Annotated in this window: 40 protein-coding genes, 1 tRNA gene and 1 other RNA gene (2 of these 42 cut by a window edge); 20 read left to right on the forward strand and 22 right to left on the reverse strand. The window is 37.5% G+C overall.

Going from position 1 to position 57671, the window contains the following annotated elements; translation table 11 throughout:
• The 9 genes from ABD915_RS03535 to ettA all read right to left on the reverse strand — a co-directional run.
• Window positions 1-1033: the 5' portion of a UDP-N-acetylmuramoyl-L-alanyl-D-glutamate--2,6-diaminopimelate ligase gene (locus ABD915_RS03535; protein WP_345115265.1), read on the reverse strand. It extends 419 nt beyond the left edge of the window; only the first 1033 of its 1452 coding nucleotides appear in the window; it begins with the start codon at window positions 1031-1033; its stop codon lies off the left edge, out of view.
• Between the two features lie 22 nt (window positions 1034-1055).
• Window positions 1056-2798, reverse strand: a complete 1743-nt coding sequence (locus tag ABD915_RS03540) for a peptidoglycan D,D-transpeptidase FtsI family protein (protein ID WP_345115267.1) — start codon at window positions 2796-2798, stop codon at window positions 1056-1058.
• Window positions 2798-3202 carry a cell division protein FtsL gene (gene ftsL / locus ABD915_RS03545; protein WP_345115269.1) on the reverse strand — a complete coding sequence of 135 codons (405 nt, stop codon included), beginning with the start codon at window positions 3200-3202 and terminating at the stop codon, window positions 2798-2800. The genes ABD915_RS03540 and ftsL overlap by 1 nt, the downstream gene beginning before the upstream one ends.
• Window positions 3199-4197 carry a 16S rRNA (cytosine(1402)-N(4))-methyltransferase RsmH gene (gene rsmH, locus ABD915_RS03550; RefSeq protein WP_345115272.1) on the reverse strand — a complete coding sequence of 333 codons (999 nt, stop codon included), beginning with the start codon at window positions 4195-4197 and terminating at the stop codon, window positions 3199-3201. Before rsmH ends, ftsL begins: the two co-directional genes overlap by 4 nt.
• A gap of 263 nt (window positions 4198-4460) precedes the next feature.
• Window positions 4461-4851: RNase P RNA component class A (gene rnpB / locus ABD915_RS03555), an RNA gene on the reverse strand.
• 97 nt (window positions 4852-4948) lie between these two features.
• Window positions 4949-5458, reverse strand: a complete 510-nt coding sequence (locus ABD915_RS03560; protein ID WP_345115274.1) for a lytic transglycosylase domain-containing protein — start codon at window positions 5456-5458, stop codon at window positions 4949-4951.
• A 935-nt stretch (window positions 5459-6393) separates the two neighbouring features.
• Window positions 6394-6768: a hypothetical protein gene (locus tag ABD915_RS03565; protein ID WP_345115277.1), complete on the reverse strand. Its 375-nt coding sequence runs from the start codon at window positions 6766-6768 to the stop codon at window positions 6394-6396.
• 1783 nt (window positions 6769-8551) lie between these two features.
• Complete coding sequence (locus ABD915_RS03570; RefSeq protein WP_345115279.1) at window positions 8552-9493, reverse strand: ArsR/SmtB family transcription factor; 942 nt, start codon at window positions 9491-9493, stop codon at window positions 8552-8554.
• 444 nt (window positions 9494-9937) lie between these two features.
• Entirely contained in the window at window positions 9938-11587 is a 1650-nt protein-coding gene (gene ettA / locus ABD915_RS03575) for an energy-dependent translational throttle protein EttA (RefSeq protein WP_345115281.1), read from the reverse strand.
• Window positions 11588-11751: 164 nt separating this feature from the next.
• On the opposite strand from ettA, the gene ABD915_RS03580 reads away from it, so the two are divergent.
• Entirely contained in the window at window positions 11752-12288 is a 537-nt protein-coding gene (locus ABD915_RS03580) for a hypothetical protein (RefSeq protein ID WP_345115283.1), read from the forward strand.
• A gap of 47 nt (window positions 12289-12335) precedes the next feature.
• Window positions 12336-12944: a bifunctional nicotinamidase/pyrazinamidase gene (gene pncA, locus ABD915_RS03585; RefSeq protein ID WP_345115285.1), complete on the forward strand. Its 609-nt coding sequence runs from the start codon at window positions 12336-12338 to the stop codon at window positions 12942-12944.
• A 47-nt stretch (window positions 12945-12991) separates the two neighbouring features.
• Here pncA and ABD915_RS03590 read toward each other — a convergent pair whose 3' ends face one another.
• Window positions 12992-14044, reverse strand: coding sequence for a DUF475 domain-containing protein (locus ABD915_RS03590; protein ID WP_345115288.1), 1053 nt, complete (start codon window positions 14042-14044; stop codon window positions 12992-12994).
• A gap of 352 nt (window positions 14045-14396) precedes the next feature.
• Here ABD915_RS03590 and ABD915_RS03595 point away from each other — a divergent pair, with 352 nt between their 5' ends.
• Both ABD915_RS03595 and ABD915_RS03600 read left to right on the forward strand, forming a co-directional pair.
• The gene (locus ABD915_RS03595; RefSeq protein ID WP_345115291.1) at window positions 14397-14939 is read left to right on the forward strand and encodes a helix-turn-helix domain-containing protein; all 543 of its coding nucleotides are present in this window, start codon (window positions 14397-14399) and stop codon (window positions 14937-14939) included.
• Window positions 14940-15356: 417 nt separating this feature from the next.
• Window positions 15357-15536 (forward strand): YegP family protein, encoded by a 180-nt coding sequence (locus ABD915_RS03600; protein ID WP_345115392.1) that lies wholly within the window; start codon window positions 15357-15359, stop codon window positions 15534-15536.
• A 2718-nt stretch (window positions 15537-18254) separates the two neighbouring features.
• Here the strand turns inward: ABD915_RS03600 and ABD915_RS03605 are convergent.
• Window positions 18255-18569 carry a hypothetical protein gene (locus ABD915_RS03605; protein WP_345115294.1) on the reverse strand — a complete coding sequence of 105 codons (315 nt, stop codon included), beginning with the start codon at window positions 18567-18569 and terminating at the stop codon, window positions 18255-18257.
• 1080 nt (window positions 18570-19649) lie between these two features.
• On the opposite strand from ABD915_RS03605, the gene ABD915_RS03610 reads away from it, so the two are divergent.
• Window positions 19650-19964 carry a helix-turn-helix domain-containing protein gene (locus ABD915_RS03610; RefSeq protein ID WP_345115297.1) on the forward strand — a complete coding sequence of 105 codons (315 nt, stop codon included), beginning with the start codon at window positions 19650-19652 and terminating at the stop codon, window positions 19962-19964.
• Here the strand turns inward: ABD915_RS03610 and ABD915_RS03615 are convergent.
• Entirely contained in the window at window positions 19888-20070 is a 183-nt protein-coding gene (locus tag ABD915_RS03615) for a hypothetical protein (protein WP_345115300.1), read from the reverse strand. The genes ABD915_RS03610 and ABD915_RS03615 overlap by 77 nt on opposite strands.
• 1796 nt (window positions 20071-21866) lie before the next feature.
• Between ABD915_RS03615 and ABD915_RS03620 the strand changes: the two genes are divergently transcribed.
• Window positions 21867-22145 (forward strand): hypothetical protein, encoded by a 279-nt coding sequence (locus tag ABD915_RS03620; RefSeq protein WP_345115302.1) that lies wholly within the window; start codon window positions 21867-21869, stop codon window positions 22143-22145.
• A 570-nt stretch (window positions 22146-22715) separates the two neighbouring features.
• On the opposite strand, the gene ABD915_RS03625 is transcribed toward ABD915_RS03620, so the two are convergent.
• Window positions 22716-22792, reverse strand: a tRNA-Ile gene (locus ABD915_RS03625).
• Between the two features lie 168 nt (window positions 22793-22960).
• On the opposite strand from ABD915_RS03625, the gene ABD915_RS03630 reads away from it, so the two are divergent.
• Window positions 22961-23698 (forward strand): SIMPL domain-containing protein, encoded by a 738-nt coding sequence (locus tag ABD915_RS03630; protein WP_345115304.1) that lies wholly within the window; start codon window positions 22961-22963, stop codon window positions 23696-23698.
• Window positions 23699-23736: 38 nt separating this feature from the next.
• Here the strand turns inward: ABD915_RS03630 and ABD915_RS03635 are convergent, their stop codons facing one another.
• From ABD915_RS03635 to dnaG, 3 genes are all read right to left on the reverse strand, one after another.
• Complete coding sequence (locus tag ABD915_RS03635) at window positions 23737-24210, reverse strand: YcgN family cysteine cluster protein (RefSeq protein WP_345115307.1); 474 nt, start codon at window positions 24208-24210, stop codon at window positions 23737-23739.
• 632 nt (window positions 24211-24842) lie between these two features.
• Entirely contained in the window at window positions 24843-26852 is a 2010-nt protein-coding gene (gene rpoD / locus ABD915_RS03640; RefSeq protein WP_345115309.1) for an RNA polymerase sigma factor RpoD, read from the reverse strand.
• A 362-nt stretch (window positions 26853-27214) separates the two neighbouring features.
• Window positions 27215-29152 (reverse strand): DNA primase, encoded by a 1938-nt coding sequence (dnaG, locus tag ABD915_RS03645; RefSeq protein WP_345115310.1) that lies wholly within the window; start codon window positions 29150-29152, stop codon window positions 27215-27217.
• A 135-nt stretch (window positions 29153-29287) separates the two neighbouring features.
• Between dnaG and ABD915_RS03650 the strand changes: the two genes are divergently transcribed.
• The 4 genes from ABD915_RS03650 to ubiC all read left to right on the forward strand — a co-directional run bounded on the left by ABD915_RS03650 (window position 29288) and on the right by ubiC (window position 35627).
• On the forward strand, window positions 29288-30505 hold the full coding sequence (locus ABD915_RS03650) for a mechanosensitive ion channel family protein (protein ID WP_345115313.1): 1218 nt from the start codon (window positions 29288-29290) through the stop codon (window positions 30503-30505).
• A 69-nt stretch (window positions 30506-30574) separates the two neighbouring features.
• Window positions 30575-32251 (forward strand): Na/Pi cotransporter family protein, encoded by a 1677-nt coding sequence (locus tag ABD915_RS03655; RefSeq protein ID WP_345115316.1) that lies wholly within the window; start codon window positions 30575-30577, stop codon window positions 32249-32251.
• 594 nt (window positions 32252-32845) lie between these two features.
• Entirely contained in the window at window positions 32846-33097 is a 252-nt protein-coding gene (locus ABD915_RS03660; protein ID WP_345115318.1) for a GlsB/YeaQ/YmgE family stress response membrane protein, read from the forward strand.
• Between the two features lie 2011 nt (window positions 33098-35108).
• Window positions 35109-35627 (forward strand): chorismate lyase, encoded by a 519-nt coding sequence (gene ubiC / locus ABD915_RS03665; RefSeq protein ID WP_345115321.1) that lies wholly within the window; start codon window positions 35109-35111, stop codon window positions 35625-35627.
• 462 nt (window positions 35628-36089) lie between these two features.
• Here the strand turns inward: ubiC and ABD915_RS03670 are convergent, their stop codons facing one another.
• Window positions 36090-36230: a hypothetical protein gene (locus ABD915_RS03670; protein WP_345115324.1), complete on the reverse strand. Its 141-nt coding sequence runs from the start codon at window positions 36228-36230 to the stop codon at window positions 36090-36092.
• A 324-nt stretch (window positions 36231-36554) separates the two neighbouring features.
• Here ABD915_RS03670 and carA point away from each other — a divergent pair, with 324 nt between their 5' ends.
• The 5 genes from carA to ABD915_RS03695 all read left to right on the forward strand — a co-directional run bounded on the left by carA (window position 36555) and on the right by ABD915_RS03695 (window position 45714).
• Window positions 36555-37751 carry a glutamine-hydrolyzing carbamoyl-phosphate synthase small subunit gene (carA, locus tag ABD915_RS03675; RefSeq protein ID WP_345115327.1) on the forward strand — a complete coding sequence of 399 codons (1197 nt, stop codon included), beginning with the start codon at window positions 36555-36557 and terminating at the stop codon, window positions 37749-37751.
• A gap of 927 nt (window positions 37752-38678) precedes the next feature.
• Window positions 38679-39518, forward strand: coding sequence for a DUF1460 domain-containing protein (locus ABD915_RS03680; protein ID WP_345115329.1), 840 nt, complete (start codon window positions 38679-38681; stop codon window positions 39516-39518).
• 709 nt (window positions 39519-40227) lie between these two features.
• Entirely contained in the window at window positions 40228-43713 is a 3486-nt protein-coding gene (gene carB, locus ABD915_RS03685) for a carbamoyl-phosphate synthase large subunit (protein WP_345115331.1), read from the forward strand.
• 255 nt (window positions 43714-43968) lie between these two features.
• Window positions 43969-44178, forward strand: coding sequence for a cold-shock protein (locus ABD915_RS03690; protein WP_005864850.1), 210 nt, complete (start codon window positions 43969-43971; stop codon window positions 44176-44178).
• Between the two features lie 333 nt (window positions 44179-44511).
• Window positions 44512-45714 (forward strand): pyridoxal phosphate-dependent aminotransferase, encoded by a 1203-nt coding sequence (locus tag ABD915_RS03695; protein WP_345115336.1) that lies wholly within the window; start codon window positions 44512-44514, stop codon window positions 45712-45714.
• 780 nt (window positions 45715-46494) lie between these two features.
• Here the strand turns inward: ABD915_RS03695 and ABD915_RS03700 are convergent.
• Both ABD915_RS03700 and trxB read right to left on the reverse strand, forming a co-directional pair.
• On the reverse strand, window positions 46495-47400 hold the full coding sequence (locus ABD915_RS03700) for a LysR family transcriptional regulator (protein WP_345115338.1): 906 nt from the start codon (window positions 47398-47400) through the stop codon (window positions 46495-46497).
• A gap of 34 nt (window positions 47401-47434) precedes the next feature.
• Entirely contained in the window at window positions 47435-48388 is a 954-nt protein-coding gene (gene trxB, locus ABD915_RS03705; RefSeq protein WP_345115340.1) for a thioredoxin-disulfide reductase, read from the reverse strand.
• Between the two features lie 308 nt (window positions 48389-48696).
• Here trxB and ABD915_RS03710 point away from each other — a divergent pair, with 308 nt between their 5' ends.
• Complete coding sequence (locus tag ABD915_RS03710) at window positions 48697-50091, forward strand: TrkH family potassium uptake protein (RefSeq protein WP_345115343.1); 1395 nt, start codon at window positions 48697-48699, stop codon at window positions 50089-50091.
• 730 nt (window positions 50092-50821) lie between these two features.
• Here the strand turns inward: ABD915_RS03710 and ABD915_RS03715 are convergent.
• Window positions 50822-51880: a glycosyltransferase family 4 protein gene (locus tag ABD915_RS03715; RefSeq protein WP_345115345.1), complete on the reverse strand. Its 1059-nt coding sequence runs from the start codon at window positions 51878-51880 to the stop codon at window positions 50822-50824.
• 6 nt (window positions 51881-51886) lie between these two features.
• On the reverse strand, window positions 51887-52360 hold the full coding sequence (greA, locus tag ABD915_RS03720; protein WP_345115348.1) for a transcription elongation factor GreA: 474 nt from the start codon (window positions 52358-52360) through the stop codon (window positions 51887-51889).
• A gap of 285 nt (window positions 52361-52645) precedes the next feature.
• Here greA and ABD915_RS03725 point away from each other — a divergent pair, with 285 nt between their 5' ends.
• From ABD915_RS03725 to ABD915_RS03735, 3 genes are all read left to right on the forward strand, one after another.
• Window positions 52646-53080 (forward strand): SH3 domain-containing protein, encoded by a 435-nt coding sequence (locus tag ABD915_RS03725; protein ID WP_345115351.1) that lies wholly within the window; start codon window positions 52646-52648, stop codon window positions 53078-53080.
• Window positions 53081-53256: 176 nt separating this feature from the next.
• Window positions 53257-55563: an excinuclease ABC subunit UvrB gene (gene uvrB / locus ABD915_RS03730; protein WP_345115354.1), complete on the forward strand. Its 2307-nt coding sequence runs from the start codon at window positions 53257-53259 to the stop codon at window positions 55561-55563.
• A gap of 748 nt (window positions 55564-56311) precedes the next feature.
• Window positions 56312-57043, forward strand: a complete 732-nt coding sequence (locus ABD915_RS03735) for a BA14K family protein (protein ID WP_345115356.1) — start codon at window positions 56312-56314, stop codon at window positions 57041-57043.
• A 62-nt stretch (window positions 57044-57105) separates the two neighbouring features.
• Here ABD915_RS03735 and ABD915_RS03740 read toward each other — a convergent pair whose 3' ends face one another.
• Window positions 57106-57671, reverse strand: partial view of an MBL fold metallo-hydrolase gene (locus ABD915_RS03740; protein ID WP_345115358.1) — the 3' portion only. The gene runs 85 nt beyond the window's last position; 566 of the gene's 651 nt are visible here — the last part of the coding sequence; the start codon falls outside the window, past its right edge — the gene reads right to left on this strand; it ends in the stop codon at window positions 57106-57108.

Consider the following 57671-nt stretch of genomic DNA (forward strand, 5'->3'; position numbering starts at 1 on the left):
ACACAGGAGCATTATTTTCTGTCTTTCCAACCAATTCTAAACGGCCAGGTGCCCCCTGCAAAGTCTCAAGCGCACCAAAAACCTTACGAGGGGGAACACCTGTTGTAATTGCTAATCCCGCCGCCATAAGTGCATTAATTACCTGAAAACCTCCGGCTAGAGGCAAATCAAATGTATAAATATTGTTTTCCACACGACATTCAATACGCTGTTTTGAACGTTGATGTTCAATACGGTTAATAGTGATAAATTGCCCTTTACGCCCAATTGTTAAGACACGGCGACGTGCTTGTGTAATCGTATCAATAACCTCTTGCGAATAAATATCATCCGCAAAAATCAGAGCAGGAAAATCTTGGGGCAAAAGCGTGTCAAAGAGCCTCATTTTAGCACGCAAATAATCCTCTACGCTCGGATGATAATCCATATGATCACGCCCTAAATTGGTAAAGGCAGCAGCAGTTAAACGTACCCCGTCAAGTCGGCGTTGATCAAGCCCATGCGAAGATGCTTCAAGGGCTGCATGTGTAACACCTTCATTGGAAATTTCATAAAGGAGGCGCTGTAAGACCACTGGATCAGGCGTTGTGAGAGAACCATAATCATTCCGGTGAGGAGAAACAACACCTACCGTTCCTATACTAGCGGCACACAATCCAACATGAGTCCAAATTTGCCGAACAAAAGAGACAACGGATGTTTTTCCACTTGTCCCTGTCACAGCCACAACAGTTTCAGGTTGAGAACCGTAAAAACGTGCAGCTGCTATTGCTAAACTATGGCGAACATCAGCAACACGTAAAACTGGAACAGCTGTATTCTCAAGCATAATATCAGAATCTGTAACGATTGCTTTTGCACCACGCTTTAGTGCATCATTTATATAGTGTCTCCCATCACCTTGATTACCTTGAACAGCCACAAAAACATAGCCTGGCAAAACTTGCCGAGAATCCGCACTTATTCCTGTTATTTCTATTGAAGAAAGACTTTTATCTTTAATAGATTCTGTAAAAACTGTTCCCAACAACATGATAACGCACCTTTATTTCATTTTACCGTTGTTTAATTAAGCCTGAACTGTTCTTTGTGCTTAAAATAGGCTCGTATTCTTTTTTAAAATCCGGTTTTATTCCAAGAAAACTAGCAGAGCGGCGAACAATATTAGAAAGCATTGGCCCAGCATTCAATCCTGCTGTTGCTGCATGTTTTCCATCTTCAGGCTTAGGTTCATCGATAATTGTTAAAACAACATAGGAAGGATCCTCAATAGGAAAAGCAGCGAGAAAACTATTAAAATTTTTTGTTTTAGAATATTTTCCATTTTCAACTTTTTCGGCTGTTCCTGTTTTACCACCAACCCGATAACCTTCAACTTTTGCATTACGTCCAGAACCAATATCGCTATTTAACTTATAAAGGTAACGCATATTTTGACTCGTTTTAGCATGCAGGACTTGTTTTGCATGTTTCGAAGCTTGTTCTTTTGTACGTTTTAAAAATGTGGGAGCAATCAGCCATCCCCCATTCATTAAAGCAGCGGCAGCGACTGCTGTTTGTAAGGGCGTTGTTGCCATACCATGTCCAAAAGAGATCGTCATAGAATTGATATCTTTCCAATGACGTGGCACAATGGGGTGTGCAACTTCAGGCAATTCTGTTGACAGTTGATCAAGTAGACCAAGCTTTTTCAAAAAAGCACGATGTCCATCAATCCCCACCGCCAATGCCTCTTTTGCAGAACCAATGTTAGAGGAATAAATAAAAACCTCCCATAACTTTAGAGGACGATTTTTTCCGTGAAAATCATGAATAGTATACCCTCCACTTGCTTGCAAAGGTTTTGAAGCATCAATAATACTGTTTAAATGAAAGATATCTGAATCAAGTGCCATCGCGGTCGTAAAGCTTTTAATGATAGACCCCATTTCAAAGATTCCAGCAGTCATCCGATTGAGGCGATCACTCTTCAAAGCATCAACAGGATTTCCAGGATCAAAATCTGGTACAGATGCCATAGCAAGAACTTCATTAGTATGGATATTTAAAATAACAGCGCCTGCAGCAATTGCTTTATAACGCTTCATTGCCTTCATAAGTTCATCGTGTACGATTGTCTGAATACGCACATCAATCGAAAGTTGAACTGGCTTTAATGACGTTTCCGTTGCGAGACCAGCAGCACGTAGAGCGCTCAAGCCAGCATCATCAATATATTTTTCTATCCCCGCTATGCCCTGATTATCAACATTAACCATACCGAGAATATGCGAAACCACAGAACCACTCGGATAAAACCGACGAATTTCAGTACGAAAACCAATCCCAGGAATACCTAGAGCCATAATCTGCGTCTTTTGCGTTGGCGTTAATCCACGCTGAATCCAAGAAAAACTAGATTTTCTTTTTAGGCGTTTATAAGTTTCCTGCCAATTGAGATCGGGTAAAACTGTTGAAAGCAATTCTATTGTTTCATCCACATCAATAATACGTCGTGGTTCAGCAAAAAGCGAATAAGTTTTAATATCCGTCGCCAACAAACGGCCATTCCGATCAATAATATTAGGCCGTGCAGTCAATTGAAGAATTCCTGGCCCTTTTGCTTCTTCAATCTGCCCACCTTCAAACCCATAAGAAATGAGACAAGCCCCCATAACACCATATAGAATAAGAAAACAAAGTAACGAAAAAAGCAAACGTAGACGGCTAGAATATGGGCGACGAATAGGGAAATTATGAACATTCACTTGGTTATTCAAGCGCTTTTTCTTTTGCGAAAATAAAAAGTATGATGTCATCACCGCACGCCTTTTTGAACAACGCCATTCACCTGAGAAGCACGATTGTTGGCCAAAATATCCTTACCTTCCTCCAAGATATTTTGTTTAATCACTTCTTCAATTGGATCATGTACACGTACTGGAATATTCTCAAGCTCTACAACTTGACGAGGCTGGATAATTTCTAAACCAAGCTCTTTTTGATAACGTTTCGCAAGTTCTTGCATGCGTGAAGGCTCTATCATAACAGCCCACTCAGCATGAAGCAAACTCACCGTATTTTTTTCTGCAGCAATTTTATGTTCAAGACGATGAACTTCGCTCATTCGTTTTTGGACATCGTATTTTACCTTATAAGTAAGACCTGCCATACAAATCATAATCAACACTAAAATCATATCAAATGTACGAAAGACTATCATTTCTTGCCACCTTCAAAACTGGCAATCTCTGCTAAACCAAACAATTTTATATCTGCGGCAAGGCTCTCCGCCTCTGTGCGTACACCAATGCGCAACCGCGCAGAACGTGAACGAGGATTTTGCTGTAACTCCTCTTCACTTGCAGTTATCCCTCCTTTAAACAAAGGAAAAAATGTTGCTGGAACCATCTCTATTTCAGGAAGATGGCGTGATCTCATACACTCTCCTGAACGCACAGAAAAAAATCTTTTGACCATACGATCTTCAAGAGAATGAAAACTTACAACACCCAAACGACCACCCGGTTTTAAAATACGCTCAGCAGCGAATAAACCACGTGCAAGTTCCCCAATTTCATCATTAACATAAATACGAAGAGCTTGAAATACACGCGTTGCTGGATGAATACGATCTCTTGGTTTACGCTCCACCAGCGCCTCGATAGCATGAGCAAGATCACCTGTACGCAAAAAAGGCTGAACGCAGCGACGTTTTTCAATCATCCGTGCAATTCGGCCAGCATAGCGTTCTTCTCCTAATATTTTAAAGATTCGCGCTAACTCATCCACCTTTAAGCAATTTACAACATCGCCAGCAGTAAAACCAGTCTGAGCCATTCGCATATCTAAGGGACCATCTTTTTGAAAAGAGAATCCCCTTTCAGCTTCATCAAGCTGCATGGAAGAGACACCAATATCCAAAATAACAGCATCTACCTTCTCTTCAACAACGCGATCCAACTGTGAAAACTCCATTTGCACCAAACGAAGTCGTGGAAAAAATTCATCAACAAGCGGCTGTCCTTCACGAATAGCATGAGGATCACGATCAAGAGCAATAACCTGTGCCCCCGCATTTAAAAAAGCACGCGTATAACCACCGGCACCAAAGGTACCATCAATCACTCTTGCCCCAACCAATGGCGCAAGCCCAGCCAAAACTGGCTGCAACAACACTGGAATATGGCGTTCAGCTCTATGACCCTGTTTTGTCAAAATAATCCGTCTTGATTTATGCTTTTTAAAAATCAATAGCCCTCTCATGGCAACTGATATCAGAATAACCAAAACTTCAACTCTCACATCTCATAATGAAAGAGAATAAAGTCAAAGTTAACCCGATGCATATCCTAATGCATTATATTTAAAGAAATGTTATGATTTTTTAAAATACTCTTTTTTAAGTGTACATTTTTAAAACATACATTTCATAGGAAAAGCCTCTGTACGATATGCTGTAAAATCGCATTCCATCACGAGAAATCAGTCGGCCTGTAAGCCGGGTTCTGTATGGTAAAGTTTACACTCTACATGGCAACCATTCATCTGGGACGGATGTTACCATCCGCCTCGTGCAACCTACCCGAATGACTCGCCCGGAAATCGGCTGCAAGTTAAACCTTGCGCGTCATTTCTATTCGGTCTTGCTCCCGGTGGGGTTTACCTTGCCACACTCATTACTGAATGCGCGGTGGGCTCTTACTCCACCCTTTCACCCTTACCTATAAAAATAGGCGGTTTACTTTCTGTGGCACTTTCCCTAGGGTCGCCCCTGCCGGGTGTTACCCGGCACCGTTTTTCCATGGAGCCCGGACTTTCCTCACCTGCCACCTTTAAGTATTGAACAAGCGCGGCTGCCCAGCCGACTGACACACTATTATAAAACATTTTTCGTCAAGTGAAAATAGTCCTCTCAAGATATTTTATAAATTTGATCAAAAGAATGCATCGCCTTCAAAGTGCATTTTTATTTTAACGCAGCCAAATAAGTTTTCACTTTTGAACAATATTTTTCCGAAATGGAATTCATTTTTTTTGCAGCATGACCTGCATTATATTTAAGGACGGTGCCACACGTATTGCCACCACTTAGTTTATATGCCCGTGCCAAATAACGCATGCCATATTCAAGATTGGTTGCAGGATCGTAAAGATCTTGTATAGAACCTTTAAACCCCAACCCTCGTGCAGTAGATGGTTTAATTTGCATCAAACCTATTTCGCCAGCAGCCCCCTTTATATGTGCCTTATAATCACTTTCAACCCTTACAACAGCATGTGCTAAATTAACGGGAACATTGTACTTATTCGCAAATTTTTGAATAAGAAACTCATAAGGACGAACAGGAATCCTAGAAGAAATCGTCACAGAACCTTCATTTGATCCAGCAACATTTAGTACAGTATGAGCCAAACTTATCTCAAATACAAAAGATATAATAAATGCTGCACTTAAAAAAAATTTTAAAAATTGCATTTTCTTTCTCTTCATTAAGACATTTTTAAATCCTAGCCGCAACGGCTTGAAGGGCGCATTGTACACAGAAAGAAAACTAAAGAGCGGCTTAAAAATGAAAATATTAAGACAATTTCAAGATAATTTTTCCCAATCTAAGAAAATCGCTCAGCTCACTCATTATATATTTCATATTTCACAAGATATCGAAAAATAAAAAAACTATAATAAAGGATTTAATGTAGTAAAGAAGTGATATACTCTACCGCTTTCTTATGCATCTACCACACACCTAACTTTTAGCAGACAAAAATAGCATTAAAAATACCAATGGCTCTGCTATTTTTCACATACAATGATTAAAAATCCTTATTCAGGTCAATTCCACGATCGTAACAAGCCACATTGACTGGAACATCTTTATACAACACCCTCGATATCGCAAAATATCTACTGGGAATAGAAACCGCTATCAACCCTCCTCAACAGCTGTTAAAATACTCGCTGCAAAAAACTTAACTCAAACAAGCCCCCCTAAAGCAACCATAAGAAGCTCACGAACCTGTATCAAACACACTATTTTCAGAGCAGATAGTACACTTTAAAAAATTACTTCTAGCTATTTGGGGAAAATTCTTAAAGGATTAGTACAAATAACCTCAGGACCATCTGAATAAAAATTTATATTGCTTATATTCATTCAAATGTTTTTCCTATCTGCTATAGTCTAATATCCTCCTAACATAGCCTTCCCCACCTTCAGGAAACATACAACAAATAAAGATCCTAAAATCCATAGAAAAAAGGAGATCCCAACCCCTCTTCTCTCTTCCATTCCTCGCTGGTAATATCAAAAATGGGGGTACAATTCCTCTTCACATTTTCCGAAATTCCAAGAAAAGCGCAAAAACACTCTTCGGATAAACCGTAAACGCATAATTTTTTTAGGGAAGTGACTAAAAATAAGCATCACCAATAGAAGGATGAGAAATCGCTTTTAATATAACCATAGCAACAGTTTCACCCAATTTCTGAGCAAGCTCATCGCTCTGACCACTGGCAGCAGCAGCAGCAACCGTATCTCGACGCACTTGCTCAATGAATTGTTTTTGTTGTTGAGGATTCATTCTAGAGAGGTGCACAATAATATCGGGAAAAGACAATGCCAACTTTTCTAAGAGCATACCCTCTGTTACATTAACCTGATGAGAAGAAAAAGAGCGAGCAGGAAAAAACTGATAAACTACAGGATTCCGAGTAATAAAAAGACTGACTGCAAAAACCAAAAACACAAACAAAATAAGGATACTACGACGCCAGCAAAAACCCATTCTCTCTCCCTAAGAACCACCATATACAAAGCCCCCCACATTATTCATCGGACCTTCAATAAAAAAATTAAATCACTGAAAATCCATGAAAATCTCAACTTAGCTTACCTCAAATTGCAATTTCTATCTACTATGTAAGGCCAGCTGTTTCTCTTTCATCCCCCTCATTAATACCTCATTAAATTTAACACAGAACTCTAAAAGCCTGACTGAGGCGAACCTCAGCCAGGCCAGACAATCTAAGGGATCCACGCGGGGGGGGGGGAGGAGGCTCCCTGATCGTCCTCTCACACCAACATCGTTGATGCAATGTTCTTACTATGGAATAAAATATTCTAAACAACAAGAAATTCTTACCATATTTTATACAAAAAATACAAAAAAAATATAATTTGCCCAAAAGTGGAAAAATTTAGGCAAAAAAACACTAAAAATGATCCAATTTGAAGCAATTTTATTCCGAGGGGACTCGATCAATAGGAATCTATGATCATTGTTATTTTCCTAATAAGCTTTTCCCAAAAACAATGTCCGTGAAAATTTTAAAGCATAAGCGGTTTTTATAGACTTTCTCCTATCGAAGGAAAAAGCACAAAAGCAGTAATCACTTGTTCAACGCTATTACCACAAAATCAAAATGTGCATCTTTTACCCCCTTAAAATTGTAATAAAAAATCAGAAATATACGCGCTGATATAGACGTAAATTGCTTTGGTCCAAACGATGAACAAGCATAGTCCCGATACGACTAAAATAAAAATACCAAATCTTATCTGTCTTCATGACAATTTCTGAAAATAACCATAAAAAAATAGTGTAAAATTGGCTCTACACTCACAACATCAATTATAAACTTGAATAAATTAATTTTCACGAAACAATCAGAGCTCTGAGTGTAATTTATTCCGAATCACTCATTTGTGCCATTCAAGGTGAGAACAAACTCTTTTATAACCAGAAATAAATTCCATCGCCTTATCATAACTGACGATGACCAGTGTAGACATTTTCTCCCGTCTCTATTGTTTGCCCCCACCCTTTAGAATAATAAAATGAAAAGTCCCTGTATCCGAAAACTGCTCTATTCATTCTCTTTAAGAAAGATTATAGAGGACTTCCTTTTTGCTTCTCGCGTTCTTTCATGAAATTTCCTCTCATTGAGAACAACACACCATTGTACTGCTCATTCACATGCTTGCTTTAAAGAAAACCTTTCTTGCTCCCATCTCATTTCCTAATATCGCCCTCCCCGTGAAAGGTATAACGCAAATTCCCTTAAGCCTCACTGTATTTCGAAAGTACAAGCTGGAATCATCATTATATTTCCCAACTTCCAATGTTGCACATGTGTTTACATTAAAATGGTTCATAAGGGACATATTGCGTTCCTTCTCAAACATTTTTTATCCGCATGCCAATCCTTCTTGTTCCGTGCACAAAAATGATTTTTTGCTTTTAAAGCAGACGGTTTAAAATGAGAAAGTTCTCTACATTTAGTATTCTTATTCAAGTTGCACAACAATGAATTATCATTAAAATCAATATATTATATAACTCACACATGCTATATTAACACACGTTAAGAGCAACGCTATCGGCTTCGCATCGACTATAAGAAGATCGTTAATTATACAGCTTACATACCTAAATATGAAAGTACTAAGCAGTCTAAAGCACAAAAATACAATGTACCTAAAAAAAACGACAACTTTTTAACGAGGTACTCAAATCCCATCTTTGTGCTTTTAAAAATCAAAGGAATAAAGCACATAAGCAAATATGATTATGCAAACTCTATGTTTTTATCTTTTATATCATCTACCAGTAAACGCGGATCACGAGCAAGCCAGAGCTTAACCATGAGTCTCTCATGACTTTCATTTTGTACAGGAGCAAGGCAAACAGTTTGTTCTAAAACAAGTCCCGCATTTTTAAGCCATTGTTCTATTTGTGAATCTGAAAATTCAAGAGACATATGAACATGGGAGGAATGTGAAGACGCAACTTTATGGTGAACAAAATCCACAATCAGCAAACGTCCATTGGGACGTAAAACACGTGCTATCTCCTTAAAAGCTATGTGGGGACCATTAAGACAATGTAAAACCCAGTGAAGAACCACCAAATCAAAAGTTATATTTCCAACAGACAAGTGCAAAATATCGCTATCAAGAGTAACTTCAACGGCATGCGTATAAAGACCTGAAAACAACTTTGAGACAGAGCCTGTACCCATACCAATATCGAGCATTGTCTCAAAGGGTTTATCGCCAATGATTTCGTGTAAAGCGCTTTCCACAGCGGACTCTGCAACATATGATAACCGTAATACATCCCTCTGCGTTGCATTTTGTAAGAAATCCTTCTTTCTCTTGTTTAGGCGCTGTTTTTTAATATCTACCAAACATGTTAAATCGTGCACAAGCATCAAATCATGCTCTGGTAGAGCTGAAAGAGCAGCCATCACAATATCTTTTTTAGACAAACAACCACGACAAAGCTTAAAATAAACCCGCCCCCCCTTCTGATAACGTTCAATCAATTGTGCTTCGTACAATAAACGTAAATTTCGTGATACACGCTGTTGCGACTGACCAAGGATGAATGTAAAGTCCGATACTGTTAAATCTTCGTGATACAAAAGCGCAAGAATACGCAAACGACTTGCTTCTGCCATCGTTTTTAGCAGCACAATCATCGCATCCAAACTGTTGATTTTTTCCATAAACATTCCTTACTACTTCTATAAACATTTGTTTATAGGAATAGAAAGTCAAGCAGAAGGCGCATAGTTGCATCTATTTGATGATATTATTTTATGATAGTATAAAAAAGTAAGCGATTATTAAAGAACAAACAATACCCATCCTGCTATTACCCCGCTATGAAAGCAAGGACGTTTGTATTGCAGCACGACTCTATAGGAAAATTCACCACACCTCATTGCATTTTAACGAGTAACAATTGCTCATACAATATCACCAGCACGTTAAAATATAATAATCTTCCCTACAGGATAGGCAATTACGATTCTGTACTCTTTTTTGTCTCAAATGTCATGAACGAAAGCCCTATCATCGATAGGTAATTTCCTTTTTTGAAAAATGAAGACAATATCAGATATCATCACCCTTTTCTCCATCAAGCTCAAAAAAGGCAAGAAATTATTCTAGCGTGTCAACGGCTTATAATTCACACGTCGATGATTAAGAGCGTCTGAACCAAGACGGCGAACCTTATCAGCCTCATATTCAGCAAAATTACCTTCAAACCATTCCACATGGCCCTTCCCTTCAAAAGCCAAAATATGAGTCGCCAATCGATCAAGAAACATACGATCATGCGATATAATAACTGCGCAACCAGCAAAATTCTCCAATGCGTCCTCCAACGCGCCCAACGTTTCAGTATCAAGATCATTGGTCGGTTCATCAAGAAGAAGAACATTACCTCCCTCTTTTAAAAGCTTAGCCAAATGTACGCGATTGCGCTGCCCTCCTGATAAATTTGCCACTTTTTGCTGTTGATCTGCACCCTTAAAATTAAACGCACCACAATAAGCGCGACTATTCATCTCATATTTACCGAGTTTAATAATATCATTTCCGCCAGAAATTTCCTCCCAAACAGTTTTATCGCCCGCTAATGAATCGCGACTCTGGTCGACATAACTCATCTGAGCTGTTTCCCCGATACGTATTTGACCTGAATCTGGTTGTTCCTGCCCCGTCAACATTTTAAACAAGGTAGATTTTCCCATACCATTGGCACCAATGACTCCAACAATTCCCCCCGCAGGAAGCTTGAAAGAAAGACTATCAATCAACACACGCTCTCCATATGCCTTAGAGAGATTATCAACCTCAATGACAACCTGCCCCAATCTTTCGCCAATAGGAATAATAATTTGCGCTTCTCCAGGACGGCGCTCATGTGCAGCTTGAACCAACTCATCATAGGCTTTAATCCGCGCTTTTGACTTTGCTTGCCGTCCTTTTGGGCTAGAAGCTATCCACTCTTTTTCGCGTGACAACGCGCGCTGACGCGCAGCCTCTTCACGCCCTTCCTGAGCCACACGTTTAGCTTTTGCGCCTAAATAAGCAGAATAATTCCCCTCATAAGGGATACCTTTCCCGCGATCTAATTCTAAAATCCAACTCGTTACATTATCGAGAAAATAACGATCATGCGTCACTAAAAGCACCGCACCGGAATATTCACGCAGATGCCTTTCAAGCCAAGCTGTAGTTTCAGCATCCAAATGGTTTGTTGGTTCATCCAAAAGCAATAAATCAGGTTTTGACAAAAGCAATTTACAAAGCGCAACACGCCGCTTTTCACCTCCTGAAAGCTTTGTCACATCCTCATTGGCTGGTGGACAACCAAGAGCAGCCATAGCCATTTCTACTTGACTTTCTAAATCCCAAAGATTTTGACTGTCGATAACATCTTGAAGACGTGCACTTTCATCGGCTGTTTCTTCACTATAATTCATCATCAATTCATTATAACGCTCTAAAATAGCCTGCTTATCGGCAACACCTTCCATCACATTACCACGTACATCTTTGCTTGTATCAAGAAGAGGCTCTTGTGGCAGATAGCCACAACGTGCCCCCTCAGAAAGCCATGCTTCTCCGGTGTATTCCTTATCTAGCCCGGCCATAATACGTAAAATGGTCGATTTACCTGCACCATTAGGTCCTAAAATACCGATTTTTGCATCTGGATAAAAAGACAGATGAATATTTTCCAAAATTTTTTTATTACCGTAAGCCTTGGTAAGCCCAGCCATATGATAGATAAATTGACGTGCCATAAACTTCTCTTTAAATATTGTGTGATATTAGAGTTAGGACTTTGAAAAAACCGCTTTTGCTTTCCTGAAACTTCGGATAAGCAATGCGTATGTTCAATGCAAGAATTTTGCATTCTAATATTGATACATTTTTTCTAATCTCACAAGCCCCACAATGGTTCTGAATGCAAAAAAACACATCTCCGACGAATAAAAAACAAATCCTCTTAGCTGTACCTGAGACATGTTATCAAACGTCGTTTCTTTTTTCTATACCAGATATAAGACTATGTTTTTATCGTATTAAACCGACCTATCAATGCAATAGCGTACCACCAAGAAAATCAATTCTCTATGCCCCCTCTTTTCTTGCTTTGTGGGCATTACATTACGCTGTAGAAAACCCCCATCTCTTTTCATCACTTTTGTGTCACGGAAAGCAATGGACTTCACCTCTTGCCTTAACATGGCTCAAATTGTATTTACATAACAACCGCCGCCTTATGGGATCTGACGTCCCAAGCCCTATAATTATTAAAGCCCTGCACCCCTATGTAGCCATGAGCAACCACTTTTCACTCCCCATTGGCATGTGGTTACAATTTGTAAAAAACTATAAAACCAATTGTAAAAACTTATCCATTCCTCTCTTTTGGCTTGATAATTATACAAATAATAACGATATCTACCAAATTATCTCAAAACTGCAAGACGAAACATAGTCTTTAAAGATTACCACAAAAGATAAATATCCTACAGGCATACATTCATGAAAAAAAAAGCCTTAATCGTCATTGATGTCCAAAATGACTTTCTGCCAGGTGGAGCACTTGCAGTACCACAAAGTGATATCATTTTACCTGCTGTTAATAATCTCATAGATCATTTTGATCATGTTATTTTAACCCAAGATTGGCATCCCAAAAACCATTGCAGCTTTGCTTCTGCCTACCCTGAAAAAACGCCCTATGATACAGTCACTCTTGATTATGGTCCCCAAATACTTTGGCCTGATCATTGCGTACAAGGAACACAAGGAGCAGATTTTCATACATCTCTCAGAGTTGAGAAAGCACAACTTATCCTTCGAAAAGGTTATAACAAAAAAATTGATAGCTATTCTGCCTTTTTTGAGAATGATCAAAAAACACCTACAGGTTTACAAGTTTATCTCCAAGAACATGGTTTTACAAAACTAGCTATGTGCGGCTTAGCAACTGATTTTTGTGTTGGGTTTTCTGCACTTCACGCCATCCAATGCGGCTTTAAAGTTAGTGTTTCATTAAATGCCTGCGCTGGTATCGATCTAAACGGATCGCTTAACACGATGCTCAAAACTATGAACGAAGCCGGTATAGAACTCTTAATGGCCTCCTAACCCCACCCTTTTCTCCTACTATTACAACGCATAAAAAAACCTTTAACTCACTGAGATACAGCATCTTTATGCAAATGATGACGCTTAAAGCGAAGAGAAGAATAAAATGCCATTCCAATAATACAGACCCCCACAAGTCCTGTTAATACTTCAGGAACCGATATAATGGTTTGCAGATACATAATCACTGCGAGAACCAAAATTGCATAAAAAGCACCATGCTCTAAATAACGATAATGTAATAACGTTCCTGATTCAACCAACATAATCGTCATAGAACGAACGTAAAATGCACCTATGCCAAGACCAATTGCGATAATAAAAAGATTGTGTGAAAAGGCAAAAGCACCAACAACGCCATCGAAAGAAAAACTAGCATCTAAAACTTCTAAATAAAGAAATGCACCAGCGCCCCCTTTAGCAACAGTAGTTAAAGTTGTTTTTGGAGCATCCAAGAGCGAACCGACAGCTTCAACACTTATAAATGTCAAAAGCCCATAAAGGCTAGCAAGTAAAAAAGTCATTTTATCTTCTGTTACAATCAGCCCTGAAAAAAGTAACATCGTAATCAAAACAATTGCAATATCAATCCCGAAAAGTGCCCCAAACTTTTGAGCTGTCCTCTCTATAAAAACAATCCAATGTACCTCTTTCTCAGGGTCAAAAAAATATTTCAACCCGACCATCATAAGAAAAGTCCCCCCAAAAGCAGCTATACCTACATGAGCATCCGTTAAGATTGCAGCATACTGATGTGGCTCCCATATTGCTAATTTTACTGCCGCAATTGGATTAATCCAAACAGCAACAGCAACCACCAGCAACGGAAAAACAATCCGCATCCCAAATACTGCTATTAAAATGCCCCATACCAAAAAACGACGGCGCCATAACTGCTCCATCCTTTCGAGAACACGCGCATTGATAATAGAATTATCAAAAGATAAAGAAATCTCCAAAATTCCTAAAACGCAGCAAATGAAAAAATATTTAAGAAAACCTGTAGCACTTCCCGTTTCAAACCAACCAATAGCTCCCCCTAAAAAGATGCCAAAAATTGTGAAAAAAAAAGCCCATCTAAAATAGCCTAATAGGGCCATGATCATTCCTCAAAGCTCATCTCTTTAATTCATTTTGCGCAAATCAATCGTATCTGCTAATATCGAAATAAAATACACATGGCAAATTTATATGGAATTTTGTACAGAAAAAACAAGCAAAGAATTTAGCAAATGCATCTTTTATATAAATTATACACCACCTTTAAAATGACACACAAGACAGAAAAATAAAAATCACTTTCTTTCTATTGATTAAAATTTAAAAATAAGAGAGAAATAAAATTATAAATGTTGACTACAAATATTGACATTAGATAATGAGATATTAATACATAGTGTGCCTTTATCGGCCAAAGCTTATACCATGATGATTTACTGAGGGAGATAATTCATGGCACGTCCTGAAACTGAATCAAAAACTATATTTGGAAAACGTTTACGTTATGTACGCCTTGCTTTAGGGGATCCATCACGTGAAACATTAGCTAAGAAATTTAGCATGACAAAAAACTCTATTGCTTTTTATGAGCGTGGAGAAAGAGAACCCAACCTTAGTGTCTTACAAACATATCGCACGTTGTACGGTGTCAATATTAATTGGCTTTTAACTGGACAAGGCAAAATGTTTGATGCCGAATATACGAAAGGCGCTTTTGACTGGAACTATTTTATAAAGAAAATTGAAGGACTTGAAGAGACTCTTGCTAGCAAAAGCGCTCGTAGTGAAAACTTAAATCAAGAAAAAATCGAAAACTCTTGTGAAAAGTTGCAGCAGTATTTATCAAAACAAGGCTCATCCAACGGTCTCACTCCAAACGCCGCAACTTCTCTCATCGATATGAAGGCAAAAATGGCTAATTCTTATACCCTTAGCTTATTTATTGATTTGCTCATTCGAAGTATATCGCAAAAAGAGGTTATAGCTAATCAATAAAAGTTCCGATCAAAAGGAACAATGATGGGCATAAACTTTATCAGCAGGAAAAAACAAGAGCATTTTTTCTTTTCTGATAAAGTTTTGGATCCCATATTAAAATTTATGATTATAGTAAAATTATTGAATATATATGCCCAATAGCGCAAAAAGGAAAAATTTTCTACTATCAATAAAAATAATAGATTATAAAATTTAAAAAAAATAGTTTTATAGTAAAAAATTTCTATTTGTATATTGTTGACAATAAATATTTTCTTGTTAAAAATATAATTCTCATAGAAATTATTGTTTGAGAGAAAAAAAATTAAGGAAAATATATTGACTACTTACTGTGGAGGCATACTTTGATACTCATAGTCAGGTAAGTTGAATATTTATCCTGCAAATTATCGGCTATTTTATGAGGTAGGAAGCATGTATTTTGAGGTGTTTCAAGGAGTTCACAATCAATGGTACTGGCGTCTCATCTCAGGAGATGAACAAAAAATTGCTTTTTCTAGTAAAGGTTATCCAACAAAGCAGGATCTCCTGACCAATATTGAACAAATAAAAGAGATTACGCATAAAGCCTTTATTAGAGAGCTACAGTTCTAACGTTTTACCATTCAGCCAAAAGTTTTTACTTTATATATTTTGAAATTTGCATTGCGTTTTAGTACTGAATAGAAAAAGATTGATATTCCGACAGTGGAAAACATGAGAAGTTTTTTGCATGGTTCTTAGTGTACCTCAAGAAGCTGTTGAATAAAGCTCTTCACGGATGCTTTGCCACTCTCCAAAGTACGAAACAAAGTGCTCTTAAATTTATCAACCAGCGGCATGCAATGCTTTTTTATGCTTTCAACTGGTCAAATTCTTTGCAACTGCAAGACTTGGCAGTGTTTTAAAGCAAACGAAATAGCCGCAAATTCTCCATCAAGTCACGCAATACTAAAACAAATTCTCAGGCTCTAATAAAAACATTTACAGCATGTATTGTGAAATTTCAGCTGCAAACAAAAAAATTCTAATGCCCCTCTCATAAAGCAAAGCCAAACGTTGCAAAGCTGCCTGCATGGATAAACAATATCAGAGAAGATTTATTGCACAAACTTACAACATAAGTTTGTCCAACGCTCTAAATCAAATTATCTTGAAAATCTTAATGGAAAATGGATATTTGAAAAATAAGCATTTATCGCGTGCTTTCCCGAATCAAAGTTCTTTAATTTCAACGGTAATGAGAATAGAATGCAGCCTTCTATGGTCAAGAGTTTATGATTACCAATCACTGTATGGACAGCAGTAAAATCTTTCATCCCTATGGGTGTATTCTGAAACATTGCGCTTTAGAACATGTTCTTATTGCGGCACGCATTATGACTGCAACAATGCTCAGCGCATTTTAAAAGAACTAGCGAGTTAAAAGAACTAGCGAGAAATTCAGTCATCCCAAGCTGAAAAATAGACTCTGACTAAGCTCTTATCAAGTTTGCTCAAACAAGTCTTATAAAAAAGAAATGAATGGAGAGACTTAATGTAAAATAGTAAAATTTACATAATTTGAGTAAACGATAAACAAGCAAGATCCAAAAGTAACATTTCTGAAAAAAGCCTAGAATCCAAACGCGTTGACATGTCTGATTTCCTTCTCTTTAACTCAATGCAAAATCACCCCCCCTCCTTGATTGTTATCTTATCTTAAGTGTTCTTTAGAATATTACTGCCCTATCATTTCTTCTTTTGACACCTTTTCTTTCACAGCTTCTTAGTCTATCCTAAAAGGGGTAGCTTATAAGATACCTGATAATATACCCCCCCCTTAAGGAAGTAAGCTGGCATAAACATGACCAGCATCTATACCAATGTAGTATCTCACTTCAAAATAACGGTATCGCTTCAATCTACTGTCATCATGATTTCTGTAAATCATTATTTACAAAAAACACACAGTGCATCACACCACCTTCGAAGCAGCGTGTTTGAACATTAATCATTCTCTTTGTGAGAAAATTATCCGAATCACAAATCACCCAGCCTATTTTTATAGCTAGATTAAACAGGGGATTATATTAGCCATCCTCCATCCCATTTTTTCCAAAAACAAGCAGATTAATAATGAAGTTTCTTGAGGAAAAAAAAGCTAAATGGAGCTAAAAAAATTTTAAAAAATAATAAGGCACCCCTAAAAATTAAACTCAAACAGCAGAAAAGCATGTCTCTCTATAAACGGAAAAACAACAGCAGAATTTAGAACAAAGCTGAAAATGATTATTAAAAAACATAGCCATATTCATTGATCAACCTAATCTTCCAACAAGTAAGATATTATTATACATTAAAAGTCCTGCCCAAAAAGCAATTCAAATACACAAGTAGCAATATACTCGGAGAGAGCCAATTTGGCACTTTACCAAATAAAGTGTCTTAAAGAGAAATTCAGCAATCACCATCAAAAAAGCAACAAAACAACACATTGACTTGATCCTCTGTGCTAGTGTCCCCCAAAAGATCTTTCATTTGATTGTGATAATGCGTCAGGAGCGTATTTTTACATTCGAACCTTAAAACCTCATAGTAGTCCACAACTTACCATACAACACAACGCGCCAGATTCTCCCAATAGAACAATGACAGTGTACCTTTCTGTCTCTTCTCTTATCTCTGCAAAACCCGTATCCCTGAAAAACTTATTCTCTCATACCTCATTGCCTGATCACATTCCTTAACGAGTGCGTTATGAAGTGTTTTAAAATCCAACATTACGTTGCTCCCTCTTATCTCTCAAATCGTGTGTCTTTTTGTGACAGTAATAAACCTGATAGAGCCTCCATAAATTACAAATTATGCTATAATTTTTTTGCCAAACACCTTGTGTTTTCTGCATTCATCTTTCTCTCCCTCTTTCTTTTATCCAATCATCATAACCGGCTTCTTTCCTTCACCTCATAAGGAACAGGCAATCATTTTTTCTTTACTGCCATGACTATTTATATGCTTATATGTATATATGTATTGGTTGAGGCTATTTTATCAGCAAATACTTCCATTTCCTCAATGAACGTACCACCTCCAACACTGTTTTTAGCAAAACATGCATCACCATAAACAGTTGCAGTACCGTATAGTATGCATTATCATAGATTTTTAGATTATCACCAACGACTAGCTTTAAACTTGTACAGTGCCAAAAACGATAACCTCACCGCCAACCCAACAGTTGCTTCCATGACTAAGGTTTATCTTTCCTCGTTATCAAGCTTCCTAAATCACTTTATTTTAATATTTCCAAAGTCTTTTAATGCACAGATCCGATGCAAAATATAAATACACTCAATTTTTCGCATCATCTTCTGATTTAATCCTGTCCTGATATTGCTTTATGATTTCCTCATACTGCTTAATTTGTTGTTTCAGCTTTTCAATCGCTTGATCACGTCTTTTAATCACCATACTTTGTTCTCTAAGCGCTCTATCTCGTTCTTCGGTTATCTTCATAGAATCCCTTAAGAACTCATGCTTTATCTTTCTTGATTCTTCTTTAAGAGCTTTAGCTTGGTCATGATAATATAAAGCAAGCCGAAACATGATTCCGCTGAAAAGCAAAACAATAATCATCGCTCCCAATAAAATTTCGTTTAGACTCATTTTGATCTCCTTTAATTGCCATTAAATCAGGTCATCTCGACCAATTTGTTGTTCCCTCCATAAAAAAGAATACAATAAGCCGCATATGCCAAGTGTGATAAACCCTCGACATCCTTATTCTCTTCGCAAAAATACGCTAGTAAACGATGCAAAGTAGCCGCAATGCATACCCTTACATCAATTGTCTTACTGTATTTATTTATAGCAAATGCAAAAACACAATTGATCTCAAAAAATGCTCACAGTAGGATGATCTCAACACGCACCTTACCTGCATCGTTCTTGTTTATCTCTTTTGCATCATGTAGAATGCAATGATACATATAAATCTCTTCGTCATTGCTGAAATCTTTATAGTTACAAACCTCAGCACTACAATAAGATTTCGCATTCCCACGAATCTTTGCATAAGGCAGGTTAGTGCATTATCATAAACTTAAAGTTTTCTAAAACCTCAGCATCCCCATACACTTTCCCATTGCCAAAAACACATTCATCTTTGATAAAATATCTACCGCATGTATCACACCCTACCCCACACTCACCTTTGTGATTGAGATTATCTTTATGCTCCCTAAAATCATCCCAATCTCTTAACGCATGCATGAGATACACCATCTGACGATGACCCAATTTATTACAACAAAAGGAAAGCCAACGCCTTTTCACCTATGAATTTGTATTTTTTCACAGCCATGTTCCTTTTTCTTAACGCTGCAAAACTCCGTTATGCCCGCACACCACCTTAATGCAAGAACTTTTTACAAATATCGATGTTGGGGTATATCTTGATTTATAATTCCACTGCATATACTATTAAAGTAGCATCTCATAAACACACGAAACGTATTTCCATCCCTGGTCATACGCATTGGCCCTGTCGCGATCGTTGAACCAAGCAACCATTTTTATTGATTCGAATCTGAAAGTGTATGGGGACATTTTGTTATTAGTTAAAAACAACTCTATATCCTTCATAAGCGAAGAGCTACGCATGGATATCTTCACGCTCCTTTATCATGTATTCTGGATTCGCGACGCAATATTAACGCTATAGCGTCAATGTGTAAAGGTCTAAAAATGACAAAGACTGAAAAAGATTGGTTCCAACGCTTAACTGATTTAATAAAAAGTGATGGACGAACGATGATTGAAATAAGCAGAGCAGCAGGCTGTGGACAAAATTACGTACAACAAATGATAAACGGGGGGAAAAGACCCTCTGTGGATAAACTTATGGCTATTCTTAATACACTCGGAAATGCTAGCGCCATATACGTAATAACTGGTTTTAACATCTCCGATGAAGATTTAAAACTCATAGCTTTGATTTCGTCTGGAGATAAAAAGAAGATTGAAGCTTTAAATATTCTTTTGACTGAGCAACCTTTGTAGAGTTTTCTACTCTCTCCAAAATCTCTTGCTTTTGAGTTGCAGACAAAGCCTCCCATTTCACAATAATATTGGGTAAAACTTTCTCAAGATTTTCATCATTTCTCATAATTATTCTCCATTTAATTAAATTGATAACGCAAAAGCGTTTATACATACCCCATACCTTAGAAAAAATTATTTGCAATAAGCAGTATGGTATCAATTGTGTACAAACTGGTTTTTATAAAATCAGCTGGAATTCTATGGGCTATGTACCATGGTGAGACAAAAAACGTCATACGGTACAGACTTTTTCATGAACAACTTGACATCATCTCACTTCTATCAACAATGCTGTTCAAATTTCGCAAATTGAACCAATAACTAATCGATGTGAAAATATCTCTGAAAATGTTTCTGAATGCTGCGTGTGAGAATTGGCATAGATTTATTTTGAAGGAAAAATATATCACGATTTTATTCTACACAACACTACCTATGTTTTTTTAAACGATATCGCGAATCAAGAATATAACAATGCGTTATATACACGTTTCTGATGAAGAGCAGCGCTGCCTGCGAATCTGTAATGCGTTTTCTAAAAAAACAACCCCTCCTCTGAAAGAGCCATTTAAGTGCTAACATAGAAATCTGGTTATGAACAAAAATGGCAATACTTAAAAAGATACAACTAACCACATCCAAATAATATCCGTAGATAAATTGCACAAGCATTTATAAAAAAGAAGGTCGTTTGCACAAATTAAACATTGTATTACAAAATATAAACTTGCAGAAAAAATGAATTTTACCTTTGGTAAAAATAAGATAACAAATAATAGCTTTGCATGAGTAGGAAACGAATAATAAAAATGAAGTCCTCTATACAATCAACCTAAGAAAAGAATTGAATTTACCGACACACATCAAGTAAGGTATTCTTTTTTATCAAGCTAAAATTAAAAAAGGTCTTACGAATTGCCTTCCTTAGGCAATTCAAACCGCAAATGGAAAAGCGAAAGTCATTCCTCCAGCAAAAATCACAACAAGAAGCATCAGTATATTGATTGCTCAAACTTTCCAAAAATAAAGCATGTATGAACAAAGGCATGATAGTGAAATAATTAATATTCATGATTGTAATTTACACTGCATCCTTGCACTGAACAACCTCATAAAAGCCCAAAAAAGTGATTGAGAAAACTGGATAACGAAAGAGATAGATTCAATTCCTAAAGATCGCTAAATTTTTGATATCACGAAGATTGTAGACAATGCCACATTCGTGACAATGCTCAGGTTCAAAGCAATGCAGCTGGTTACACAAATACTAATAAGTTATGTTAATATACATGTCTTTAATAATGGATTAGTTCAAAACGAAATGAATATTTTGAAAATGCACAGTTTACGGCAATGACACCATTATAAACTGAAAAAGAGAGAAATTAAAAAATACGAATTTACGGATAAGATTATACAACCTCAAAAAAAAACGCTTTCTAACAGCAAAAACAACCATTTCAAAACAGCACACATGTTTCATGTCACGGATGAATCACACGCAAAAAAGGAGTATAGACATAGCTCCTTGCCTACCTATCATTAGGGCAATGCGTCACGCCACATGCTTTAAGAGAAAAAACACTGTTGCCAATTAATAGAAGTCAAACCTATTGGTAAACTAATCATCTCTCTTAAAATCAGGTCTCCAATAGCAATTTCAGTTACCTCCTCAAACAAATTTTTAGATGTGTTAAAGAATAAATATTGTGAAAACTTGCCCTCCTTGAGTTGTGAAGTTGCATCCCCCCGTGCTCACTTATATTGCAAGACATTATCCAATAAGACCCAATTGCATGATATGCGCACTTTGGCCATAGACTACAGCAGAAAATACGCGAAATCTGTGAAACGTAAGAGTTGATTGACAACTACAAAATTGCACTTCCTAAATTACAAGAGCTTATACTTCCTAAACCAGAAAACCAGTTAAGAGTGCATTTGCATAGCTACTCAAACGATATTTTAACAGCATCAATGGGTATAGTTAAAAAAACACGCAAAGACAGAGAGAAGCAAATTCCAAACAGAGCCCGATTCCCCATTTTACCCAAACTAACCATAACACTTAAAATTGATTCCATTAGAGATAAGCTGCTCGTCTGTGGTAAACGCAGCAAAACACACACTAAAAACTGAGACTTATATTTTATAAGGTGTGCAACTAAGAAGATATAAAAAATCGATACATGGATTAAGACAAAGAGCCATAACATGTACTACCAATTCAAGTAGTAGCACGATTCAAAACACTTTTTAGCTGGATAGATAATAGTATGCCACCCCTTTACACAATAAATACTAGAAACACTGAACGCAAACAATTTTTTCTTGTATTGATAAAAAAGCTAAAAAAGAGTTCATAATAGTGATTCTTAAACCTAATGGATGTAACTTGACACGAGATTTTGTACTCAGTAGAAAAAGATAGGATGAGAGAGCAATATGTAATAATGTATTGTTTATACGCATTTTCTACCATTAAACGCACTCTTCGTTAAACAGAGCTTTAACAGCAGGAAATCAAAAAAGAGTGAAAAACGACAAAAACCAAAATTTGGTAGCAAAAAGGGAAAAAGCCCTCAAAACATCTTAAAAAATAGATTTACACAAAACCTGACAGTAAGCGACAATGAAATGAGAAACCTTCAAGTTCTTTGACGGCTAAAGTGCGTTATTAACCTTACGAAGACTGATCACTGTGGGTTGTGGTGGGCCCGGAGGGACTCGAACCCCCAACCAAGCGGTTATGAGCCGCTGGCTCTAACCAATTGAGCTACAGGCCCCACAAGCTGCTTCTCTCTAAACTAAAATTCTCTATGATACAAGAGCCTGCTTAAGTTATAATCCACCTTTTTTCTTTATCTATCGGTTTTTTTTTCTAATGCCCTAATTTCTTTACAGGAACTCCAAAAAATGAGAGAGTAGTAAATCGATAAACAAAAGGAATAGATATGACAAAAAAATCTTCCCAACCGTCGAAAAATTATCCGGTTAAAATGGCTATGGTAGCACTTACCATGCTAGCCACTTCACTTACCGCACACGCTGAAAAAAGAAAAATGGAAAACGCTACTATTAGAGTTACCGCGACCGGAGAAAGTCAAGCAACACCAGATATGGCAATTATCAATCTAGCCGTTATGACTCAAGACAAAACTGCCCAAAAAGCATTGGCAGCCAATAATAAATCTATAAATGATATTGTAAACGCTTTTAAGAGTAATGGCATCCAAGAAAACGATCTGCAAACATCAGGCTTGTCCATTTATCAATCTAGCGCAGATAAACATCACGAAAAAAAGAACAAGGAAATTCTCTATCACGTTTCAAATTCTTTAACAGTGCGCATTCGTGATCTTTCCAATGCTGGAAAAATATTTGATCAAGCTATGGCAATGGGCGTTAATTCAGTGAATGGTATTACCTTTACCAATGCCGATATGAAGCCATTTTATCAAGAGGCGCGTAAAAAAGCCATCGCTGAAGCAATTGAAAAAGCAGAAACTATAGCACAAGCAGCCAATTTAAAATTAGGCAAGATTATTGAAATCAATGAAAATGATAATGGCTATCATCCAAGTCCACGCCTCATGAGTAGAGCAGCAAGTACAAGCTATGCAGATACAAATTTTTCAGGTGGTGAACTAAATTATAACGTGAGTGTCACTGTAGTATTTGGTATCGATTAAATCACATAGTATGATCAACACTGTGTAAAATGATCTTATCACCGGCCTTCACAGAGAATACCGGTGATATGTTGAAGATAATCTTCTTCAGACAATAACGCGTCTTCGTAAATTTCTATCTGTTCACGCGCAGAAAATTGCGTTTGATGTACCGTCTGACAATTTCCTGACACCAATGGATGCCACCATTGAAGATCTTGTCCCTCATAAATCAGTCTATAAGCACAGCTTTTTGGAAGCCAACGGGCTGTTTTAATCGTTGCGATATCCAACGATATACAGTCTGAAACGATTGATTTACGGTGAACATAGTTCCGACATCGACAAGTTTCTCCATCTAAAAGACGACAAGCAACGCTGGTTGCATAGATATCACCGGTATCATCATCTTCTACCTTGTGTAAACAACAAAGCCCACACCCATCACAAAGACTCTCCCACTCGGAAATGGAAAATTCTTCTAATTTCTTTACTTTCCAAAAGGGAACCTCTTTACGCGTATAATCAGTCATAGCTCTTTCAAAAACAAGAAAATCTACCAAAAAGCAAAATAAATAAAATGTAATCCCCTATAACTTCACATATCTTTTATCTCGTTAAACATCATTTCATTCAGTGCAATGCCTCAAGCTATTTTTTAAAGATTGAGTCTCATAAAATAAAAAAATATCTGTTGTAAAGCTAATATAAACATAAACGCGCATGCACAATGATAAATACTGAGCAGCCTAAAGCAATAATATAATCTAAATGAAACTTTCCATACCTCTAACAAACATTAGCGACTTTTACGAATGCCTCTGCACAAAGAAACCTTGCCGTGCGCATCGAAAAATTAATGCCCTTTGATGAGAGCATTCTTAATAAATATATCACTTCTGCTTATAAACTTACTGGTGCACATGAGATAATGCTTTAAATATTGTTCATTTCTCTTAGAAGTTCCTCTATAATTCCATGCCGCTTTATAAACGGTAGGAAAAATATCAAAGCCAAGAGGAATTTTTAACACCGAAAATTCTGCATAAATCATTCAATCTCAAGCTGTTAACTTTGGCAAAAAGACATATCAAAAACGACATGATAGTGCCTTTCATCCATAATCATCAATCAATAATGCACCTTTGAAAATGCGCGATTACACTTAAGAATCAAGAAAACTACGCAATTTACGTGAACGGCTTGGATGCTTTAACTTACGAAGCGCCTTTGCTTCAATCTGACGAATGCGCTCGCGTGTAACTGAAAATTGTTGGCCCACTTCTTCCAGCGTATGATCAGTGTTCATCCCTATACCAAAACGCATTCGCAAAACACGTTCTTCACGTGGTGTTAATGAAGCAAGCACGCGAGTCGTCGTATCACGTAGATTAGCTTGAATAGCAGCATCAATCGGTAATAATGCATTCCTATCCTCAATAAAATCACCTAAATGAGAATCATCTTCATCACCAACAGGTGTTTCAAGTGAAATCGGTTCTTTTGCAATTTTAAGAACTTTTCGCACTTTTTCTAACGGCATAGAAAGCTTGCTAGACAATTCTTCTGGTGTAGGTTCACGTCCAATTTCATGCAAAATCTGGCGCGATGTTCGAACAATCTTGTTAATTGTTTCAATCATATGAACAGGGATACGAATAGTGCGCGCCTGATCAGCAATTGAGCGCGTAATTGCCTGACGAATCCACCATGTGGCATAAGTTGAAAACTTATATCCACGCCGATACTCAAACTTATCCACGGCCTTCATCAAACCGATATTGCCTTCTTGGATAAGATCAAGAAACTGCAAACCACGATTGGTATATTTTTTTGCAATTGAAATCACCAGACGCAAATTAGCTTCCACCATTTCTTTTTTAGCAATTGTTGATTCGCGCTCCCCCTTCTGCACCTGCGTCACAATCCGACGGAATTCGCTAATCGAAATAGCAGTTTCTTGTGCAAGATTCTGTATTTCGCTGCGCAAACTTTGAATTTCTTTAGCTTCACGCCTTGAAAATTCTTTCCAACCGCGCCCTGGCAAAGTTGAAATATAATGAATCCAATTTGCATCCAATTCACGACCTTGGTATTCTTTTAAAAAATCTTCATGCCCAACACCATAATTATTTGCAATTCGCTTCAGCTTACCCTCATTATGAATCAACCTCTTATTGATGTCATAAAGCTGCTCAACCAAGGCTTCAATACGATTTTGGTTTAAAGAAAGAGATTTCACCGCTTGAACCAATTCGCCCTTCAACTGAATATATTTTTTCTTCTGGGAAGACGACAGAGCCCCCTCTTTACGCTCAGCCAAACTGCTTTCAACATGCTGATCTTGTAATTTTCGCAATTTTACATAAGTCTCAGCAATAAAATCCAACGTCTCCATGACTTGAGGACAAAGTTCATTTTCCATTGCAGCAAGCGACAAATTGACGTCATCGTCTTCTTCATCTTCCTCCTCAACACCTATACCTCGTCTGATATCTTCCATATCACGCATACCAGAAGACGTTTTTTCCTCTTTTATTTTTTCGACCTCACTTCGTTCAATAACAGGGGTCTGCTTAGCTTCTGGTCCTGCATAAGTCGTTTCCAGATCAATAATTTCACGCAGAAGAATACGCTGCTCTTTTAATTCTTCACGCCAAATAATGAGAGCCTGAAAAGTCAAAGGACTCTCACAAAGTCCAGCAATCATTGTTTCACGCCCTGCTTCAATACGCTTAGCAATAGCAATTTCGCCTTCCCGCGAAAGGAGCTCCACAGCTCCCATCTCACGCAAATACATGCGCACTGGATCATCGGTGCGATCTGTTACCTCACGCTTAGTTGTTGTTGCGATCGCGTGGCTGGTGGCCTCTACTAAATCGCCCCCCTCTACCGTAACTTCCTCTTCATAAGGCTCAGCCTCACTTTCATCCTCATTGTCAACGACATTAATGCCCATCTCAGAGAACATCGCCAAGGTATCTTCAATTTGTTCAGAGGTAACCTCATCCGGAGGAAGAACTGCATTCAATTCATCCATCGTCACGTAACCATTTTTTTTGGCGAGTTTAACCATTTTTTTGATGGCATCATCAGAAAAATCGAGAAGAGGACTGTCCACACTCGTTTGGCCCGTTACTTCCGTATTGTCTTTCTGTTTAACTTTTGTTGCCATACCGTTAACTCCACTTGATCACCACGCAGCTTCCGCGTGACCAGTTTTTTGCGTTCCTACTTAGCGTATCAACAATATCCCATATAAACTTCCCCTTAGAAGAGATCTCTATTAAAAAAAATACATTTCGTTGCATACACTCTTCACTCACACAAAAACGCGGGAAAACCCCAGAAGTTTCCCCGACACCTCTCAGCCTTTCTGAGACAATCTCTGCACTCTATAGTAAGAACCAATTTCCCGCTATTCCTAAAATTCACTCGTCATTCTTTGTAAATTCATCATTCTTTATAAAAATGCTGCTCTACATACAACTTCTTCATACTAAGCTTTAGGTGACTGATTCGTTCAAAAAAAGCGAATCATTTTATCTGATCTTTTTTATTCCCGTCTATTTCTTCATCAAACCAACTTCCAAATCCTTCAATTAAAGCTTCTGTCGCTTGCATCTGTTCCAGCTCGATTTTTATTTCACGAAGCAGATCAAAAACCTCACTATGAGGATTTTCCACAAGTTGCTCTTCAATATCTTGTAGTCTCTTATGTAGGTGGTGTTCTTGAAGATGCAAGTAGATGGCTTGTTTTAATACAGCACGGGCATCTTCTATGGGGGCCCCAGCAAAGACAGTACGCATACCAACATTTTTCACCAGATTTGTCATACGCTCTAAGAGAGCTTTTTGCCCTTTTTCTTCTAAAAGTGCAACCATTGTTTTTTTATCATGAAGCTGCCGGCTCCCGAGAATTTCTAACATAGATTGATGAAAGCTTACTAATTGCGTATTTTGCAACTCCAACTCAGTAAGAACGTCAAAATTTTCATACCATAAGTCAGGATAATGCGCCAAAATCAACAAAATAACGGCCTCACGGAGAGGAATAGAATGTGATGAATTGCGCACGATGTCAGAATTTTCCAACATCGAAAAAGATTGATCTTTCAATACCCTATTTTGAGGATTCTGTCCATATTGTCCTGCACCTTTTCTTTTCGAAAAAAATGGACGAAAAAAATCAAAAAGCCGTTTCTTTATATCTTGAAAATAATAACGGCGTACATCAGCATCCTTAATCGTAAAAATTTGCTGTTTTAATTGTTTTTCTAGCGCTGCTCGTGCTTCTGGAGTTTCAAAGTTCTTTCCATAGGTGGCACGCAACCACAAAAGCTCAATCAGTGGAATTGATTTTTTCAAAAAAGAAGTGAAAAGCTGTGCACCACCAGCACGAATAATTTCATCTGGATCTTTACCTTGTGGTAACAAAACAAAGCGCACAGACACCCCCACCTTTAAAAGAGGCAAGACACGATCAGCAACACGAAAAGCAGCTTTTAAACCAGCATCATCTCCATCAAAACACAAAATTGGATCGGTCGCCATCTGCCATAAAAGTCCAATTTGTGCTTCTGTTAATGCTGTCCCCAGAGGCGCTACGGCCCCCTCAAAGCCTGCTTTAGTCAATGTTATTACATCCATATAGCCTTCAACAACGAGGAGTGAATGGATTTTTTCATCACCAACAAAGCGGCTATTTTTACGCGCAGTAGCTGCATTATAAAGCATATTTCCTTTATGAAAAAGCACTGTTTCAGGACTATTGAGATATTTTGCCCGCGTATCTTTATCTAACGCACGTCCTCCAAAAGCTACGACACGTCCGCGTAAATCTTCAATAGGAAATATAATACGATTTCTAAAACGATCATAGGAAGATCTACCATCATCCCCTACTTTGAGAAGCCCACAATCTTCCATTTGTTTTATTGAAATACCACGCGCACTCAAAGCTTCTTTCAAAGCTGTACGCCTTGTCGGAGCAAAACCAATCCGAAAGCGCTCTGCAAGCTTTGGCGTTACACCACGCGCATCAAGATAACGACGCGCTGTAGCACCTCCTTTATCATGTAAGCTATATTGAAAAAAATCCGTAGCTATTTTCATAACATCATAAAGGTCAGCCTTTTCCATTTGACGTTTATGACTTTGTGGATCCAAAAGAGGTAATTTCATCCCCACAAAATCAGCCAAACGCTCTACACTTTCTGAAAAGCGCAATCCATCAAGCTCACAAAGGAAAGTAAAAATATCACCACTCACACCACAGCCAAAACAATAATAACGCCCCTTACGATCATCACAATGAAAACTTGGAGTTTTCTCTCCATGAAATGGACAACAACACCAAAAATCTCCTCGCGAAGGCTTGCTTTTTTGGGGATCAAATACCACCCTTTGGCCAATAACCGTTGAAATTGGTAATCTGGTGCGGATCTCATCAAGGAAATCAGACGGAAAACGCATTATCTCTCACAGAGTTTCAAAATTCTTTTTTGCATGTTTAACGACTTTAGAGCATAATTCCAATACTTCATCTTAAGTGGTTGAAAGATTTTAAGAGCTCAACCGTATATAATTTAGAAATGGAGAGTAAATAAAGTGATCAAATTTCTTGTTCAATATCCACTGCTAGAATCTATTGCTTGGCTCATTATTCTTATTCTTATAGCATTTTTAGTCAACTTTTTAGCACGAAATACACTCATTCACGGAGCAAAACGGTTTTCCTCTTTTCTTCCTAAAACGACAACCGCCGATATTGAACGCACCATTCAGTACATAGCTAATATTATTGCAGCCTTTACTCTCTCAATCGGCATTGATTTTATCCCGACACTCCCTACTGAACTTAGCACAATCATCAGCAATGTTGCTAACGCTTTGATTATTTTTGTTGTTGTCCTAGCAATCTCTTCTCTTCTTAACGTTATTAATATCCTTTATGAACAACAGCCCACAGCGCGTTTAAAACCAATAAAAGGTTATATTCAAATCGCTAAAATTGCGCTCTTTACTATAGCTGCAATTCTCATGGTCGCCACATTGATTGACCGCTCACCTCTTATTCTTTTATCCGGTCTTGGTGCAATGGCGGCTGTTCTGATGTTGATTTTCCAAGATACGCTCCTTTCTCTCATTGCAGGTATCCAAATTTCATCCACCGATATGGTACGTGTCGGCGATTGGATTCAAATCCCCAGTCTCGATATAGATGGTGATGTCACTGAAATTGCACTTCATACCGTTAAAGTCCAAAATTTCGACAAAACAATCACGACTGTGCCTATCCGTAAACTGGTGACGGATCCTTTTAAGAATTGGCGCGGAATGGAAGAAGCAGGTGGACGACGCATCAAACGCTCTCTGTTTATTGACCAATCAAGCATCCGTTTTCATACAGAAGAAGAACAAAAATACCTCTCCCGATTTAACTTGTTAGAAAATTATTTCACACAAAAAATACCAGAAATCAATGAATGGAATGCTCAATTAGATAAAAATCATGATATATTAGCCAATACCCGCCGTTTAACCAACATTGGGACGTTCCGTGCTTATGTTTTTGCTTATCTAAAAAATCATCTAAACATCGAACAAAACATGACCTTAATGGCGCGGCAATTGCCTCCTACACCAAATGGTTTACCTTTGGAAATCTATTGTTTTACCAACACAACCATTTGGCTGGAATATGAAGAAATTCAAAGTGATATTTTTGATCATCTTTATTCCATTCTTCCCAGTTTTGGTCTAAAGATTTTTCAAAACCCAAGCGGTTATGACTTTCGTCATGTATTAGAAACGAGAGCAAAGTAAAACGATAAACCTCAATTCGTCAATTTTTAGATCAACTGTATTCATGACAATAGAGAAAGAAAAAGTATCATGAATGGTTCATTGGTGCTCCTTCATCTTGCAGGCGCTATTTCTTTGCTTCTTTGGGCCACACGTATGGTGCGCACGGGAGTTGAACGCGCCTATGGTGACAGGCTTAAATACAAAATGCGCCACGTTATTTCCAAACCATTTTTTGCTGTAAGCTTTGGACTGTTTACAGCAATGATTTTACAAAGCTCTACAGCAATAACGCTTCTTGTTGGTTCTTTTGTTGAATCTGGTTTTGTCTCTGGTTTAGCAGGACTTATGGCTGTACGTGGGGGAGAATTAGGGTCGGCATTGGTTGTCAAAATCCTCTCTTATGATCTTACTATCGTTGTGCCCTTATGTCTTTTAATTGGCACTTTTATCTTCATGACAACTGAAAAACGTAATTGGCGTCAAATCGGGCGTATCATCATCGGTATTGGCCTTTTGATCTTGTCTTTACAAATGATAAGCGCAGCTACAGAGCCTTTACGTGATAGTGCGATTTTGCCTAGCATCATTAGCTATCTTTCAACCGATTCTGTTTCCACTTTTTTATTAGCAGCAGCACTCACTTACCTCTTACATTCATCTATTGCAGGAATTATTTTATTGGTTAATTTCGCCAATTATGATCTTATCCATGCTCAACTATGTGTTATAATGGTCCTTGGCGTCAATTTTGGTTCTTCTCTCATAGCACCGCTTTTAACACGCAACGCCTCTCCTAATACCCGCCTTGTTCCATTAGGAAATTTACTCATGCGTGGAGCAGGTTCGATCCTTGTCCTTATCTTATTTCTCTTCTTTCAACCACCAATCACATGGCTTGGCAATGACGCTTCTACTCAAGTTATTAATGCCCATATCATTTTTAATGTTTTTATTCTTCTTGCTGGAATACCGCTCTCGAAATGGGTTTTAAAGCTGACCACTAAAATTGTCCATTTAAGTACAAAGAACACGCAAACCAATAAGACACTTAATTTATCCGAGCAAACAGCTCTTGATGATAGTGTTCTTGAACGCCCAACTTTAGCACTCTCTAACGTTATGCGTGAAGTCATCCATATTTGTGACCTTGTGGACATCATGCTAGAAAAAATCATGGGACTTTATGAAAAACCTGATCCTGACATCATTCGTGAGCTCAACCAGCTGAATACCATATTGGACAAAAAGCATACCGCAATCAAACTCTATCTTGCCCGACTAGCCGGACAAAAATTATCTGATGAAGAAGCTCTCCAAACACAAGAACTTCTGAGCGCCTGTATAAAATTGGATCAAGCGGGAGACATCATTATTCACAATATGCTTATGTTGGTTAAAAAGAAACAACAAAAAGGTTTACAATTCAGTAATGACGGATGGAATGACCTCCTTCATTTCCACGCCATTGTTCTGGCCAATGCACATATCGCATTTAATGTTCTTGTCTCGCGTGACACACACACCGCACATTTATTGGTACAGAAAAAAGATCAGCTGCGAAATTTAGAAAAAGAGATGAGTCTAAAGCATTTTAAGCGCCTCCGTGAAAGTGACCTCAAAAATATAGAATCCTCCAGCCTTCATCTTGATACTGTACGCGATCTCAAACAAATCAACTCCCTTTTAACCTCAATGATCTACCCAATTCTAGAAGCTAAAGGACTACTCAAGAATTCCCGCTTGCATAATCCCTCTGAACAATAAACAGCTAAATCTTAACTTTTAGAAGAGTTGAACGAGAAAATTCATAATTCTCATTCAGGAGGAGGAGTGTATTATGAGAAACGCAACCATTAGTGAGACTGCGACTCATATATCAATGTTTTTACAGATTCTACCTCCACAGTATTTTGCAAAGAGTTAAACATCATTTCAAGCATCATTGATATCGTATCGGCAAACTTTTTCTTGAACTTTTTGAGCGTCAACTTTGCTCGTTGCTCTCGTCATGCCATTTTATTTTTTGAATTTTGTTAGAAGAATTGGCAAGAAAACTGCTTATGAATTGAATACATTATTTTATACTCTCAAAATACTGTCACAAGTATTTTCTCTTTTTACGTAAAATATTGCTAACCTCAATGCTTTTTGTTATTATAAGCGAGTTTATGCGATTTTGTGGATATAATGCTGCGCTCATCAGATGTCCACTTGAATTGAAAATCAGCAAATAGAAATTATAACAAAGTTTCCAGCAGCAATATCCTCCTAGGCAAAAAAGAAAGAAACCTTGATCTTTACAAAGCTTACCCTAGTTAGAACTAACAGTTTAGATTACGGCAAAGGAGGGAGAATGTGATGAAAGATGCAAATATCGGCTGGATTGTAGCTATTATTATCGGCGGTCTTGCAGGTTGGGCTGCGAAGTATCTTATGAAAAGCCAAACAGGAATATTTCTGAATATTATCTTGGGAATTATTGGAGCTGCACTAGCCAGCTTTCTTTTTGGGCTTTTAGGCGTTAGCTTTGCTGGGTGGTTTGGCTATCTTGTTTCTGGTTTTATTGGAGCCTGTATCCTGATATGGATAGGGAGGAAAATTCAACCATAGAGCATTTATTCATTTTTTAGAGCACCTTTTGGTATTTCTTGAGAATCCTGAGATATTTCAATGATAACTTTAGAAGTTAAAGCAATCGGAGAAGTGGTGGTGAAATGCTTAGGTTGCGGTCTTTTGCATCACCATCATCATATCATTAAGTAGCAGGAGCGGGGAAATTCTTTAGTAACGCATGACTTAATATACGACATCAAAAGGTGAGAGCGTGCTCGTACAAGGAGAAATGTTTGCATTGTATTTTAATGCAATACTAATTTTCTTTTCTATCATTCATACTCAAATATCACCACTTCGAACATGTGGTTGTTACAGTTCATACTGATAATCAAATTTCTCATAAAAAGAGAATATGCTAATCATAATCAAATCTTGCTTATCTCACTGTAATACCAACACAGCCTCGGCATGTTATTATAAAAAAACAATAATGAGGATCACAAGCTCTATCACGTGAAATTGAACTTCTATGTACCTCACCAATAAAAGTTCTAGCAGAAAACTCAAATAATCATCTTGAATTTCATAATTTAAAAGAGAGTTTTCCTAATATACATAGAATGTAAAAAGAATACTCTTTAATTTTTATTTTTACTATTATTTGTTTTCGTTTTTTATCAATTATTTTTAAAAGTATATAATTTATTAATGAATATATTTTTCTATTAAATTTATTTTGTAAATTTAAGAGCATATTAACAAGATTATTATTTAAAGATAATTTCAGTAAAAAATAATTTATTATTTATACAAATAATAATTTTTCTTATATTTTTGTATTATAATATACCATTACAGCATCATACATCAAACAAAAACCGTGATATGATAGCTTTCTTTTTAACGAAGAATTCCATAGCTCTTTTCACAACCATTGACCAAAAAAATATCACCATTCTTAATAAATTTAGCTCATTGTTTTTATTAGTAATCTCTTGAAATTTTTTCTTTAATGGCATTTTCATATAAAACACCATTATCCATACTATCATTATCCATACTATAGGTATTATATCCACGCGTTCTCCTCTTTTTGATGAAGAGTTTTTCGTTAGCGAAAAATACAGCTAATTCATGCCCACCTGTAATAAGGTTAACGAATAGTTTTTTGTATAAAGATTTCATTTTACGTACAAAAGTAAAATCATCTTTAATAGAATTATTTAATAAAATGGATTTAGATTTGTAATGAGTAAATCCATTATCTTCATGATGACGTAATCAAAAAAATAAAAATAAGGATTAAATCCTGAAATACTATTTCCAAGACATGTTATTCTACCATCATCACGATGCCTAAAGGCAGCTTCACATAAAACTTACTATTACTAATGTTGGGGTCCATCTCTCAGCTATCCATTATTATCGCATATGTATATGTATTCTTCAAATACGATTGTTTTAACTCTTGGAAATTTACCATACTTGTATTGATGTGCGAGAGACAAAGGGTATGAGGTAACCCCATATTTTATTATTTTTAGCCTTAATGATCGGAGGCCTTTTGTAGCACATTGTTTTATTCAGTCTTACTCTTTCTAAATCATTTTAATGCGCTTCTAGATTATAAATAATGCAAGAACCTTTACATCTAAATTCAAATGGCTTGAGTACTCTTTCATTTTCTCAAGTATTAAATAAGGAATTTGCCACTTTTAGTATTTCTTTTCTAGTCCTTCTCACGTAAATCAATTCTTTATCCCTTTTTTATATGCCCTAAAAACAAATTTTAAGGTATTGTTTTTCCCAACCTCCTGTTGCTATCAAGAAAATTCCATAACGCATTATGTGAAAGAGCTTTAGATAAATCGTAATACAATTATTTACCTTTTCAAATGAAGCAGCACTCTATAATATATTTTTAAAAACCACTCTATTAAATTTTCTCCTTACATCTTCCCATTTAGAATCTTGCTGCCTTCGCATTCCTATATTATAATGCAGGGGGTCTATTTATATTATCCAACACACAGCCCATAAAATACAGTTTTAGATATAGAGTGAAATGATGTCTAATCCTAAGGATTCCATCTTGCCACCTCTGAATTGGCTATCTGATAAAGATCCTCCAATACCAGCTAGCATAAATGATTGGCTAATGGAGGTGGGATCCATGACACGTCGACTTGGAAATCACTGCACCCGCATACGCATCGAACCACAACGTGAATGCTTCATTACGCGTGATAAACTGAAGGAAGAAGCTGAGCATCTGCCCGATAGCTCACGTTATTGGCTACGCGAAATCATACTGATGGGAGACAATCAACCTTGGCTCCTTGGACGCACTGTAATCCCGCAAGAAACCCTCCTTGATCACAATCAAGCAATCATAAACTTAGGAACTGTGCCACTGGGGCACTATCTATTCAGCAGTAACAAACTGACCCGCGATTACATTCATATCGGCCGACAAGACGCGCTGTGGGCACGCCGCTCCCGTTTGCGTCTAGCAGGAAAACCATTGTTGTTAACCGAACTGTTTTTAGCAGCTTCACCGCTGTACACAACAAATTCCATATAGAAGGACATAAATACCTTAACATGATGTGAAACAGAGAACAGATATCTTGTTTACCTATCAACAGCAAGAACCTCTAAATTTCTTACTTGAAAGCATTCCTCTACGATGAATGTTGCTTATCGACATACCCCTACATTATCCGCACGCACAAAAGGCTGCTCACAATAAAAATATTTTCAGGTTCTCTTTGCAGCTTGATAAGATTTTCTGTAATTTTTAACAGGACTATTGCCAACCTTAAAAAAATTCATCTGCCCCCACAGAGCATTCTTTTAACAAAGCCATCATCTGAACTCATCGCTCAATTTTTCATAAGCCTTTGTTTGCACCAAAGCCTCACTGAAGACTCTTTTCACTTCCACTTCATCCATCTGATAGAAAGATGCTACTAAAAACTGTCATTTTCTCTTGTTCTTTTCCCGCCAATTTCAAGCGACAAGATTTTTTATAACACGCTTACTTTTAAGGCTCTCCAACCATTTTTGCTAAAAGAGACTGTTTGACAATCAGTGGTTTTAGCTTGCCTTCATCACGATAAAAAATATTATAAACCCTAACTGAAGCACCAATTAAATGCTTCATCGATGAAACGAATCGCAGCAAAATCTATCTTACACCTTCAAAGCAATTTCGAATTTCCATATCAATCTGGTCATGCAACACAAATTCATCCGTCTTTGTTCAAAAAAACAGCTGCTAAGCAAACCTTATATGTCTTACAATGCATAATAAAAAATAATTAATATCGAGGCCTTGGAAAATCCAAAAACAGGACTTTACCTCTTCATAGAATATACCTATACTCCCCACCTTAAGCAAAACATTAAAAGAACAATATACACAGTATACACGGCGTTTGTTAGGGTGGTGTTTTTTGTGTAACGTTAGTCATTATACCTTTCAGATCATAAATTGTGAGCACACACTATGACACAAACTATTCCATCTCTAAATCCTTGGAGTGTAAGCAAACCTACAGCCCTCTTAATATTGGCCGATGGAACAGTTATTGAAGGCAAAGGAGCAGGTGCTATAGGTGTTGCTGAAGCTGAAATATGTTTTAACACTGCCATAACAGGCTATGAAGAGATCCTCACAGATCCGTCATATGAAAAGCAAATCATTAATTTCACTTTTCCTCATATCGGCAATGTGGGGACAAATAGTGAAGATATTGAAGATCTCACCCCCTTTAATTGTTATGGAGCAGTCGGTGCTATTTTCAAAGCAGACATTACCGATCCTTCCAACTATCGTGCAAATGAAAATCTTAATCAATGGCTCAAAACCCGTAAAATAATCGCACTTTGTGGCATTGATACACGAGCATTAACCGTCCTTATTCGTGAAAAAGGTGTACTCAATGGCATCATCGCCCATGATCCAAATGGAAATTTTGATATCAATGCTCTAAAAAAACGTGCACAAAAATGGACTGGCCTTATCAATCTTGATCTCGCAAAAGAAGTGACATCAAAGCAATCAATGGAATGGAATGAAAAGCCATGGATATGGAATGAGGGCTATAGTACAAATGACAGGTACAATTTTCACATTGTTGCAATTGATTATGGTATTAAGCGCAATATTCTCCGTCTCATGGCTGCACAAGGTGCACGCATAACAATTGTACCAGCAAATACAAACGTAGAAGAAATTCTGGCATTGAATCCTGATGGTATTTTTCTTTCCAATGGACCGGGTGATCCAGCTGCCACAGCCGATTATGCTGTCTCAACCATTAAAGCACTCATTGACAGTGATATACCGCTTTTTGGCATCTGTCTCGGGCACCAACTCCTAGCTCTTGCTGTTGGAGCAAAAACTATAAAAATGCATCAAGGACACCATGGCGCCAATCATCCTGTTAAAGATTTTACGACCGGAAAAGTTGAGATTGTATCTATGAATCACGGTTTTACTGTAGATAAGACATCTTTACCAAAACATGTTGAAGAGACTCATATTTCCCTCTTTGACAACTCAAATTGCGGCATTCGAATCATTGGAAAACCAGTTTTTTCTGTTCAATATCACCCAGAAGCTTCCCCTGGACCACAAGACAGTCACTATCTGTTTCAACGTTTTTTTGATCTCATTATGGATTATAAAAAAACAGCTTAGTCTAAAGTACTTTATTTTTCGGGTACCTTTTCCCAAACTGTACTCTTTTGCTATATACGGACATGTTATTTGAGTAACAGAGCGGCTCACTTCTCAACACTTGTAGAATTAATGAGCTTTATTTACCTTTTGTATTTTGTAATTGCCTTAACAAAGTATTCCTATCAATCAGAATTTCAAAAATAGCAATAATATCCAATAACAAAGTCATAAAAGCTAAAATAAGCCCACGCTGAACAAATTTTGGATCAAGTTTTGATCATTCATAGTAGGCGTATACGCATTGCTTTCTCTACTATTTTCTAACCCCTACCTGCTGTTAAGAACCGCTACAGAAGACAACTTATTCTTACCAAAGAATAGGATAAAGTAAAAAAATATTAGAAAAAACCAAAAAAATACCACCAATTCTCATTTTACCAAACACATGATCATCCCATGCACTTTTGTAAGCATCACCAGTTTCAGGAAAATAATTTTAAAAAATGAAATGAATTAAAATTTCAGCATAATAATCTGCTTACATCGCTCTTCGAGAAACAATCTTATTAGAAACTATACTACAAGAATATAAAGTTTATATTTTATAAAACATAAAAAACTAAGAAAATTTTAAATATAATTCAAACTTTTATACATAAAAAAACAGTTTTATATAAATAAATCCAATAAAATATTAATAATATTATAATAACACAAAAATAAGAAGATATTGTCCACTCTTACAAAATCACTCTTGCAAAATTTAAGTTTATTATAGAATATAATTTTTATAATTAGAGAATAACAATTATTTACATCGTACCTAATCTGCATAAAATTAAAACACAATTATGACTATATTTATTGTATGTTCAACTCAATCCAAGAACAATCTAATGAGCGCAGGAAAACATCGATCATTATCAATTCAAAAATGGTGAAAAAATGCGAAAAATATTTCAAATGATTTTAATTTCAGCGTTGATTACAGGATGTGATTTCCCAGTTTCTGATGTAAACAAAGATACTTCAGAAAATCAAACGGAGACGCACCAAACAGCAAAAGTAAACCTAGATCCATACACTTTAGATAAATTAAACACCATTCTTAAAGAACGCTCAAAAATGAGTGATCATAAAACAGAAAAAATGATTGAGCTGCTATCTGAAGCTTTTTTAGAAACACCTTACCAAGCAAATATGTTATATGGCTCAGAAATTACACCAGAAAAGCTTATAATCGATTTTAGAGGCTTAGATTGCTTTACTTATCTGGACTACGTTGAAGCATTACGAAAATCAACATCGCAAACAGAATTCATAAATAATGTCATCCGAACACGTTATGTTGAAGGTCATGTTAGTTTTTTAAACCGGAAGCATTTTTTCACTGACTGGGCTTATAGAGAGTATAAACTTGCCGATGACATCACCCCACAAATAAGCTCTAATGCAGTAACCACTGAAAAATATCTCAACAAAAAGTCTGATGGTGGAAACTACCTTCCTGGTCTACCCATTGTTAAACGCAATATAACATATATTCCAAGTAACTTTATTAATGAAGAGGTTATAAGCCGTCTACAATCTGGTGATTTCATTGGTATTTACACCAAACTTCCTGGATTGGATGTAACCCATGTGGGTTTCTTTATTATGACAGATAATGGTCCGATGTTACGGAATGCTTCCTCACGAAAAGAAAATGAAAAAGTCGTGGATTCCCCTTTTATGGACTATGTAGCGAAAACACCAGGAATTATCGTTTTAAGGGCCCTAAAATAATGTATATGGGGCAGAAATGTCCCCTATATTATCAAAATATGTATTCCAATAAGCACTTAAATTATCAAGATAAATATCCCAATTCGTGTAGTCTATATAGCTACAATATATTTTTTTACATTTTTAATCGCTGCATCAGATATTCTTAGTCCCGCTTGTTACATTGATCAAACAGAAAACTTAATCATCAATAATTCTCTTTTGCCATTATTAAATTATGATTCACGAAATAAAAAATTCTATCTATGACTCTAATTAAATCTAGCATGATAGCTTATGGAAGTTAAGAATCATAAAGCATCATCATGAAAGGGAAAATGCAAAAATAGCTAAAAAACTAACCATGACAAACAGAGCAATCATGATAAGCACATTGTATCCACCGCTGCGCATAAAAAATTCGATCTCACTTTACAAAATCCCATTTTTTATAAATAACTCTCATGTTTCATCATTCATGGTAATTTTGAATATCTTGACTTTTCCTCGTCAATATTGTTGTCTTTAGAGGAGGTTATACTCTCGCACTCATATAAAGTTAATCATAAAAAAAGAAGATATTTATCTTCAATTCTATGAAAAAAAGCATGGAAAATACATTTTAGTGCTTACTTTCTTTATCACTTAACCTATAAAACGATTTTGGCCTTAAACTTTAAATATTCTACCTGCCACAATTGCGCACAGATGTTTTCTATAGGAAAAAACCATGCCAAAACGCACAGATATAAAATCTATTCTTATCATTGGAGCAGGACCTATTATTATTGGTCAGGCATGTGAATTTGACTATTCAGGCACCCAAGCCTGTAAAGCATTAAAAGAAGAAGGCTATCGAATTATTCTGGTTAATTCTAATCCTGCCACTATTATGACAGATCCAGATTTAGCTGATGCTACATATATTGAACCCATCACTCCTGAAATAGTTGCCAAAATTATTGCCCATGAGCGCCCTGACGCCCTCTTACCAACAATGGGAGGACAAACAGCACTCAATACCGCTTTATCATTAAAGCGTATGGGAGTTTTAGACCGCTATCATGTGGAAATGATAGGTGCAAATGCCGAAGCTATTGATAAAGCTGAAGATCGTGCTTTGTTTCGCCAAGCAATGGCAAAAATCGGTTTAGAAACACCACGTTCTATGTTAGCCAATGCAACGGAGATAAAAGAAGAAAATCGCCGACTACACGCAAAAACACGCGATGAACTTAAAGCGAAACTTTCCGGTGATGCACTTGAAAAAGCACTGGAAAAACTTGAACAAGATTGGCGTTACACAGAGGCAGACCGTAAACAACATTATATTGCGCATGCTACTGCAAAAGCAGTTCAAGCTCTTGATATTGTTGGACTTCCTGCCATTATCCGTCCTTCCTTCACGCTTGGTGGTACAGGTGGTGGAATTGCTTACAATCGCTCTGAGTTTTATGAAATTATTGAACGTGGGCTTGAAGCTTCACCGACAACAGAAGTTTTGATTGAAGAAAGTGTTTTGGGTTGGAAAGAATATGAAATGGAAGTTGTCCGCGATAAAAATGACAACTGTATCATTGTTTGTTCCATTGAAAATATTGATCCTATGGGTATCCATACAGGCGATTCTATCACCGTAGCCCCTGCCCTCACCTTAACTGACAAAGAATATCAACGTATGCGCAACGCTTCGATTGCTGTCTTGCGTGAAATTGGTGTTGAAACCGGTGGATCGAATGTACAGTTTGCTGTCAATCCTGAAAATGGTCGCCTCATTGTTATTGAAATGAATCCGCGCGTTTCCCGTTCTTCAGCACTTGCATCAAAAGCAACAGGTTTCCCCATTGCTAAGGTAGCCGCTAAATTGGCAGTTGGCTACACACTTGATGAGTTAAAAAATGATATTACCGGTGGTGCGACACCAGCATCATTTGAGCCTTCTATTGACTATATTGTCACAAAAATTCCCCGTTTTGCCTTCGAAAAATTTCCTGGTTCATCAGCTGTCTTAACAACTGCGATGAAATCTGTAGGTGAAGTTATGGCGATCGGTCGTACTTTTCAAGAATCATTGCAAAAAGCGCTCCGTGGACTTGAAACGGGTCTTACCGGTCTTGATGAAATTGTGATTCCTGAACATGCTGAAGGCGATGAGAAAAATTCTATACGCTCTGCCATTGCAATCCCAAGCCCTGATCGTCTGCGTTACATAGCCCAAGCAATGCGTACCGGTTTACCCTTAAAAGAAATTCACCAAATCAGCAAAATTGATCCATGGTTCTTGGAACAAATAGCTTCTATCATTGAGATGGAACAGCGCATTCGCACCCACGGATTACCTCAAGACACCGATAATCTACGCCTGTTGAAAGCTATGGGCTTTTCGGATGCGCGATTAGCCACTCTTACGGGACAAGAGCCCGATGATATTGCTGCTTTGCGCAAATCGCTCAATGTCAAGCACGTTTTCAAGCGTATTGACACTTGTGCAGCTGAATTTTCTTCCCCGACAGCCTATATGTATTCAACCTATGAAGTCCCCTTTGCCGGCATAGAACAGTCAGAAGCACAAGTTTCTGCGCGCAAAAAAATTGCTATTTTAGGTGGCGGGCCGAACCGCATTGGACAAGGTATTGAATTTGATTATTGTTGCTGCCATGCTGCTTTTGCACTGCGTGATGCAGGCTTTGAAGCCATCATGATTAACTGCAATCCTGAAACAGTTTCGACCGACTATGATACATCTGATCGTCTTTATTTTGAATCTTTAACAACAGAAGATGTTCTCGCTATTTTAGAAACAGAACAGCAAAAAGGCGAATTGGTAGGAGTCATTGTCCAATTTGGCGGCCAAACACCACTAAAACTAGCAAGTGCATTAGAAAAACACAAAATTCCCATCCTAGGAACTTCACCTGACGCCATTGATTTAGCAGAAGACAGAGACCGTTTTCAAAAATTGTTGTTCAAACTGAACTTAACGCAACCTCAAAACGGCATTGCCCATTCAGTTGAACAAGCACGTCTCATTGCCCAAGAATTGGGCTTCCCATTAGTTGTACGCCCTTCTTATGTTTTAGGGGGGCGTGCTATGCAAATTATCCGCGATGAGCGTAGCTTGCAAAATTATTTGCTTGAGAGTGTCCCTGAATTAGTACCAGAAGAGATCAAAGCCCGTTATCCAAACGACAAGACGGGACAAATCAATACATTGCTTGGTAAAAATCCACTTTTATTTGATACTTATCTTACAGAAGCGATTGAAGTTGATGTTGACTGTCTGTGTGATGGAGAAGAAACGCTGGTCGTTGGCATTATGGAACATATTGAAGAGGCAGGGATCCACTCTGGTGATTCTGCATGTTCTTTACCAGTACACACACTTTCAGAGAAATTAGTAATTGAACTAGAGCGTCAAACCAAAGCGTTGGCGCAAGCACTTCATGTTCGTGGACTTATGAATGTACAATATGCCATTAAAGATGACACAATTTATGTCTTAGAGGTCAACCCCCGTGCTTCGCGTACGGTTCCATTCGTTGCGAAAACAATTGGCCGTCCCATTGCCAAAATGGCTGCACGTATTATGGCAGGAGAAACTCTCCACAGTGCTCTTCAAGCTTATGGTGGATTACCCTCTCCGCAACAAAAACAACATATCGCTGTCAAGGAAGCCGTCTTTCCTTTTGCGCGTTTTCCAGGTGTTGATACACTTCTTGGTCCGGAAATGCGTTCAACTGGTGAGGTCATGGGACTTGATTATGAATTTGCTCTTGCTTTCGCAAAAGCCCAACTTGGCGCTGGTGTAGAGCTTCCCAAAGAGGGAACCTTGTTCGTTTCTGTAAGAGATGAAGACAAAAAACGCATTTTAAATCCCGTCAAACGTTTAGCTAAGCTTGGTTTTTCTGTTTTAGCAACAAGCGGAACACAAAAATTTCTTTCCGAACATAACGTTAAAGCAGAAAAAATCAACAAAGTACTAGAGGGACACCCCCATATTGAAGATGCTATTCGCAATCGGCAAATTCAATTGATTTTTAATACAACCAACACTGCCAGCGCCATCTCGGACTCCAAATCATTACGCCATGCAGCACTCATGCAAAAAGTTCCCTATTACACCACAATGTCTGGAGCTAAATCTGCGGTACAAGCCATAGAAGCACTCAAAAAAAAGCCTGTTGAAGTACGCCCACTGCAAAGCTATTTCACTTAAAAGTTTTCACTCCATAGCAAACGATGTCTTTTCTACATTCTTTATCAATCTTTTCTTTGTGTAAAAATATCGATTAAGACTTGTTTTTTACTCCAAAAACCTTTATATAGGGTCTATCGAACTTTCGGTTAAGTGACTTTCTTTCCTGTGCGATCTGCACGTATGACGAAACTTCTCCCACCTAATTTCGATCTAAAACCGTATTGGATGCCTTTGGCTTCAATGCACAATATTATATATTCTAAGGAGTTTCCTATGTCTACAGGAACAGTTAAGTGGTTTAACACAACAAAAGGTTTTGGATTTATTCAGCCTAGTGATGGCAGTGCGGATGTATTTGTACACATTTCCGCTGTTGAGCGTTCTGGTCTAAATAATCTTAATGAAGGACAAAAAGTTTCTTATGACGTTCTTCAAGATCGTCGTTCAGGAAAATTTGCTGCTGGCAACCTTGCAGCCCTTTAATTTTTAAGTTCTGCTATATTTATTTTAGAAATCCTCACATATAAAGGTGAGGATTTTTTTATTTTTTATAAAAGCAAAATTGACCTTTATTAAAGTCCTAATATCGGTCTTATATAATTATGAAAAGACTTTTCCCCTCTCCTTAAATATTTTTATAAACGCAACAAACAGCTTCCTTGCAAAAGCCTATAAAAGTATCAAAATAAAATCTGTATCTAAAACAAAATTTTCTAAGAATTTCTCTGCAATTTTTTATTGCATACAATGTAATCTCTTATAGAATGCCTTCCAATCAACAATCTTTTGCTTGTGTCATGATAAGGAATTGAAACTATGGTTTTTATCGCGGAGAGGCTTTCTCGTATCAAACCTTCTGCAACAATTGCTGTTTCCCAAAAAGCGCGTCATTTAAAAGCGTTAGGTCGTGATGTCATTGCTTTAAGCGCTGGAGAACCAGATTTTGATACACCAGACAATATCAAAAATGCTGCCATTGAGGCTATTCGACGCGGAGAAACAAAATACACTCCCATATCTGGCATTCCAGAATTACGCCAAGCAATTGCTACAAAATTTAAAAGAGAAAATAATCTCAATTATGAACCAGAGCAAATCATTGTTGGCACCGGCGGCAAACAGATTCTCTTTAATGCGTTGATGGCAACTTTGAACAAAGGAGATGAAGTCATCATTCCATCTCCTTATTGGGTCAGTTATCCGGAAATGGTTACACTCAACAGTGGTACACCTATCTTTGTCGAAACAAAAGCTGAATTTTCTTATAAACTTCAACCGGAAGAGTTAGAAGCTGCCATCACTCAAAAAACCAAGTGGTTTATTTTTAACTCTCCTTCAAATCCATCAGGCGCTGCTTATACGCATGACGAATTAAAAAAACTAACAGACGTTTTAGTGAAATATCCTCATGTGTATGTCCTCACCGATGATATCTATGAACATCTTACATATGAAGGCTTTACCTTTGTCACTCCAGCAGAGGTAGAACCGAAACTTTACGACCGTACACTCACAATGAATGGTGTTTCTAAGGCCTATGCTATGACAGGTTGGCGAATCGGTTATGCAGGGGGACCACGAGAATTAATTAAAGCCATGGATACTATTCAAGGACAACAAACGTCTGGCACAAGCTCTATTTCACAATGGGCAGCTGTTGAAGCACTCAATGGTCCGCAAGACTTTATTACTGAAAATAAAAATGTTTTCCAAGCACGCCGTGATCTTGTTGTTTCTATGCTAAACCAAGCACCTGGCATTCATTGTCCAACACCAGAAGGTGCCTTCTATGTTTATCCTTCCTGTGCAGGACTTGTTGGAAAGAAAACCCCAAAAGGTAAAGTAATCTCTCATGATGAAGACTTTGTAATAGCGCTTCTGGAAGCAGAATCTGTGGCTGTTGTCCATGGATCTGCTTTTGGACTTGGACCAGCTTTTCGTATTTCTTATGCGACATCAGAAAAGTTGCTTGAAGAAGCTTGTTTACGTATCCAGCGCTTCTGCAATAGTTTGCTTTAAAATTCAGAGCATCATCTAATTGCTACGGTTTTGTTGCCGAAGCACATCTGAGAGATTTTCGATCACTGGGTTATAGTATAAACAAATGAGTTGTGTAAAAACGGTGTGGTAATCTGCCATGAACAGGACAAAAAAATTCAACTACCCTCTCCCCACAAGCGAGATACAACTCGTTTTAGAGATAATATTTGCATAAAGCGAGTCCCTATCTTCTTTATTAAAATGTGTCTCCTTAGCTGTTTTTACTCTATGACTAAAAAATGACTCTTTTTGAATTTTAAATCGCATTAAATGATAATCACCAAAATCGTATGTTACACACTCGTAAGGATTATACTTCTCGATTAAATCCATAATTAAAAAAATCTAACGCTTATAAATACTCTATTTTCCCAGCCAAACCTTTTTATTTTTAATGGTACTTATAAGCTATCAGCATAGTATTCCTCAAAACTTCTCATCAAGTTTTGGTGTGTATAAAAGACTTTGGGACATCTATAAAACTTTTGAAGTCTTTCCTTATGATGTTCCAATATATCTCAATTTTCAAACATTTCTTCAGATAACTAAAAAAAAGCCGGACACTTTGTCCGGCAAATTTGGAAAATCCCCAGAGATAAAATCCATCTGAAAGACCTTCGTAAGGGAACACTCAAGAAAATGCAATGGGAGACAACATAATCAAGAGATAATATTGTATGTCATTTTATAAGAAGAAGCACAATAAAGACTTAAGCGTATCTGCTATGCATGAAACACATAGCTAAAAATACTATATTACTAAAAAGCCCACTGACGAGCTTTCAAAAAAATATAATCTCGAAAAGCGTTCAACTTTGCCAAATTCTTTAAAGCGTAAGGATAACAAAAAAAAGTATCAAAAGAAGGAATATCAACCATATCAGGAAAAAGTCGCACAAGGCGCTCATCATTATTTACGATATAATCCGGAAGTACAGCAATACCAAGATCACGCATAATTGCATTCTTGATTGAGATGATATTATTGATTCTTAGGACTGAAACACGCAAAGATCCATCACTCCTACCCGCCTTTTCTAACCAATTTAAACCGGACAAATAAGGTGGGACAGGTTCACCGAATGAAATAATACGGTGTGCATCCAGCTCAGACAATTTTTCTGGTTTTCCATAATTTGCAATATAATTTTCCGACGCATAAACATGCATATGAATTGTAAATAATTTTCTTTGTATAAGATCAGGCTGCTGAGGTTGATGTAAACGAACAGCACAGTCTGCATGACGCATTGTCAGATCAAGTTCTTCATCATCCAGCAAGAGTTGAATGCGCATATCAGGATAAAGACTTAAGAATTCAGGCATACGCTCTGCAAGCCATCCTGCCCCCATTCCATAGGTCGATGTAACCCGCAAATTCCCTGCTGGTTTTTCACGGCTTTCACTGAGCTGCGAGCGCGCGTTTTCAAGCTTCATCAAAACATCATGAGCTGTGCGATAGAGAAGCTCCCCCTGCTCTGTTAAGATCAACCCACGCGCATGACGCTGAAACAGGGATACACCGACATCCTGCTCTAAAGCTGAAACCTGTCGTGAAATTGCTGATTGGGATAGGTGAAGCCTTTGCGCTGCATGTGTAAAAGAACCTGCTTCTGCCGCTGCATGAAAGACCCTTAACTTATCCCAATCCAACGGTGATGTCACAATCTTGCCTCTAATTTATTATCACTTTGAGAGTTTATGTTTGAAGATCTAAGAACCGTTCTGCCTCTAGTGCTGCCATACATCCCCTTCCAGCGGCTGTTACAGCTTGGCGGAATGTATCATCCGCTACATCTCCTGCAGCAAAAACACCGGCAATGCTCGTTGCTGTTGAATCCGGCGCTGTCCATAAATAGCCACCCCGTTTTTGTTTTAATTGTCTTTCAAACACAGAAACAGCAGGATCATGCCCAATGGCAATAAATATCCCATCCGCATTGACCTTAATCTTTTGACCGGTTTTAACATTTTTAAGATGTGCACCTGTTACAACAGCTCCCATTGAATCTTGAGCTGGCAAACCAACAATTTCTTCTACCACATGATTCCAAATAATACGTACATTATCGCAAGCAAGCAACCTATCTTGCAAAATTTTTTCTGCCCGCAAATGATCTCGGCGATGAACCACGCTTACACTTTTAGCCAAATGCGATAAATAAAGAGCTTCTTCTACCGCTGTATTTCCACCTCCAACAACAATAACATCTTTACCACGATAAAAGAAACCATCACATGTAGCGCAAGCAGAAACTCCCCCGCCCATAAATGTCTGTTCACTGTCCAAACCAAGCCATCGAGCCTGCGCGCCCGTTGCAATAATGAGCGCATCACAACAATATTGCGTTCCGGAATCCCCCAATAAAATAAAAGGGCGTTCTGATAAATGAGCCTTTGTAATAATATCATAGACAATTTCTGTGCCCATATTTTCGGCTTGTTTTGCCATTTGTTCCATCAACCATGGTCCTTGAATTGGATTAGCAAAACCTGGATAATTTTCAACATCAGTTGTAATCGTCAACTGCCCGCCCTGCTGCAAGCCAGTAACCAAAACCGGCTTAAGCATTGCTCTTGCCGCATAGATCGCTGCCGTATAACCAGCTGGACCAGAGCCCATAATAAGCAGGCGAATATGCGATTGTACCATATAATCCCTTTCGTTTTTTACTTAGTTCTTCTGTCAATGATAACGTAATGCACTCTTTAAAAAAAAGATTTTTCAACAGCCTAAATTATGATGTATATGTACTTCTTTTTGAGTTTGGTGAAAAGATTTAATTACTGATTCATCAAAGCATTTTTTAATGTAGGAGATAATCTTTATCCGATAAAGAAAAAAACGTAAATGCTCATGAGCATAAAACCGTAACAAAAGAGATACAAAGATAGGGAACAACCATTTTTCAATTTATTATCAATATCTGTGCACGTTTTGCGTTAATCATGGGAGGAGCAATGCTTCTACCAATTTTTGTGGATTTGCACGACAATAACCGTGATTGGAGAACTTTTCTCTACTCTTGTGCCATAACAACTATGTTAGCAACCCTAATTCTTTTGGCCACCAAGGGTGCTACCTGTCGTTTTTCGGCACGGCTTGGCTTTACGCTTACTGTTTGCCTTTGGCTCACAGGAAGTATCGTTGGCGCTTTGCCTCTTTATCTTTCTCATCTTCCAATTTCTCTAGCAGGAGCGATTTTTGAATCCGTTTCTGGGATCACAACCACAGGCTCCACAGTAATCACTGGCCTTGATAATTTATCGCGAAGTATTTTGTTATGGCGTTCTATCATATGCTGGATTGGAGGCATTGGCTTTATTGGTTTAGCCTTGTTGCTTTTGCCTTCACTGCGTGTTGGAGGAGTACAGCTTTTCCATATGGAATCATCAGATAAATCTGAAAAAATACTGCCTCGCATCAACCAGATTGCTAATGGAATTATCATAGCTTATGTTGGACTCACACTTGCTTGTATGCTTTCTTATTTTGCTTCTGGCATGAGTTTATTTGATGCCATCAACCATGCAATGAGCACAGTAGCAACAGCTGGTTTTTCAACTCATGATACTTCCTTTGGCTATTTTTCTGATAAACCAGCCATCTTAATTGTTGCAACAATCTTCATGTTGCTTTCTGCTTTACCCTTCGTGCTTTATGTTAAATTAGTGCTTCCTGGCCGCTCCAAACGCTTTCTTGATCCGCAAGTGATCGTTTTTCTTACTATTGTTTTTCTCTTTAGCTTTTCTTTAGCAGCATGGTTGCGTTTTCATGATCACCGTGCCTTCCACTGGATTTTTCTCGATGTTATTTTTCACCTTTCGTCTATCATTAGCACCACTGGCTATAGTGCTGAAGATTATCAACTTTGGGGGCCTTTTGCGCTTGGCATTTTTTTCATTATTTCTTTTATGGGCGGATGTGCTGGTTCTACCTCTGGCGGTATGAAAATTAATCGCCTCATTATACTCTGGCGTATTACACAAACAAATATAGCACAGCTTCTTTCTCCTAATGTAGTGGTAAAAGCTCGCTATGATCATTCAAATATCTCTACCGATGTTGCTAAAGCAGTTTTATTTTTTGTATGTCTTTATATGTTTTGCCTTATTATCGGTACTGCACTTTTGCTCACAACCGGTCTTGACTTTACGACGGCTTTTACAGGTGTCTTAACTGCCCTTTCAAATATTGGACCAGGTTTTGGAAACATTATTGGCCCTGCCGGCAATTTCTCTAGCATAAATGATAATGCCTTATGGTTTTTAAGTTTTCTGATGCTAGCTGGGCGCCTTGAAATTATAACCATATTCGTACTTTTCATCCCCGCTTTTTGGCGTGAACAATTCTAAATGTATGGCATTTAAACTTTGTAACGATAAGAAATTTACAAAACAAATGCTGTACATTAAAAAATTAATATTCATTCAATTCATGGAAAAGCTTTTAAAGATCTTCAAACGAGTGGTTATATCAGCGATATAAAGCCATCTCTCAAATAGGAACATATGCCACTCTTTTTAAGGCATGAACTGTTTCAAATGAATGCAATGCCTCAAGACTATCAAGTATTACTCAAGATCTTTCATACCAAACAAAGTTTTATAACACTCTATTTTATGTATCCACCTCATCAAAAAGGAAAGGGATTAACACAACATCTCAATATATCTTACCAACAATATAGCCACTGAGTTAAAAAACAACGTTTTTTAGTAAAGAAGTTTTTTCTATTATGATGTAGATAAGATAAATTTTTATTACTGAAAAATATACACCACTCGCAGCACGAGAAAAATGTAGAAAGATACAACAATCCAGTTTTAAATACCACACACTATATTCTCAAACGCACACTTTAGTAAGAAATAAGCGCCAATTTCCTATGTTTTACATCACTCTAAAAATATAAAATCTCATTTCTTTTATAAAAATATTTGACAGTATAGTATTGCATTATCTTAAATAACACGCTCAATTTTGTAAAATTACCTTTATATTATTAAGCTGTTTGCTAAATATTTATAAAGACCTTTAAGAAGGTCACATCTTATTCATTTCCCCAGAAAGTTCCTGAAATATTTAAAATGTTTTTTCCGCAAATATTTCCTTATAAACGTTTCCTATTGCTGCTGCCTCCTTTTCCAGAGGAAAATGTGTACGAACATGGTTTAACGCTTTTTTCCCTGCGGCCATTGTTTTTTCTAAATCAGTAAAATAAGGTTCAATCGCCGCTGTTAAAGCCGCTCCATCTCCGGCTTGAACAACGGTTCCTGTTCCCTCTACCACCAATTCTTTAAAAATTCCCACGTCACTTGTCACGACAGCTGTCTGTGATGCCATTGCCTCCAAGGGTGTTAAACCGAAACCTTCCAAACGAGAAGGAGTCACATAAAGTGACAGACGACGATACCACACAGGTATATCAAGCCTCTCACCAAGAAAAATAATGCGGTCATTTAACCCAGCTTCAGCAATCTTCTGTCGTAATTTCTTTTCAAAACTATAATGCTGTTCTGTAGTCCGCCCAGCAATAATTGCAGTCCAATCAGGATAGTATGGCAGCAGCGCTATCATTGCATCCACAAACAAATCGGTGCCTTTTAAATAGCGCACGCGCCCAAAACACCCTACTGCATATTTCCCTGGGAACTCAGTTGCTGAAAAGTAATCATCAGGAATTTTGGGAGGTGAAAAACGCTTAACATCCACTCCATGCATAATAACCTGATGAGGCACCTCTAGATAGGATCCCGTACATACACTAGTCGCAATAACCTTATCCATACGACGAAGCAACCATTTGGTAAAAGGCTTGTGTTTGCGTCGAGATGCCGAAGTAAAGACGAGTTTGAGCTTCATCCGCAAAACATCGCGTAAAAAGACCCCGCAAAGCATCTCGATATTGCGCCGTGCATGCCAAATACGAAATGGCTTACCTCTTGGACTTTTCCAAAGCCCGCAAAGGTCCTTAAAGGCGAGGGTTGGTAAATTTCGCGGCAATCCAAACCCAAAAGTAGATATATGTACACCCTGCTCTCGCTGCAGTGGAATAAGCTGAATAACCGTAGATGTCACTCCTGATAAGCGCTTTTTAAAGTGAGGAGTAATAATCTCTGTTTCTTCCAAAGACACACGCATAACAATTTAAATGTACTGAACCTCAATAATTTCATAATTATGCACCCCACCCGGTGCATTCACTTCAATCACATCACCTTCTTGCTTGCCAATGAGTGCACGTGCAATGGGTGAGGAAATAGAAATTTTACCAGTTTTTACATCAGCCTCTTGATCACCAACGATCTGATAAATCTTTTTTTCTTCAGTATCCTCGTCCAAAAGCTTGATTGTAGCTCCAAATTTAATTTTGTCACCTGAAAGACGTGAAACATTAATAACTTCTGCACGCGCAATATAGTCTTCAAGCTCATTGATGCGCCCCTCATTATGACTTTGTGCTTCTTTAGCAGCGTGATATTCGGCATTTTCTGAAAGATCACCATGTGCACGCGCCTCAGCAATTGCTTCAATAATCCGTGGACGTTCCTGTTGTTGGCGCCAACGCAATTCTTCTTTAAGACTTTCAAAACCAGCTGTAGTCATCGGAACTTTTTCCATAATCCGTCCCTTTCTGTTACACGGAAGGTTTAATAAAAACATAAAAAACGGCTTCCAAAATCACTTTTGGAATCCGAAAAACACAATTTCGTATATTATATAGTACAGCATCCCTATTTTCCATATAAAAATAAAAAGGAAAACAAGGTATGCACCAATTCTGTTTAGACAATTCAAATATTTGAAGACTTAAAATATTCAATTAAGTTTCTAGCATCAGAAGTTTCAAGAAGAAACAATTGTATTTTTTTCTGTTTTATCATAATCTAGTAGGAAAGATCTTTTATGAAAAGAGAAGAAAGAGAAATCTCTAAAGGAAACCTCTGCAGGAAAATGAAAAATTTAGTCGTTTTTTGTGTGTTTAGCTCTCTCCTTTTAGCCACAGTAGTATCCGAAGCCGCAGAAGCTTTTGTTATAAACAATCTGAATTTTAGAGCAGGGCCAAGCACGCAGTATACGCTTCGTGGTTTGATTCCCGCAGGGAAGTTGATCTTCGTCCAAATGTGTAGAGAAAACTGGTGCCATATCAGATATAACGCTCAAACAGGTTGGGTATCATCTCGTTACCTTTCATTTAAAGATGGAAATGCTCTTTATCATACATATGCGATGCTGCCTGTAACAAATCATAATACGTATAATTTTCTTTATAACGGCTGTAGTGAATATCATAACAAGTGCCCTGCTGAACATCATCATCGTATAAATGAAAGAAAGTAACACAAACAACCATAGCTGTCGTTACAATACAAATGCTGAAAAAAACTCTCCAAAGAGTTAATGAAATATCCAGTAAGCGGGAACAAAACTGCTAAGGAATGCTGCTATTAACTCGATCAAATTGGTGAATGTAATATTTCCTTTTAAAACACATTTTTATATCAAAGGAAGCAATAATGAAAAATGGTGTTACAGCGACAGTTGAAGCTCTTACTGCCCTGATTACCTCAGGCAATCCTCTTTTCAAGAATGGCGCATTATGGACACCTCACCGTCCTATTCATCCTGAAAAATCTGAAGGTGGTATTCCATTTCAAGTCGAAACATCCTTTGAACCAGCGGGAGATCAACCTCAAGCAATTAGAACTCTGGTTGAGGGAATTGAAAAGGATGAACGCACCCAGGTGCTTTTAGGTGTTACCGGATCGGGAAAAACCTATACAATGGCCAAAATCATTGAAAAAACACAACGGCCAGCTCTGATCTTAGCACCCAATAAAACTTTAGCCGCACAACTTTATGGAGAATTCAAAAGTTTTTTCCCCCGCAATGCTGTCGAATATTTTGTTTCTTATTACGACTATTACCAGCCAGAAGCCTATGTTGCACGTTCTGACACTTATATTGAAAAAGAATCCTCTATTAATGAACAAATCGACCGTATGCGCCATGCTGCAACACGCGCTGTACTTGAACGGGATGATGTCATTATCGTTGCATCTGTATCTTGTATCTACGGGATTGGCTCGGTAGAAACCTATACAGCCATGACCTTGCAAATAAAAAAAGGAGACAAACTCAATCAACGGCAATTACTAGCCGATTTGGTTTCTCAACACTATTATCGACAAAACATTAATTTCATTCGTGGTTCTTTTCGTGTCCGAGGGGACACAATAGAAATTTTTCCTGCTCATCTTGAAGATCGTGCTTGGCGTCTTTCGCTCTTTGGCGATGAAGTAGAAATGATTACTGAATTTGATCCTCTAACAGGACAAAAAACAAACGACCTTCAATCGATTAAAATTTATGCCAATTCACACTATGTCACACCGCGGCCAACATTAAATCAGGCAATAAAATCGATTAAAATGGAACTAGTTCAACGCCTTGCTGAATTGAACGCAGCTGGGCGTCTTCTAGAAGCGCAACGTTTAGAACAGCGCACAATTTTTGATTTGGAAATGTTGGAAACGACCGGATCATGCGCCGGAATCGAAAATTATTCGCGCTATTTAACCGGTCGAAAACCCGGTGAACCACCACCAACCTTGTTTGAGTATATTCCAAACAATGCTCTTGTTTTTATCGATGAAAGCCATGTAACCATTCCCCAAATTGGGGGCATGTACCGAGGTGATTTTCGTAGAAAAGCAACCCTAGCCGAATATGGCTTTCGCCTCCCCTCTTGTATGGACAATCGCCCTTTACGCTTTGAAGAATGGGATGCCATGCGCCCACAAACTATTGCTGTCTCAGCAACGCCTGGACGCTGGGAAATAGAACAGTCTCACGGCATTTTTGCGGAACAAATTATCCGCCCAACAGGGTTGGTTGACCCAGCAACAGAAGTACGCCCAGCCAAGAATCAAGTCGATGATGTTGTGAATGAAATTCGTAAAACGATTCAAAAAGGCTACCGTACATTAGTGACAGTCCTAACAAAGCGTATGGCCGAAGATTTAACTGAATATCTCCACGAACAAGGTATCCGTGTACGCTATATGCATTCTGACATTGATACATTAGAACGTATTGAAATTCTTCGTGATCTGCGGCTCGGTACCTTTGATGTCCTCATCGGTATCAACCTACTCAGAGAAGGCTTAGATATTCCAGAATGCGGTTTTGTCGCTATTCTAGATGCCGACAAAGAAGGATTTTTGCGCTCCGAAACCTCACTCGTACAAACAATCGGACGCGCCGCACGCAACGTAGATGGTCGAGTTATTCTTTATGCAGATACAATCACTGGCTCTATAGAACGAGCCTTGCAGGAGACACAAAGACGTCGACAAAAACAAATAGCCTATAATGAAGAGCACCATATCACACCGACAAGTATCAAAAAAAATATCGGAGATATTCTCAATTCAGGATATGAAAACGACCGTATTTGCACAAACATCCCTGATTTCATCGAGAAAAAAAATATGGTTGGCAACAATTTAGCATCTCATATCCAACATCTCGAAAAATTAATGCGTGCAGCAGCAGCAGATCTTAACTTTGAAGAGGCAGCGCGACTTCGTGATGAAATCAAGCAGTTGCAGAAAATAGAATTAGCAATTGTGGATGATCCCTTAACACATCATAGCAAACAACCCACTCATGAGCCCCTCTTTCAACCAAGTCTTTTCTCCAAACCAGACCTTGATCACATGGGACCAACCATGGATACTGGTATTTTGGAAAATCAAAAAGAAAAACGGAAAAAAACGCGTCCAACGAAAGAGCAAAAAATTTCAAACCGCCCAAAATAATCTTTAGCTTTTCTAAAAAACTACTCAAGAAGAAAAGCAAACAGTATTGCTCTAAAAATAGATAACTTCAAATATCAAGGACACTCCAATTTAAAACAACCTAAGAAAGAAAATTTTACAAAAAAACGCTTCAACTTATTGACTTTTCAGGCAATTTTCTTTTTTAACCACATTATAAAAAATCCCTAAACCTATAAAAACACGCCCAAAACACTCCTAAACGCTAAACAAATGCAGACAAATTTGCAAAGAATGTCTCCTATATATCAAAAAATTCCCCGCAATAGATTATCTTTATACAGTTATACTATGATATCTAACTAAATATTATTTAGCCTCACAAGAGAGGAGGCAAACAAGACAGTGTTCTATAACAAAATAAAGTAAAACAAGACGTTATCATAACACCATAAACCTATAATGATAAAAACGATAGCTTTTATTCATACGATTTTTAATTAAGTCATATTAGATTAAGTGATACAAATGAAATATTCATAACTAAATAAGTTATACAGTATAATAAAAAATAAGGTTATACAATAAAATATTATTAATTAAAATTAATAACAGCACGTCAATTGAAATAAAATTTTGCCACAATTTTATTTTACTATAATTTATAATATTTTCTTCTAAATGGATTTTTATTCTTTCTGTCAAAATAAAGTCTAAAATTGTTCAGGTTCTATTCAGCTTGACACATATAGGATGTGAAAAAATACGAATTTACATAAGGAGCATCGCTATGAAAAAAGTGACCAAGTTAGCGGTATTATCAGTAATGTCAACTGTAACCGTTTTGATGCCGTTAGATACAACGCTTGCGGATATGACATGGGCTCATGGTGACTATATTTCCAGAGAAATAGATAGAAAAATAGAGAGGATGAATAAGGAAATAAATGATAATATGAAGAAAATAGAGATGCAGACGCGTTTTTCTTCTAGCAACTTCAATCACCATTTTGATAATGGTAGTACTCGTCTAGTTTCTACTAAGAATCCTTCTCATAATCATCATTATCATGTTGACCATAGAAGAAGGGAAGATAATTATCACCATGTTGAACGTGAAACACGTCGTTATGTTGAACGCAAAACGATAACACATCATCATATAAACGTGAATCGTGATAATTCAGGGGATGCTTTAGCAGCAGGCATTATTGGTCTTGCGGCAGGTGCAATTCTTGGCAATGTTTTAAAGAAACCAGAACAACCACAGGTTATCTATCAAGTAGCACCGCAACAAAGAGTTGTGTATCAAGAAGTCCCACAAATCGTCTATCAACAAGTTCCACAAGAACAGATAGTTTATGAAGTACAGCAAACAGCAACATATAAGCCACTCCAGCAATCAGAGGCATCTGCTTGGCTTAACTATTGCAAGAAAAAATACCGTTCGTTCAACCCTAAAACAGGTACTTTTCGGGACCGTAATGGTTTAGAACACTTTTGTTACGCCCCTGTATATTAACGCGACATACTAAAAGAAATCTTACATGACACAAAAAAGCGCTCAAAAGCGTTTTTTTGTGTTTATATGTTAATACTTTGAAGAAAAGGATTATTTTGGCGTTCATAGCCTATGCTACTTTGGGGACCATGACCACAGATAAAATACACATCATCGCCTAAAGGAAGAACTTTTTCTCGAAGAGATTTCATCAATTCTTCATGAGAACAGAAGGGAAAATCCGTACGTCCAATAGAACCACGAAAGAGAACATCACCCAATAAGGCGAAGCATTCTTTTTTATTAAAATAAATCACATGACCGGGAGAATGTCCTGGTGTGTGAAAAACCCTAAACACATGTCCAGCAAAATGAACGCACTCACCATCTTCTAACCATTGGTCAGGAATACAGATGCGTGCATCAGTGATGCCGTAATTTTTTGCGCTTTCACTCACGGCATCCATCACAGGTTTATCATCGCGATGTGAACCGATAATTTTCACATTAAGTGCCTCTTTCGCTTGCATTGCTGCTCCCACATGATCAATATGACCATGCGTTATCCAAATAGCCTCAACGATAACACCACTTTTTTGGATCACTTTTTGAATTCGCGGCCAATCACCACCAGGATCAACGAGAACCC

It is taken from the genome of Bartonella jaculi (genome assembly GCF_039543045.1).
In the GTDB taxonomy this organism is placed as follows: domain Bacteria; phylum Pseudomonadota; class Alphaproteobacteria; order Rhizobiales; family Rhizobiaceae; genus Bartonella; species Bartonella jaculi.

Coding starts and splice junctions, on each gene's coding strand:
- ABD915_RS03540 (WP_345115267.1), bottom strand. CDS start 2,798: ATGACATCATACTTTTTATTTTCGCAAAAGAAAAAGCGCTTGAATAAC.
- ftsL (WP_345115269.1), bottom strand. CDS start 3,202: ATGATAGTCTTTCGTACATTTGATATGATTTTAGTGTTGATTATGATT.
- ABD915_RS03560 (WP_345115274.1), bottom strand. CDS start 5,458: ATGCAATTTTTAAAATTTTTTTTAAGTGCAGCATTTATTATATCTTTT.
- ABD915_RS03565 (WP_345115277.1), bottom strand. CDS start 6,768: ATGGGTTTTTGCTGGCGTCGTAGTATCCTTATTTTGTTTGTGTTTTTG.
- ABD915_RS03570 (WP_345115279.1), bottom strand. CDS start 9,493: ATGGAAAAAATCAACAGTTTGGATGCGATGATTGTGCTGCTAAAAACG.
- ettA (WP_345115281.1), bottom strand. CDS start 11,587: ATGGCACGTCAATTTATCTATCATATGGCTGGGCTTACCAAGGCTTAC.
- ABD915_RS03580 (WP_345115283.1), top strand. CDS start 11,752: ATGCAAAAAAACACATCTCCGACGAATAAAAAACAAATCCTCTTAGCT.
- pncA (WP_345115285.1), top strand. CDS start 12,336: ATGAAAAAAAAAGCCTTAATCGTCATTGATGTCCAAAATGACTTTCTG.
- ABD915_RS03590 (WP_345115288.1), bottom strand. CDS start 14,044: ATGGCCCTATTAGGCTATTTTAGATGGGCTTTTTTTTTCACAATTTTT.
- ABD915_RS03595 (WP_345115291.1), top strand. CDS start 14,397: ATGGCACGTCCTGAAACTGAATCAAAAACTATATTTGGAAAACGTTTA.
- ABD915_RS03600 (WP_345115392.1), top strand. CDS start 15,357: ATGTATTTTGAGGTGTTTCAAGGAGTTCACAATCAATGGTACTGGCGT.
- ABD915_RS03605 (WP_345115294.1), bottom strand. CDS start 18,569: ATGAGTCTAAACGAAATTTTATTGGGAGCGATGATTATTGTTTTGCTT.
- ABD915_RS03610 (WP_345115297.1), top strand. CDS start 19,650: ATGACAAAGACTGAAAAAGATTGGTTCCAACGCTTAACTGATTTAATA.
- ABD915_RS03615 (WP_345115300.1), bottom strand. CDS start 20,070: ATGAGAAATGATGAAAATCTTGAGAAAGTTTTACCCAATATTATTGTG.
- ABD915_RS03630 (WP_345115304.1), top strand. CDS start 22,961: ATGACAAAAAAATCTTCCCAACCGTCGAAAAATTATCCGGTTAAAATG.
- ABD915_RS03635 (WP_345115307.1), bottom strand. CDS start 24,210: ATGACTGATTATACGCGTAAAGAGGTTCCCTTTTGGAAAGTAAAGAAA.
- rpoD (WP_345115309.1), bottom strand. CDS start 26,852: ATGGCAACAAAAGTTAAACAGAAAGACAATACGGAAGTAACGGGCCAA.
- dnaG (WP_345115310.1), bottom strand. CDS start 29,152: ATGCGTTTTCCGTCTGATTTCCTTGATGAGATCCGCACCAGATTACCA.
- ABD915_RS03655 (WP_345115316.1), top strand. CDS start 30,575: ATGAATGGTTCATTGGTGCTCCTTCATCTTGCAGGCGCTATTTCTTTG.
- ABD915_RS03660 (WP_345115318.1), top strand. CDS start 32,846: ATGAAAGATGCAAATATCGGCTGGATTGTAGCTATTATTATCGGCGGT.
- ubiC (WP_345115321.1), top strand. CDS start 35,109: ATGATGTCTAATCCTAAGGATTCCATCTTGCCACCTCTGAATTGGCTA.
- carA (WP_345115327.1), top strand. CDS start 36,555: ATGACACAAACTATTCCATCTCTAAATCCTTGGAGTGTAAGCAAACCT.
- ABD915_RS03680 (WP_345115329.1), top strand. CDS start 38,679: ATGCGAAAAATATTTCAAATGATTTTAATTTCAGCGTTGATTACAGGA.
- carB (WP_345115331.1), top strand. CDS start 40,228: ATGCCAAAACGCACAGATATAAAATCTATTCTTATCATTGGAGCAGGA.
- ABD915_RS03690 (WP_005864850.1), top strand. CDS start 43,969: ATGTCTACAGGAACAGTTAAGTGGTTTAACACAACAAAAGGTTTTGGA.
- ABD915_RS03695 (WP_345115336.1), top strand. CDS start 44,512: ATGGTTTTTATCGCGGAGAGGCTTTCTCGTATCAAACCTTCTGCAACA.
- trxB (WP_345115340.1), bottom strand. CDS start 48,388: ATGGTACAATCGCATATTCGCCTGCTTATTATGGGCTCTGGTCCAGCT.
- ABD915_RS03710 (WP_345115343.1), top strand. CDS start 48,697: ATGCTTCTACCAATTTTTGTGGATTTGCACGACAATAACCGTGATTGG.
- ABD915_RS03715 (WP_345115345.1), bottom strand. CDS start 51,880: ATGCGTGTGTCTTTGGAAGAAACAGAGATTATTACTCCTCACTTTAAA.
- greA (WP_345115348.1), bottom strand. CDS start 52,360: ATGGAAAAAGTTCCGATGACTACAGCTGGTTTTGAAAGTCTTAAAGAA.
- ABD915_RS03725 (WP_345115351.1), top strand. CDS start 52,646: ATGAAAAGAGAAGAAAGAGAAATCTCTAAAGGAAACCTCTGCAGGAAA.
- uvrB (WP_345115354.1), top strand. CDS start 53,257: ATGAAAAATGGTGTTACAGCGACAGTTGAAGCTCTTACTGCCCTGATT.
- ABD915_RS03735 (WP_345115356.1), top strand. CDS start 56,312: ATGAAAAAAGTGACCAAGTTAGCGGTATTATCAGTAATGTCAACTGTA.